This is a genomic window from Nonomuraea sp. NPDC049684 (genome assembly GCF_044465345.1).
In the GTDB taxonomy this organism is placed as follows: Bacteria; Actinomycetota; Actinomycetes; order Streptosporangiales; family Streptosporangiaceae; genus Nonomuraea.
This window is the reverse complement of record NZ_JBITLO010000001.1, coordinates 445,761-501,939: the sequence shown is the minus strand read 5'-3', so window position 1 is coordinate 501,939 and position 56,179 is coordinate 445,761. Positions and strand designations below refer to the sequence as shown.

Genomic DNA, 56,179 nt, shown 5'->3' with positions numbered 1-56,179 from the left:
GACCGACAACCCGTCCCACGCCGCGGGCAACCCGGCCGCGCTGAACGACGAGCTCGTGGCCGCCTTCGGGCCGCGGCTGCTGCGGGCCGAGGACTACCCGGCGACCCCGCCCACGGTGGACGCGCTGCGCGGCCGCGTGCTCCCGGTGATCTCCGGCGACGGCACGACCCGCACGCTGTACAAGCGCGACCTCGGCTCGAACCCGGCCGTCGCGGCCAACGCCCGCGGGCAGGTCGTGGAGGTGCACGACTCCGGCGCCGGAGCGCTGTGGTACTGGACCGGCGCGTACGGCGCCGACGGCCGGGTGACCTGGCTGCGCCACGGCAGGTACGACAGCGGCCTCACCCCCGCCGTCGCCCTGAACGACAATGGCGACCTGGTCGAGGTCCACCAGTCGCAGAACGCCACCACGCTCTGGTACCGCGTGGGACGCCTGGACGCCGCCGGCGAGATCACCTGGTCCGCCAGCCGCCAGTACGACAACGGCGTCCTGCCGACCGTCCGCTTCACCGACGCGGGCGGGACCCGGCTCCGGGAGATCCACCGCAGCCAGAGCAACAGCCAGAACTGGGAGTGGTCCGGCACGCTCGACGCCGGCGCGGCGAGCGTCGCGTGGAGCGGCAACGCCAGGACCTCCGACGCCCGCCACGACAAGACCACCTCCTACGGCGGCGCGCCCCGCGTGCACGTGTGGACCGGCGCCGACGGCCCGACCCCGGCGCGGACCCTGCGGGTGGACACCGACGCGGTCACCGGCGACCGCATCCGCTACCGGCAGGTCGCCTTCACCGAGTTCCAGCAGGGCGACAGCGCCGAGCTGCGGCAGGACGCGCTGTTCTACGCGGCGCCCGCCGGGCAGTCGTCGTTCATCACCGACGCGCGGCGGGCGGGCCGGCTCGTCCGCGGCTGGGACTTCGACTCGGCGGGCCAGGCGACCGATCCGCCGGCGAACTACCCGGCCACCAACCATCCGTACGACGCCTGGTACCAGGACCTGCTCACGCGGACGGGCGCGGTGGAGTGACCGGCGGACGGCGGCGGGTCAGCACGCGGGTGGTGCCGCCGTCGTCCTCGGCGATGTCGCGTACGTGCTCGAAGCCGATCCTGCGCAGCACGGCCAGCGAGGCGAGGTTGTCCGGCGCGACGGTGGCGTGCACCTCGGCCAGGCCGAGGGCGCCGAAGCCGTGGCCGACGATCGCCTCGGCCAGCTCCCGGCCCAGGCCCGCCCCCCACACCGCCGGGACCAGCGCGTAGATGAGCTCGTGGCCCGGCACGGTGTCGGTCGGCTTGATCTCGGCGTGCCCGACCAGCTCGCCGTCCCGGCGCACGGCCCAGACGGCGAACAGGTCCTGGGCGTAGACCTTGCTGAAGATGCGGCCGAACAGCGCGCGGTCCTCGGCCTCGGTGGCGGTGCCGTCCCCCATCCACCGCGTGACCCGCGGATCCTGGAACATGGCGACGAACGCCTCCTCGTCGGCGGGGACGTACGGCTCCAGCAGCAGCCGCTCGGTGCGCAGAGTAGGAGTCATGAACGGCGAACCTACTCGAACGCCGCACGCCCGACGACTCGTTTTCCGCCGGGACGCCGCTGGTCACGCCTCCAGTTCGGCCGCCCGGCGCAGATCCTTCGGCCGGCCCAGGGCGCGGCGCATCCGGATCAGGTCCTCGCGCGTGACGTAGTGGACCTCCAGGCCGCCGGGGCCGGTCGCGGTCAGCGCGCGGTCCAGGCACTCGCCGACCCGAAGCCCTCCCCAGGGCAGCGCCGGGGTGCAGCAGTCGCCGCCGGCCCCCGGCGAGGTGAACTGCGTCTTCGGGCGCAGCAGGGAGTCCGGGCGCAAGGGCAGCGGGCGGCCCGTCTCGTCGGCGAGCCGGGCGCCGACCGAGGCGAAGGCGGCGGCCAGGGCCGGGGCGTGGGCGGGGCGGCCGTCCCAGAGCAGGTCGAGGTCGCCGGTCAGCTCGGCGGAGCCGTGCATGATGCCGGCGACCTGCCCGATCACCGCGGCCCGGACGCCATGCCGGTGCAGGGCTTCGAGCAGGGGGAACGGGTCGAAGCCGAGGGCGCCGTCGGTGCCGATCGTGCCGGCGTCGTCGTCGGCGTCCTCGTGGCCCACGCCGGTGGCCCCCCGGTCCAGGGCCAGTTCGCGGGTACGTCGCGCGGCGGCGCGGAGGCGGTCCAGCGGTTCGTCGATCATCCGGACATGCAACACCGGCCGCCGCCGTGGCGCACGCCATTTTCGCCGTGCTAACTTGGCCGTATGACCAACTTGGCCGACCGGCCAAATTCGGCGCGCGGCGACCGCCGTCGCGAGCAGCTGGTGGAGACCGGAATCGCGCTGCTGGGCGAGCACGGGTGGCCCGGAGTCACCACGCGGGCCGTGGCCGAGCGGGCCGGCACCAACCCCGGCCTGATCCACTACCACTTCGGCGGGCTGCCCGGCCTGCGCGAGGCGATCTTCCGCCGCGCCACCGACCTCGTCGTCGGCCCGCTGGTCGCCGAGCTGCTGGCCGCCGCCGACGAGCGCGCCGCGCTGGCCCTGCTGCGCGGCCTGCCCGCCCAGGCGGCGGCCGACGGGCCGACGACCCGGCTGGCCGCCGAGCTGATCGTGGGCGCCACCCGCGATCCGGCCCTGGGCGTGGTGCTGCGCGACGAGCTGCGCCTGGCCCGCGGCCGCATCGCAGCCCGCCTCGGCCGCCTGCGCCCCGGCTGGCCGGCCGCCCGCCTCGACGGCGTCGCCACGCTCGTCACCGCCGCGATCGACGGGCTGATGCTGCACCACATCATCGATCCCGCCCTCCCCGTCGGCGAGGCGCTGTCGGCGGTGGAGGACCTGCTGGCGGCGGGCGAGCCGGCCGCGCCGCCGCCCGGCTGACGGCGGCGGCGCGGCCGGGCCGCCCGGGACGGGTCACCCACCACGGAAGGAGACCGACCATGGAGATCGTCAGGAGACCGGACCCGCCGGCCGGGCTGCGCCGCCGCCTGTGGCGGCTGCCCATCCTGCTGTACCGGCTCGGCCTCGGGCCGCTGCTGGGCGGCCGCGTCATGCTGCTCACCCACACCGGACGCGTCTCGGGCCTGCCCCGCCGGGCCGTCATCGAGGTCGTCCAGCGCGACGGGCACGGCTACGTGGCCGCCTCCGGCTTCGGCACCAAGGCCGACTGGTACCGCAACGTCCTGGCCACCCCGCAGGTGAGCCTGCAGGTCGGCGGCCACCGCTGCCGCGCCACGGCGGTGCCGCTGGAGCCCGGCGAAGGCGCGGACATCATGGCCCGGTACGCCCCCCGCCACCCGGCCGCCGCCCGCCGGCTCTGCCGCGTCATGGGCTTCGCCGTCGACGGCGGCGTGGACGACTACCGCGAGGTGGGCAGCCGCATCCCGTTCGTCCGGTTCGTTCCGGGGTGATCGGCGAAGCCGTCCAGGGCCTTCAGGATCTCGTCGCGGAAGCCGCCGCTGCCGGTGTGACCGGAGTCCTCCACGACCACCAGGCGGGCATCGGGCCACGCCTGAGCCAGGTCCCAGGCGTACTCCAGGGGCGCGCCGAGGTCGAAGCGGCCGTGGATGAGCACGCCGGGGATGCCCGCCAGCCGGTGCGCCTCCCGCAGCAGCACACCCTCCTCCAGCCAGGCGCCGTTGGAGAAGTAGTGGGCGCAGATGCGGACGAGCGCCGCCAGCCGGTCCGCCGGCCGGTCGCTGTAGGCGTTGGGCTTGCCGTTGGTCTCCAGTGAGATGACCGTGTCCTCCCAGGCCGTCCAGTCGTGGGCGGCCTTGGCGCGGACCGCCGGATCGGGGTCGGCCATCAGCCCTGCGTAGGCGCTCAGCACCTCCACGACGCTGCCCCGGCACTCCTGCGGCACCCCCTCGCGGAAGCGCTGCCGCTGCTCGGGGAAGAACCGGCCGACGCCGTCGTACAGCCAGTCGATCTCCGAGCGGCGGGTGGTGGTGACCCCGGTGAGGACGATCTCCGAGACCCGCTCGGGGTGGGCCTCGGCGTAGGCCAGGATCAGCGTCGAGCCCCACGAGCCGCCGTACAGCAGCCAGCGGTCCACGCCCAGGTGCTCGCGCAGCCGTTCCATGTCGGCCACCAGGTGGTGGGTGGTGTTCGCCGACAGGTCGGTGGCCGGGTCGGCGGCGTGCGGCCGGCTGCGCCCGCAGTTGCGCTGGTCGAACAGGATGATCCGGTACCGCTCGGGGTCGAAGACCCGCCGCTGGCCCGGGGTGCAGTTCGACCCCGGCCCGCCGTGGACGACCAGCGCGGGCTTGCCGCCGGGGTTGCCGCACGCCTCCCAGTGGACGAGATTTCCGTCGCCGACGTCGAGCAGGCCATGGTCATACGGTTCGATCGCGGGATACATCCGGCCACCGTACTAGGGGTTCACGGCCGGCCGTCCTGGTCCGCGGGGGCGCGGCGCATGAACAGCTCCAGCCGGGACCGGCCGTCCGGATGGTCGAGCGTCACCCGGTCGCACACGCGCTGCATCATCCACAGCCCCATGCCGCGCTGCGGCGGCCAGGCCGGGACGCGGTTGAGATGGGCGGGCGTCAGGGTGCCGCGCTCGTCGATGACGTGCACCGTCACGCCGTCCTCGTCGCTGCGGGCGCTCACCGTGCCGGGCGCCTGGGCGTGTTCCAGGACGTTGCCCGCCGCCTCGCTGACCGCCAGCACCAGCCGTTCCACCCGCTCCTTGTCGAGCCCCGCCTCCAGGGCGAAAGCGCTGACCAGGCCGCGCAGATGGGCCAGATTCGCGCCGATCGGCACGTGCAGCCCGAAGGACTCGCCCATGGTCACCGCCTGATTCGTCCCGTTGGTCGGTACCGGCCCCCCGCCGCGACGAGCGGAGTGCGCGTGCGGCCGCTCATCTGTCAGTGAGCAAATCCTAAGCACCCTGATACGACATTCGGCCGGAAATTCCGCGAAACCCCTCCGGGCGGCGTGCCGCGCCTGCCTAGGATGAGGACAACCTGGCCTGGGGAGGCAGCACGATGGTGATTCCGCCGCCGGTGCAGACGGGCGATCACATCGGGGCGCGCTTCGCCTCCGACGACGACTTCCTGGCCGCCGCCGCCGGGTTCGCGCACGCGGGCGCCGACCGGCGGGCCCAGGTGATGCTCGTCCCCTCGCCCCGGCTGCGCGGCCCGCTGGGCGACCGGCTCGGCGCGTCCGCGGCGCTGCGGGACGCGCTCGGCGAGGGCCGCCTGCACGTCATGGACCCCGGCGAGGTGCAGCTCGCCGGCGGCGGGTTCGACCCCGGCCGCCTGCACGCCGCCTACCGCGAGGCCGCCCGGGCCGCGACCGGCGCCGGTCACCCGGGTCTGTGGGTGGCCGTGGACATGACGTGGGCCCGTCCCGGCGTCGTGGACGCCGACGCGCTCGTCGCGTTCGAGGCCGCCGCCAACACCCTGTTCACCCCGGGCACCCTCACCGCCCTGTGCGCCTACGACACCCGCGTCTTCCCCCCGGCCCTGGCCTTCCGCGCCTGCCAGGCGCACCCGGCGATCGCCGAGGCGGCCCGCTTCGGCCACCGGGTCACCGCCGACGGGCTGGCCTTCTCCGGCGAGGCCGACGTCACCAACGCCCTGGCCTGGACCGCGCTGCTGGGCTCGCTCGCCCCCGACCACCACGTGGTGGACATCAGCGCGATGTCCTTCCTCGGCGCGCGGGCGCTGACCGACCTGGCCGCGACCGCCGGAGCCCATCCCCGGCCGCTCACCATCCGCGCCACCGCCCGCCAGGTCACCCGGCTGTCCCTGCTGAAGATCGACCGGCTCGCCGCCGTCGAGGTCCTGCCCGCCAGGACGGCGTGACGCCCCGGCGGGCTACCGGCCGGTTCCGTGCGCGGGCGGCTCGCCGGAGGGGAACAGGATCGCGCTGAGCAGGTAGGGGGCGCGGCCGGGGGCCGGGGCGTTGCCCAGCCGGTCGCCCAGCACCGCCAGCAGGTCGGTCAGCATCGCGGCGAGCTCGCCGGGGCTGAGCCACACGGTGCCCTGCCGGTAGGAGACCGAGTCGGCGACCGGGTCGGCGCCCTCGCGGCGCAGGTAGGCGTCGAACTCGGCGATCAGGACGGCCATGGCGGCGGCGAACCCCCTGCGGTGGTCGTCGAGCGACATCGACCCTGCGGCTTCGGCGTCGATCGCGGGACGGTCCTGGCGCAGCCGGTAGCGGCGCTCGGTGGCGCCGCGTACCCGCTGCTCGCCCTCGACCTCCAGGAACCCGCCCTCGGTCAGGTGGGCGACCTGGCGGTAGACGGTGATCTTGGGAACCTCGGGCATGCGGGCGCAGAGCTGGGCGATCGTCATCGTGCCCGCTGCGGCCACGGCGTGCACGATGCGCAGCCGTACGGGGTGCAGCAGCTGCTCGACAGGGTCCATGGCCTGACGATTTCATATGAGATACCGTTATCCAAAATGAAAACGTTCGGTTCGCGGAGCGGAGCGGAGGAGGCGGCATGCGCGACGTGCCAGGGCGGACGGTGCCGGTGAACGGGCGGCACGTCTATGTCGAGGAGACCGGCGAGGGCCCCTTACCGGTCGTGTTCGAGGCGGGCGGCGGCTGCGGGCGCACCTGCTGGGACGCGGTGACGCCGCTGCTGGCGAGCAGGGCGCGGCTGGTGACCTACGACCGCGCCGGACGCGGGCGCAGCGGCCCCGCGGCCGGGCCGCTCGGCATCGACGATCTGGCGGCCGACCTGGTCGCGATGACCGAGGCCGTCGTGCCGGGGGAGTTCGTGCTGGTCGCGCACAGCATGGGCGGGCTGGTCGCGCGGCGTGCCGCCGAGCTGCTGGGGCACCGGCTGCGCGGGCTGCTGCTGGCCGACGTCCTGCCGGAGACCTCGCCGGTGTACGACGCCTGGGACCGGACCGCCGCCCAGGTCGACCGCATGATGGCGGTGACGCAGGCGCTCAGCCGGTTCCGTCCCCTGGCCCGGCTGTTCAGCGGGAACGTCCGGCGGCTGTTCCCCGCCGACACCTACCGGACCATGCTCGCCGAGGACTTCACCCCAACCGGGGTCGCCCGGACGCGCCAGGAGATCCGGGCCGTGGCCGCCGCGATCCCGCAGTTCCGGGCGCGACCGCCGCGGCTGCCGCACTGCCCGACGATCGTGTTGTCGGTGACCCGCGCCGCCCGTGGGCGGGAGCGTCAGCACGCCGCCAACCGCGAGCACCAGCGCCGCTACGCCGGCAGCCTGCCCGACGGACGCCACGAGGACGTCTTCTCGGGCCATCTGGTCCAGGCCGAGCAGCCGCACCTCGTCGCCGACCGCACGGCCCGGCTCATCGGGTGAAGCAGTCGCCGGACGGCGTGAGCCGGGCGGACATGTTGCGTTCCATCATGTTCAGCGCCGCCTGGCCGAGATCGTCATGGATGGCCGCCACGCAGTCGGGCGGCACGGTCAGCTCGTAGTGCCGCACGTAGGCGTCCAGCGCGCTGTACAGCACGCACTGCTCCGTCACCTGCCCGGTCAGCACCACCCGCTCGACCCCGCTCTGCGACAGCAGGTACTCCAGCGCCGTGCCGAAGAACGCGCTGTGCCGCACCTTGGGCAGGAACGCGCACCCCGGCGGCGGCAGGACCGGCTGCACCAGGTCGGGCCGCCGGCCCTTCATCGCCCGCTCCTCGATCTCCCGCCGGTCGGCGGCGAAGTCGCCGTGGTTGTCGTTGACGTACACCAGATCGACGTCGTCCCGCTCGCGGGCCCGCGCCACCAGGTCCGCGAGCGGCTCGACGATCGGCTCCACCTGCCGGGCGAGCCGCTCGGCGTCCTGGTGCTCGTACGGGTTCAGCATGTCGATGACGACCAGCGCAGATCTTGCCATAACCCCTGTCCTGTCCAGCTACCTGGCGTTTTATCCAGGACAAATCAGGGCATGGGGCGGCTGGTCAGTTCTGGTCGATGAACCGCTGGGCGAGGGTGCGGCCCAGCGTCACGGCCTGGTCGTGGTTCTCGATGGCCGCCACCTTCGTCCCGGAGCCGGTGAAGGCGATGTACGTGACGCCGGAGTCGGTGCCGCCGTTGCTCGGATCGGGGTTGATGCCCAGGTCGGCGGCGGTGCGGTAGGAGGCCTCGCCGATGATCCCGGACGGGCCCGTGTCGCCCGTGACCGCGTACTCGACCTGGCCGTTGTAGATGACCGCCACCACCGTCCCGCAGCCGATGCCCTTGGTCCGGTAGTCCCAGATCGAGCTGGGGCTCGGCACCACCACGTACGGGAGCTGCGCCGCGTTGAGCGGCGTGTCCGAGGTGGTGTGGCAGAACGTGTCGGCCTGGAAGCAGCAGTCGGTGCTCTCGTTGCACTGCGCGGTGCGGACGCCGTCGCAGTCGATGTCCAGGTCGCCCTTCCAGAACACGCCGCCGGTCTTGCCGCACACCGGGACGGTCCCGGAGGAGACGTCGGAGTCGGTCTTGTACTTGCCGCTGGAGATCTGGGAGCACGTGGTGAGCTCGGCGAGTAGCTGGTCGGCGGTGGGCCCGCCGGTGCCGCCGGTCGTGGTGCCGGTGACCGCGGCGCTGTGCCCGGACTCGTTGCCCGCCGCGTCCACCGCCGTGATCGTGTACGTGTGGGCGGACCCGGCGGCCAGCCCCGCGACCGTGGCGCTCGCGGTGGGCGAGGTCGCCACCACGGTCGTGCCCTCGTAGACGCGGTAGCCGGTGACGCCCACGTTGTCGGTGGAGTCCGTCCAGGCCAGGGAGATGCCGGTGGCCGAGACGCCGGTGACCCGCGGGCTCGCCGGCACGGTGGGCGCCTGGCCGTCGGCGCCGCCGGCGCCGCTGACCGACAGCCGGTCCACGTTCGGGCCGCCCTCGGCGCCGGTCCCGGTCGCGCGGACGGTGTTGACGCCGGCGTTCAGCGTCACCGTGGCGCGGGCGTCGGCCCAGGTGTCCCAGTTCCCGGTGCCGGGGAAGGCCAGGCCGGTCACCGCGGTGACGCCGTTGACGGCGACGTCCATCGGGCGGCCGGCGGCGGTGCCGTTGGCGTAGCGGAAGGTCAGCGTGTGGCTGCCGGCCTCGGCGACGTTGACCGACCATTCGACCGAGCCGCCGGGGGCGTTGACGTAGTCGACGAACCCGGCGCCGGTGTAGCCGGTGTGGTTGGTGGCCACGCTCGCCTGCGTCAGCGTCGCGGCCTCGGCCTGGTACTCGGTGGCCGGGGCGTCGGCGGTCGTGGCCTCCAGGAAGTCGAGGTTGGGGTTGCCGCCCGCGGACGCGGCGGTGACCCGGATCTTGTTGTCGCCCCGGTTCAGGGCGGCGGTGAGGGTGGAGGTCGCCCAGGTGTCCCAGTTGGCGGTCGCGCCGAACGAACGCCCGGCGGACACGACCGTGCCGTTGACGGAGACGTCGGCGGTGCGGGCGGAGCCGGTGCCGTTGGCGTACCTGATGGCCAGGGTCGCGGTGCCGGCCGCCGGGGCGTCGACGGTCCACTCCGTGTACGGGCCGGCCGCGTTGACGCTGTTGACGAAGCCGGTGCCGGAGAACCCGGCGTGGTTCGCCTCGACGGCGCCCTGGACGTTGGTGGCGTTCTCGGCCTCGTAGCGCACGATCGCCGCGCGCGCGGGCAGCGCCACGAGCGCGGAGACGGCCAGGCACGCGACGGCGGCCGGGACGAGGGTGCGTAAGCGGGTTGCGAGCACGGGTCACTCCCTCGGGGGCTACTGGATGGCGGAACGGCGGATCGTGTCGGCGCTGCCGTCGCCGTTGTTGTCGGAGTTGGTCGAGCCGAACCAGATGGCGGCGGCGCCCGGCACCTTCTCGACCAGGCGCAGCCGGCCGTACGTGCCGTTGAAGTAGGAGTTGACCGTCGAGACGTTCTCGCCGTTCAGGACGATGCGCCACAGCCGCTGGCCGCGCAGCGCCGCCATGAAGACCGTGTTGCCGACGATCGCGATGCCGCTCGGCGAGGCCTCGGCGACGCTCCAGGTGTACTTGGGGTTGGTCATGCCGGAGGTCGTGCAGGTGCCCTCGCAGGTCGGCCAGCCGTAGTTCTTGCCGGGCTGGATCAGGTTGAGCTCGTCGCGCGCGGAGTTGCCCAGCTCCGACGACCACAGCCGGCCGGCGGAGTCCCAGGCCAGGCCCTGCGGGTTGCGGTGGCCGTAGCTGTAGACGCGGGTGCCGAACGGGTTGCCGGGCGCGGCGGCGCCGGTCCTGGTGAGACGCAGGATCTTGCCGTTGAGCGAGTTCAGGTTGGGCGCGTTGGCCGACTGCTGGGCGTCGCCGGTGGTGGCGTACAGGTAGCCGTCGGGGCCGAAGCGGATGCGGCCGCCGTTGTGGTAGCGGTTCTTGTCGATGCCCTGGAGGATCGTGGTGTAGCCGCTGAGCGTGCTGCCGTTGAAGTTCATCTTCGCGATGCGGTTGCCCTCGGCGGCGGTGTGCATGAAGAACACCTCCTGGTCGGTCGTGCCGTTCCAGGTGGGGGAGAGGTCCAGGCCCATCAGGCCGCCCTCCCCGTCGGTGGTCTGCACGTTCGGCACGGTCCCGACCTGCGTCTTGGTGCCCGACGGCGTCACCTTGAACACCTTGAACGTGTCCCGCTCGGTGACCAGCGCGAAGGAGCCGTCCGGCGTCCAGGAGGCGTCCCAGGGCACGTCCCAGCCGCCCGCGACGGAGGTCGGCGTCTGCGGCACGGTCCCGCACCCGCCCGTGGTGAACGCGGCCGAGGCCGGGCTCGGCGCGGAGAGCTGGCCGGCGGTGTCGCGGGCGACGACGTCGAGCTGGTAGGTGTGCGCGCACTCCAGCGGCACGACGGCGCTGGTGGCGGGCGGCGCGCCGGTGACGGTGGCCAGCACGGCGCCGGAGGCGTGGTCGCGGACCAGGTAGGCGCGCACGCCGCCGTCGTCGGTGGAGGCGGCCCAGGTGACGGTCGCCGACGTGGGCTGCACGCCGCTGACCGCGGGCAGGCCGGGCGGCGAGGGCGGGTCGTCCGGCGGCGCGGGCAGCGTGTGGCAGGCGGCCTCGGGGCTGCTCAGCGAGACGTTGCCGGAGGCGTCCCGGGCGAACACCGACAGCTGGTAGCCGAAGTCGGGGGTCAGCCCGGTCAGCGTGGCCGGCGGCGCGGGGGCGGTGGCGATGAGCTGGCCCTGCTGGTAGATGTCGTAGGCCACGACGCCGATGTCGTCCGTGGCGGGCGGCCAGTCCAGCTTCAGGCTGTTGTGGGTGATCTCGCTGCACACCGGCTGGCCGGGCGCGGTCGGCTTCTGGGTGTCGGCCGGTCCGCTGACGCGCAGCCGGTCGAGGTTGGGGCCGCCGTCCGCGGTGGTCGCGGTGGTCCGTACGGTGTTGGCGCCCGCGTTCAGGGTGGCGTTGAGCGTGACCTCGTTCCAGGTGGTCCACGCGCCGGTGCCGGGGAAGGACCGGGTGGCGGCGGCGCCGTTCACCGAGACGCTCATCGGCCGGTCGATCGTGGTGCCGTTGGCGTAGCGGAAGGTCAGGCTCTGCGGGCCGGTGGCCGCCGCGCTGACCTGGAACTCGACGTACGAGCCCGTCGCGTTGTCGTAGTTGACGAAGCCGGAGCCGGTGTAGCCGGCGTGGTTGGACTCCACGACGCCCCGCGCGATCGTGGCCGTCTCGGCCTGGTAGTCGGTGAAGGCGCTGACCTGGACGTCGGCGTCGAGGTAGTCCCAGTTGGGGTTGCCTCCGGCGGTGGCGGCGGTGGCCCTGATCGTGTTGGGGCCCGCCTTGACCTGGGCGGTCAGCGTGACCGTGGCCCAGGTGTCCCAGTTGGCGGTGGGGACGAAGGAACGGGCGGCGGCCACGACCGAGCCGTTGACGGCGAGGTCGGCGGGCCGGTCGCCGGTGGTGCCGTTGGCGTAGCGCAGGGCCAGCGTGGCGGTCCCGGCGGCGGGCGCGTCGACGGTCCACTCCGTGTAGGAGCCGGCGACGTTGTCGCCGTTCACGAAGCCGCTGCCGGAGTAGCCGGTGTGGTTGGACTCGACGGCTCCTTGCGAGAGCGTCGCGTTCTCGGCCTCGTACCGGGTGGGGGCGGCGTCGGCGGGGCCGGCGGGCACGGCCAGCGCGCCCGCGACCAGCGCGAGGACGCATAACCGGGTCTTCCACGAGTTCATCGGGTGGCTCCTGGGGGGTGAGCGGCTTTTCATCGTGTTCCCACAGGGAGTCACGGCCGTCAACAAGTTGTCGATCTTGGAACGCTCCAAGTTTAGGAAACTTTACTAACTCGGCCCTGAGGAGACATCGGAGGTGCGTGCACCCGTGGACAGACTTCCGCCGGAGATGTATGTCTGGGGCAGACGGGAGGTCGGATCTGTGATCGTCACCCCTGGGCGGGAGGCCGGCGCCATGCGGCCCGGAAACCGACGTCAACGCTCGCCCCCGGCGGCTGGACAGCCCCGCGGCGATGCCGGGACGATACGTGATCATGGACCAGAACGACCCCCGGGAGCCGCGCCTGAGGCCGGCCGAGCCCGATGACCACGGCCGCATCGTCGCCGTGCTGGACGACTGGTGGGGACGGCCGATCAGCGCCGGGCTGCCGCGCCTGTTCCTCGACCACTTCCACCGCACCAGCCTGGTGGCCGAGGACGGCGACGGCCTGGCCGGGTTCCTCGTCGGCATCCTGTCGCCCTCGACGCCCGGCCTGGCCTACGTGCACTTCGTCGGCGTCGCGCCGCGCCTGCGCGGCGGCGGCCTGGCCCGCCGCCTCTACCGGCGCTTCTTCGCGCTCGCCCTGGCCGACGGGCGCGACCGGGTCAGGGCGATCACCTCCCCGGCCAACAGCGCGTCCATCGCCTTCCACGCCGCGATGGGCTTCACGGTCACCGGGCCCGTCCCCGACTACGACGGCCCCGGCGTCGACCGCGTCGTCTTCGAGGTGCGGCTCCCGCCACGATGACGGCCGCGCCCGCTCAGCGAGGGTCGGTACGGGCGTTGAGACGGTTCAGGGTCGTCGCGAGGGCCGAGCCGTAGACCACGTGCCCGAGGGCCATCACCGCGGGGCGGCCGGGCCGGTCGCGGGAGACCGGCGGCAGGATGTCCAGGCCCGGGATCCAGCCCTGGTAGCTGGCGAGCCAGATCGTCAGCGCGTACCCCACGCCCAGCGCGGACGGGGTGCGGCGCCCGCGGGCGAGCAGGCCGAACAGGGCTCCGGCGGTGACGCCGAACCCCAGGTGGGCCAGCGCCCCCACGACGCCCTCGCCCGGTTTGGGCCGGTGCCGGTGGCCCGGCAGCAACGCCCGCGCGATGCGTTTCGGCGGCTGGTCCTCCATCAGGCCCGCCCGGCTGCCGGCGAGCATCACCACGCTCATCGCCGCGGTCGCCACGGCGCCGCCCGCGGCGCCCTTCATGAGGTTGCGCATGCCAAGCCCGGTGCCCGGGACGGAACGCCGGAAACGGGCCGTGACCCGGAACACGGCCGGCGGCTGACATGGGGGCCGGCCGGCGGGGCAGGAGGAACCCTCTTCCCGACCAGAGAGGACCGGATGGGCGACACGGCGGCGGAATGCGAGCGGGTGGCCAGGCAGGCGCTCGGCCTGACCGACCTGCGGCCCGGCCAGCTCCGGGCGATGACGGCACTGGCCGAGGGCAGGGACACGCTGGTGGTGATGCCCACCGGGAGCGGCAAGTCGGCGATCTACCAGGTGCCGGCGTTGCTGCTGCGCGGCCCGACCCTGGTGGTCTCGCCGCTCATCGCCCTGCAGCGCGACCAGGTCGAGGCCCTGCGCGACCGCGACGAGGAGGCGGTCAGCCTGGACGCGGGAACGCGGGCCGCCGAGCGGGCGGAGACCTTCCAGGCGCTGCGGGCGGGGGAGACGGAGTTCCTGTTCTGCGCGCCCGAGCAGCTCGCCCGTCCCGACGTCCTGCGGGAGCTGGCGGCCGCGGCCCCCTCGCTCATGGTGGTGGACGAGGCCCACTGCGTCTCGGCCTGGGGGCACGACTTCCGTCCCGACTACCTGCGGCTCGGCGCGGTGGCCGACGCGCTCGGCCGTCCGGTCGTCGCGGCGCTGACGGCGACCGCCGCCCCGCCGGTACGGGCGGAGATCGCCGAGCGGCTGGGCATGCGCGCGCCGGTGGAGATCGTCCAGGGGTTCGACCGGCCCAACATCTCGCTGGAGGTGCGCCGGGCGCTCGACGACCCCGCCGACGACATCGTCACGACCGTCGCGGCGGCGAAGAAGCCCGGCATCGTCTACACGAACTCGCGCAGGCAGACCACCCGCCTGAGCGAGCTGCTGACCGAGGCCGGCGTACGGGCCGCCGCCTACCACGCCGGGCTGCGCCGGGCCGAACGGGACACGGTGCACGACCGGTTCATGGCCGGTGACCTGGACGTCGTGGTCGCGACCAACGCCTTCGGCATGGGCATCGACAAACCGGACGTGCGATTCGTCCTGCACGCCGAGATCCCCGGCTCGCCGGACGCGTACTACCAGGAGATCGGCCGGGCGGGCCGGGACGGCGAGCCGGCCGACGCCGTGCTCTTCTACCGCCCCGAGGACCTGGGGGTGCAGCGCTTCTTCACCGGCGGGACGCCCGACGAGGAGCTGCTGGCGCGGGTCGCCGAGGCGGTCGCCGAGTCCGGCCCCGGCAGCGACCGCAAGGGCCTGGCCGAACGCGCCGGACTGTCGGCCCGGCGCCTGACGGCGCTGCTGGACCTGCTGGAGAGAGCCGGCGCGGTACGGCTCGGCACCCGCAAGGTCGACCCCGTGCCCGGCCTCGACCCCCGGGCGGCGGCGAGCCGCGCCAGGGAGCTGGCCGAGCGCCGCCGCGACGTCGACCGCAGCCGGCTGGAGATGATGCGCCGCTACGCCGAGACCACCGACTGCCGCCGGCGTTTCCTGCTCGGCTACTTCGGCGAGGAGCTCGCCGGCACCTGCGGCAACTGCGACACCTGCCGCGCCGGGACCGCCGAGCAGACGTCCCCGGAGGGCGGCCCCTTCCCGCTGCACGCCCGGGTGGAACACCGGGCGTGGGGGCCCGGCCAGGTCATCCAGCGCGGCGAGGACCGCCTGACCGTCCTGTTCGAGGACGCCGGATACCGAGAGCTCCAGCTCGACGTGGTCCTCGAAGAGGGCCTGCTCACCGAGATCCGGACCACCGGGACACGCGGACCGGCCTAGCGCCGCGCCGGGCCCGGGAAACGCAGGATCCAGCGGCGTTGCCACGGCGTCTCGACCGCCCGGGGGTGGTGGTGCTCGCGCGTCCAGGCGACGGCGTCGGCCGGGTCGAGACCGGCCAGGACGGCGAGGCAGGCGACGACCGTGCCGGTGCGGCCCACGCCGCCCCCGCAGGCCACCTCGACCGCCTCGCCCGCCCGCGCCCGCCGGTGCAGGTCGCGGATCCCCTCCACGGCCGCGTCCCGGTCGCGGGGCAGCAGGAAGTCGGGCCACTCGATCCACGCGTGCGGCCAGCGCAGCCCGTCCTCGTGGCGGCGGGTGAGCCGCGCCGACCCGAGGTAGAGGCCGAAGCCGGGCGCCGGGCCGTCCGGCAGCGGGTGGCGCAGGCCCCGGCCGCGGATCCAGGAGCCGTCCGGCAGCCGGAAGGCGCCCGCGAGCGGCGGCTCGCCCGTCGTGCGTTCCGTCGGAGTCGTCACGGATCCTCCTGGTGCTCTCAGGGGCCGGCTCAGCCCGCGGTCCCGCAGAATACCTTGACGGCCATGCCCATGATCTCCGCCGTGGACGGGTTCCTGGTCGAGGGGTTGAGCGACAGGGTCAGCGACTTGCCGGAGTCCGAGCGGAACGCGAACGTCAGGTAGCCGATCAGCTCCCCGCTGTGCCCCCACACCGTGCCGCACGGCAGCGCGTACGCCTGCAGCCCGAGCCCGTAGCGGAACCCGGCGCCCGTCTCGACGGTCGTGCGCATGGCCTTCAGGGACGCGGCGCTGGTGAGCCTGCCGCCCAGCAGGGCCGACATGAACCGCTCCAGGTCCGCTGCGGTCGAGATCATCTCGCCGGCGGCCCAGTCCAGCGAGGGGTTCATCCGGGTGGCGTCCACGAGGCCGGGCATCGGCTCGTACCCCTTGGCGTGGGGGGAGGGCAGGCCCGCCCGGTCGCCGGGGACCAGCGTGTGGCGCAGGCCCAGCGGGCGCAGGATCCGGCGGGCGACCTCCTCGCCGTACGTGCGGCCGGTCAGCTTCTCCACCAGCAGGCCGAGCACCACGTAGTTGGTGTTGGAGTAGTGCCATCTGCCGTCGTCGGGGAGCTTCTTGGCGAAGGCCACCTTGAGCAGCTCGCCCGGCCGGTAGGAGCGGAAGCGGGCCTCGCCGCGCCAGCGGTTGGTGGAGTAGCCGGGCTCGCTCATGTAGTCGTACAGGTGGCTGGTGTGGTCGAGGAGGCCGCGGACCGTGATCCGGTCGCCGCCGGGCACCAGGCCGGGCAGGTGGTCGCCGATCGGGTCGTCCAGCTTCAGTTTGCCCTCGTCCACGAGCTGGAGCACCACGGTGGCGACGAAGGTCTTGGTCACGCTGCCGATCCGGAAGTAGCCGCCAGGCGAGGGGCGTCCGCCGCGCTCGACGTCGCGGACGCCCGCCGAGCCGGACCAGGTGCCGCGCTCGTCGGTGACCCGGGCGAGGGCCGCCGTCGCGCCCTTCCCCGCCACGATCCCGGCCAGCTCCTTGCCCACTCCGGCGCCCGGCGCGCCCGCCGCCATCGTGGCCGCCACCAGCACGTTCATCATCGTCTGCATCATGCGGTCAACGTTAGGAAGATCGGCCGTACGGCGGAATGCGGTGCTCCGCCCAGTCCTGCTGCGGAAAACCACAGGCCGTCGTGAGGGGGGTTGTCCCTACCTCGGGTTGGCGTGCTGGCGTACTGATGCGGGCGAATTCTTCGCAGATAGCGTGTTTTCATCGTAATCACGCACTGAAATGGATAAATCAGTTGTTTAGTAGGAAATCGCTAGGTCGTGTCCTGGGTCGTTCCGCCGTCGTCGCCGTGGCGGGCGCGGCCTGCCTCGCCGTCACCGCCGGCGGCGCCGGAGCGATCGTCAACGGCGGGAAGGCCACGGAGGCGTACCCGTTCATGGCCTCGATCCCGATCTCGGCCCCGGCCATGGGGCTCACGGACGGCGTGTGCGGAGCGGCGCTGATCGCGCCGCAGTGGGTGGTGACCGCGGCCCACTGCCTGGACATGGGGATCGGGTCGATCCCGAAGGGGACCGTCCGCGTCGGCAGCGACCAGCGCAAGTCCGGCGGGGAGGTACGCGAGATCGCCCAGGCCGTGCTCCACCCCCGCTACTCCCAGAACACGCCCAACAGGAACGACATCGCCCTGGTCCGCCTGGACCGTCCCGTCACCCAGAAGCCCGTCCCGATCGCCGCGCGGCCGGGACGGCCCGGCACCCCGACCCGGATCATCGGCTTCGGCGTCACCGAGTCCAAGCCCGACCCGGCCGACTGGAAGATGTCCCCGCGGCTCAACCAGCTCGACACGCGCCGAGGCGCCCCGTCCGAGTGCGGGCCCGGATACGCGAGCGGCACCCGCCTGTGCACGGTCAGCCGGGTGCCCAAGGCGATGGCGTGCAACGGCGACTCCGGCTCCCCGCAGCTTCAGCGGGGCAGGAACGGCCGGTGGGAGCTCATCGGGGTCACCTCCGGGCCCGGGGCCAAGAGCCCGTCCTGCGCGGAAGGCCCTGGCCTGTACACCAGCGTGCCGGCGTACGCGGAGTGGCTCGACCGGACGATGCGCGCCTACAGCTGACCGGCGGGGCTGCACCGGCGGTTGAGGGCCGCCCGCCCGGTGGCCCGGCGCCGCCCGCCGCAACCGGCGCGAAGCTTCCGGGAGCGGTTCAACGACGGCCTTGAAGTCATGAGAACCGAAACGGGGCCCGCGCACGGGACACCGCCCCCGCCCCCACTACCGCCACCGCACGCCCGCATGGCGCAGGCGCGCGGATGAGCCGCGCGCAGGACGTCCCCGCCACCTGGCGGGAACTGCTGGGACGGGAACATCTCGGGGCCGCCGTCGTGACGGCCGGGGGAGTGCTCGCCGGCGCGATCAACATCTACCTGGCGGCCGGGCTGCTGCCGACGGCGGTGGCCGAGCTCGGCGGGGCGAGCTTCTACGCCTGGAACATGACGGTCTACCTGGTCGCCATGGTGATCGCCACCATGCTCACCGCCCGGTCGCTGTCGGCGTGGGGGACCGTCGGCTCCTACCTGGCCGGGTTCGCCACCTTCACCGCGGGCTCGCTGGCCTGCGCGGTGAGCCCGGCGATGGCGGTGCTGCTGGTGTCGCGCGGGGTGCAGGGGCTCGGTGCGGGGCTGCTGTCGGGGCTCGGGTTCGCCGTCGTCCGGTCGGCCCTGCCGGCCCGGCTCTGGACGCGCGGCGCCGGGCTCATGTCGGCGATGTACGGCGTCGGCAACTTCGCCGGACCGGCGCTCGGCGGGCTGTTCGCGCAGTTCGGGGCGTGGCGGCCGGCGTTCGCGGCGATGGCGGTGATCGGGGCGGGCTGCGGCCTGGTCGTCCCGCGGGCCCTGCGCGGCCGGGGCGACGCGCCGCGCGACGGCGGTGCCGGCCGGGTGCGGGCGCCGGTGGGCTCGTCGATGCTGGTGACGGCGGTCGCGGGGGCGGTGAGCGTGGCGGCGGTGGTCACCGGCACGCTCGCCAAGACCGCCGTCCTGGCGGTGGCGCTGGTGGCGGCCGTGGGGTTCGTCGCGCACGAGCGGCGCAGCGAGCACAGGGTCCTCCCGGCGGAGACCTACCGGCGGGGTTCGCCACTGAAGTGGGTCTACCTGACGATCGGGGTGCTGGCCTTCGGCGTCGCGGTCGAGTCGTTCCTGCCGCTGTTCGCGCAGCGGCTGGCCGGCCCGCTGCTGCTCGCGGCCGGTCTGCTCGTCCAGGGGCTGGTGCAGCGTACGGACCCGCCTGGATGGCTGGTGCCGGCCTGGGCGCCGGTGCTGTTCGCGGCCGGCGCGGGGATCGGCCCGGCCTACCCGCACCTGTCCGTGGCCGTGCTGACCGGCACGCCCGACCCGGCCGAAGGCGGCCGGGCGGCCGCGGCGATCGCCACCGTGACCAGCCTGTCCGTCGCGTTCGGCACGGCGGTCGCCGGCATCCTGGTCAACCTCGGCGGCGCCTCCATGCTCGACTCGGCCCGGTACGTGCTGTTCGGCTTCGCGGCCCTCTGCGCGACCGGCGCCCTCACCGCCCACCGGGCCGCGCGGCGGGAGCGGGACGATGGACTCTCCCCCCGTGGGAGGCGGCAGGCTGCCTGACGGGGCCGGTCCGGCCGGCGGCCCCGCGCCAGGCGATCGGACCGGCCAGAGGAGAGCGACGCATGACCATCGTGGAAGGCATCGAGGCTCGCGGCATGGAGCACTGCGAGACGACGGCGCTGGGGGTGCTGCTGCGCCACCAGGGGCTCGACCTGTCCGAGCCCATGCTGTTCGGGCTCGGCTCGGGCCTGTCCTTCGTCTACTGGGACGCCAAGGGCATGGACGTCCCGTTCCTGGGCGGCCGGGTCAAGCCGTTCGAGCTCACCAGGAACCTGGCCACAAGGCTCGGGCTGACCCTGGACGTGGCCGAGACCGGCTCGTCCCGCAAAGCCTGGGAGAACGTGGCCGCCCGCATCGACGGCGGCCTGCCGGTCGGCCTCCAGCTCGACAGCTACCATTTGGACTACTTCAGCTCGAAAGTCCACTTCGGCGGCCACGTCGTCGCGATGTACGGCTACGACGAGCGGCAGGCGTACCTGGTGGACACCGCGCAACAGGGCGGCGCGGTGCGGACGAGCCGGGACGCCCTGGCCGCGGCGCGGGCCGAGCGCGGCCCGATGACGGCCAGGAACCGGTCCTTCACCCTCACCCTGCCGAGTAGGCCACCCGCTTGGCGGGACCAGGTCGTCCCGGCGATCAGGGCGTGCGCCGAGGCGTTCCTCGCCGCGCCCATCGCCAACCTGGGACACCGCGGCATCGACAAGGCCGCCCGCCTGGTGCCCAGGTGGCTGGACCGGGTGGCCGAGCCCGCGCGTGACCTGCCGTCGGTCGCCCTCCTCATGGAGAAGGGCGGCACCGGCGGCGGCCTGTTCCGCGCCCTCTACCGGGACTTCCTCGGCGAGTGCGCCGCATTCGTCGACGACGACCGCCTGCGCGCCGGCCACCGCCTGTACGCCGAGGCCGCCGCCCTGTGGACGGACGTGGCCGCCCTGCTCGCCAAGGCCGGCGAGGGCCGCGAGGCGGCGTGCCTGGACCAGGCCGGGGCCGTCCTGCACGACCTCGCGCGCATCGAACGGGACGCCATGCAGACCCTGCGCGACCTGTGACAGCGGGCCCGGGCCGCCTAGGCGCTCTGCGCGACCTGTGACCGCGTACCGCTAGAGCGACGCCCGGTCGAGGGCGGTCAGGCTGTCGGCGCGCAGCGACGGGAGGTCGTCGAGCACGGCGTCGGCCGCGCGCCGCCCGGACACCAGCGCCCCCTGCAGGGAGCCGGTGTCGCGGTGGTCGCCGCACACGTACAGGCCGGCCCGCAGCCGCACCGGCCTGCGCAGCGGGTACGGCGGCCGCATCGCCGGCAGCGCCGCCGGCACCTGGTACGTCGCCACGTGCTCCCAGCCGGACGTGTCGCCGTAGATCTCGGTCAGGCGGCGGCGGACCGGGCGTTCGTCGTCGGCCAGGCCCAGGACCGACGTGGACACCAGCGCCCGCCCGTCGGCGGAGTACCCGGGCGCCGCGTCGGTGAGCACCAGCGTGTCGGTGACGGCCCCCGTGGCGTCCACGACCTGGATCGGCTCGCGCATGGGGGAGCGGGGCGCGGCGTGGTAGAAGGTGGTCACCGCGCGCATCTCCGGCGTCTCGATCTCGCTCAGCAGGCGGCCCGCGGCCCCCGGGTCGGCGGCCACCACCACGGCCCGGCCCCCGACCGTGGCGCCGTCGGCGAGCCGCACGCCGCCGGGGCTCACCTCGGTGACGCGGGCGCCGAGCGTGACGGTGCCCGGCGGCAGCCGGTCGGCGAGCCGGCGCGGGATCTCGCCCATGCCCAGGGCGGGCACCGCGATGGTGCCGCGCGCGAACGACCGCCAGAACAGGTGGAAGATCCGGCTGGAGGTCTCCAGGTCGCGTTCCAGGAGCACCCCGGCCAGGAAGGGACGCATCAGGCAGTCGATCATCCTCTCCGACATGCCCCAGGCGCGCAGCTCGTCGTCGGTGCGCCGGTCGGGCCCGCCGCGCAGCCGGGACGCGGGCAGCACCAGGTCGCGGGCCGTGAGGGCGGCCAGCACGGCGTCGTCGCGCGGCGTGCCGAGGCCGGTCAGCAGCCCGCTCAGCGCGTGCCTGGGATGCCGCCACGGCAGCATCACCCTGGCCCGGGCCCGCGTCCCCTGGACGATCACGCCCGAGGCGAACGGGCGCAGGTCGAGCGCGTCCAGGTCGAGCAGCCGGCGGGCCTCGGGGTAGGCGGTGTTGAACACCTGGTAGCCGCGGTCCAGCCGGAACCCGTCCACGACGTCGGTGCGCACCCGGCCGCCCACCCCGTCGGACGCCTCCAGCACCCGTACCGGCACGCCGGCCTCGTGCAGCCGCACCGCGCAGGCCAGCCCCGCCATCCCGGCCCCCACGACGATGACGGCCCCCGCCGTTCTCCGCTCGTTGTCCATGCCAGGGGCCCTACCCGCGACCTCGCAGCTCAGACCCGGCGACCGTACGGCGATCATGATCCGGTGGGGGCGTACGGCGGCGGACGGGGCCGCCGGCGCGTACGGTACTCGCGGGGGAACCGGGGATCCGGCGCCCTCGTTTGTCCCAGGGGATCTGCTCCGCCGAACGAGGGGTGAGAATGCTGAGGGTTCCTCTCAAGGGCTCCTTCCGCTACATCCACGAGCCGCTGCGCCACGACGAGCAGTCGATGCCGCTGCTGGGGAACGCCGAGCTCGTCGACGAGCTGAACCAGCGGCTCCACTGGTCGCGCGGAGGCACGTTCCTCATCACCGGATTCCGCGGCGTGGGCAAGAGCACGGTCGTCATGCGCGCGGTGGCGGAGATCGCCGCCGGCCGCCCCCGCGACGAGCTGGTCGTGCCGGTCTCGCTGAACGTCGCCCGTCCCATGACCCCCGACCAGCTGCTCTTCGCCGTGGTCCGGCGGACCTACGAGACGCTGCAGGACCGGCGGGTGCTGCAACGCCTCGACGCGGCCGCGCGGCGCGCGTTGCTGCTCGCGCACGTGCGCACCTCGTTCGGGCTCAAGCAGACGCAGACGGACTCCTCCGAGCGCACGGCGACGTTCAACGTCGGCATGGGCCCGGCGGCCAAGAAGCTGACCGGGCCGGCCGGCTGGCTGAGCCCCAGCGGCAGCCTGTCCGGCAAGCGCACCCACGCCCTGGGGCTGGAGGCCTCCTACCTGACCTACTCCGAGACCGACGTCGAGCACGACCTGGCGCGCATCATCAACCTGCTGGCCCGGCAGCCGGCGCGGCGGCGCGGATGGCGCCGCTGGTCCCGCGGGCCGCGGCGGGTCCATCTGATCATCGTGCTGGACGAGGTGGACAAGCTCACCGCGAGCCCGTCCGGCCTCGACGAGATCGAACGGCTGCTGGGCAGCCTGAAGAACACGCTCACCACGCAGGGCGCGCACTTCCTCGTGGTGGCCGGCCCCGACCTGCACGACCACGTGGTCAGGGACACCGGCCGGGGCAACAGCGTCTACGAAAGCGTCTTCGCCTGGCGCTGTTACGTCCCCTGCTCCTGGGAGGCGCCCGGCCGCCTGCTGGAGGCGGTGCTCGACGAGCGGCCGGCCGAGTTCGAGCAACTGGCCCGCTACCTCCGCTTCAAGGCGCGCGGCATCCCCCGCCGGCTGCTCCAGGAGTTCGGCGAGCTGGTCAGGTGGGAGGGCGAGCGGCCGTTCCTGGTCATCGGCGACCAGGACGAGCAGCGCGTCGCGTTCTACGCCCGGCTGGAGGAGCTGCTGGAGCTGTTCTTCCGGCAGAGCGGCCAGGACCGGCTGTTCCGGGTGCCGATCGACGAGGACCGGTGGCGGCTCACCGGCTACTACATCGTGGACTGGATCCTGCGCAGGCAGGGCGACACGTTCACCGCGCTCGACATCGTCGGCTCGGCCGAGCAGCCCGAGCTCGACCCGCTGCTGCACGTCGGACGGGCCGGCGTCGACCGGCTGCTGCTGCACCTGGAGGTGCACGGCGTGCTGACCGTGGCCCGCGACCCCGGCAGGCCGGACGCGACGAACTACGGCGGGGACGCCGACGCGCGGCTGGTGTCGTACAAGCTCGCCGACGGGCTGAAGAACACCCTGCTCGGCATCGCCCTGGGCAACGAGGGCGAACGGGCCGCGCTCGACATGTTCCTGCGCGTCCCGTCCCGCGACGTCACGGTGGTCCCCACGCGGCAGGCGAGCCCGGAGCCGGCCGGGGTCGAGTCGGTGCTGCGGACCGTCGGCACCCGGTACGAGCTGGTCGAGTTCATCGGCGAGGGCGGCCAGAGCACCGTCTACCGCGGACGGGACATCGTGCTGGCCCGGGACGTGGCGGTGAAGGTGCCACGCCGCTTCCCGTCCGGCACCCCCCACGGGGAGGCGCGGCTGCGCAGGGAGGCCGCCATCGCCATCCAGCTCGACCACCCCAGGATCGTGCGCACCTACGACGTCGCCCTCGACGACGAGGGCCGGCCGATCCTGGTGATGGAGCTGGTCGAAGGGCGCACGCTCAGCGAGGTCGTGCGCCAGCAGGGCCCGCTGAGCCCCGCCGACGCCGTCCGCCTGGGCGTCCAGATCGCCGAGGCGCTCACCTACCTGGACGGCCGCCGGGTCACCCGCATCGACCTCAAACCATCGAACATCATGATGAAACCGTCGAAGGACGCCGTCATCGTCGACTTCGGCATCGCCAAGAGCAGGGAGGCGGCCGAGATCACCAGCCCCGGCGACTCCATCGTCGGGACGCCCGCGTACATGTCGCCCGAGGCCGTGCGGAACGAGGTGGTGGACGTCAGGTCCGACCTCTACTCGCTCGGCGTGCTCCTGTACTTCTCGCTGACCGGGCAGTCGCCGTACCCGGGCGAGAGCAGCATCCCCGCCGTCATCGCGGCGATCCTGGGCGGGCGGGTCGACCTGTCGGCGCTGACCGGCCTGCCGCACCTGCGGGAGATCATCGCCAGGGCGACGGCGAGCCGGCCGGACGACCGCTTCCAGCACCCCGCCGACCTGCTGGCCGCCCTGGCCGGCACCCCCGAGGGCCGGGCGCTCCACCTGCCGGACACGCCCGGTCCCGTCCGGCGGCCCGAGGAGGCAACCGTCCCGCTGCCGGACGTCGCCCGGGACGACGTGCAGGTCTACGGCGTCGACTGCAAGAAGGGACACTTCAACGATCCCCGCGTGGCCGCCTGCGCAGTGTGCGGACGCGCGCTCAAGCGCACGCTGGTGCCGCACAAGGGCCCGCGCCCGCCGCTCGGGACGCTCGTCCTCGACGACGGGACGACGCTCCGGCTCGACGCCACCTATCTGCTCGGCCGCTCGCCGGAGACGGCCCCCGAGGTGGTCGCCGGCCGGGCCCGCCCGGTCAAGCTGGCCGACCCCGAGAGCACGGTCTCCCGCCACCACCTGCGGGTCAAGCTCGACGGCTGGGACGTCAACGTGATCGACCTGGGCTCGGCCCACGGCACCCGCCTGCGCATCCCCGGCGAGGCCACGGCCCACGACCTCCCGCCGGACGAGCCGGTGACGATCCGGCCCGGCGCCACCGTCACCCTCGGCCGGTCGCGCTGGATGCGCCTGGAGAACGAGCAGCCGGGCGCGCCGGCCGACGGCCCGCGCGGTGACCGCATCGGCCCCTACCGGCTGCTGCGCAGGCTGGGCGAGGGCGGCACCGGCGTGGTGCACCTCGCCGTCGATCCGGGCGGCAGGCAGGTGGCGATCAAGGCGCTGCGTCCCGAGGTGGCCGGCGACACCCTCGCCCGGCGGCGCCTGGCCCAGGAGGTCGAGGCGATGCGCCTGGTCCGCGACGACCACGTGGCCGAGGTCCTCGACGTGGACGTGACCGGCGACCCGCCCTACATCGTGACCCGGTACGTGCCCGGCGTCTCCCTGACCGAGCTGGTCGGCAGGGACGGGCCGCTGGAGGTCGCCGCCCTGATCCGCGTGGCGAAGGGCATGGCGCAGGCGCTGGCCGCCATGCACGCGGCGGGGGTCGTCCACCGCGACCTGAAGCCGAGCAACGTGCTGCTGGTGGACGGCGACCCCGTCGTGATCGACCTGGGCATCGCCCAGGCCGTCGACTCCACCAGGCTCACCATGACGGGCATGTTCGTCGGCACCCCCGGCTACCTCTCACCGGAGATCATCTCGGGGGAGCGGGCGGGGCCGCCGGCCGACGTGCACGCCTGGGGCGCCGTGCTGCTCTTCGCGGCCACCGGCCGGCCCCCCTTCGGCACGGGCTCGTTCGAGAAGGTCTTCTACAACATCGTGGAGAGCCGGGCCGACGTGGAGGCGGCTCCCGTCCTGCTGCGCCCGCTGCTGACCGGCGCCCTGGCCAAGGACCCCGCCCTGCGGCCGACCGCGGCCGAGCTGATCGGCCGCCTGGCCGAGTTGGAGAGGGACCCGGCCTGACCCCGCTGTGCGTTACGCCCAGCCGTAGACGGACCTGACGGCCTCGGCGACCTCGTTGACCAGCGCCGCGTCGTTGCCGTTGGCCAGCACGGCGTAGCCCGCGCCGAGCTCCGGGTAGCCCTTGAACACCGACCTGAAGCCGTAGTTGGAGCCGTCGTGGGTGTAGGAGAAGTTCCGGGTGCCGGAGCCGGCGACGAACAGGCCGCGTCCCATCCCGGGCTGCGGGCCCTCGGTGAGCAGCGAGCGCACCGACGCGCGGGTGAGCGGCCCGGCGATGTCGCCGGTGGCGGTCCAGGCTCGGTTGAGGTACGACACCAGGCGGCACAGGTCGAGCACGTTCGTGTAGAGGCCGGCGGCGGCGGACTCGGGATACCGGTTGTGGCCGCCCGGGACGACCGTCCCGGAGGAGGTGTGGCCGGAGGCGAGCTCGAAGGCGGGGGAGAGCGCGTACGAGCTGCCCGCCATGCCCAGCGGGGCGAACACCTCCTGGCTCATGTAGTCGGCCAGCGACCTGCCGGTCAGCTCCTCCACCATGCGCTGGAGCAGCACGTACCCGGCGCCGGAGTAGTGGTACTCGGCGCCCGGCTCCGTGGACAGCTCGATCCTGGGGGAGTTGCCCTCGCCGTTCATGATCTGCAGCAGTGACGGGACCGTGGCGGCGGCGCCGTACCCGGCGAAGCCGCCGCCGCCGGCGTCGAAGCCGGAGCAGGCCCCGGCGGGCGAGGTGGAGCCGCGTCCGACGACCCCGGCGCGGTGCGTCAGGAGCTGCTCGACGGTCGGCGCCGCCGTCGGTGACACGCACGACCGGGCTGGCAGCGTCCAGCCGAGATGCGGGCGGACGTCGGCGGTGAGCGCGATCTTGCGCGTCTGGAGCAGCCGCAGCACACCCACCGCGGCCACGGCCTTGCTGATGGAGGCGGCCTGGAACGCGCTCTCCGGATGCGCGGCGGGGGCGCCGCCGGCGGCGAGCCGGCCGTAGCCGGTGGACCAGGCGATCTTGTTGCCGACGACCACCGCGACCGCCACGCCCGGCGTCTTGTACGCGCTCATCCGCTGCCAGATGGTCGAGCCGCCGACCGCGTTCTCGAACTGGCGCACCCGGTCGGCGGGCAGCGCGGGCGCCTTGCCCCGGGAGCACAGCGCCCAGCCGCCGCCCGGCGCGAAGGCCAGGTTGTGCAGCTGCCAGCCGCCGCCGGCCAGGGTCTTCATCTTCGCGAAGCAGGCGTCGTCGATGCCGCGGGCGTGGAACTCGTCCTGCGCGACCAGGGCCCAGCCGCCCGCCTTGGGGAAGGCGACGCGGGTCAGCCGGCGGCCGCCCTGGGTCAGGTTGCGCATCATCTGGTAGCACTCGTCGTCCACGCCGCTGGCCTGGAAGGCCCCGGACGCGACGACCGTCCAGCGGTCGCCGCCGGCGGGCGGGAAGGCCACGTCCACGACCTGCTGCCCGGCGGTGTAGTACGCCTTGATCCGGCTGAGGCACGCCGCGGGCAGCCCGCGGGACGACACGCCCTTGTCGGTGGTGATCACCCAGCGGTCGCCGCCCTCCGGCGGGAAGGCGACGGCGTTGACCTTCCGGCCGGCCTTGACCAGCGCTCCCAGCTCCGTGAAGCAGGCGTCGGGGATGCCGCGGGCGAAGTACCGCCCGTCCTGCGTCACCATGACCCAGCCGCCGGACGGCGTGAAGGCGAGCGCCGTGACGCCGTAGGGAGCCAGCTCGGCCAGCTTGGCGTGCGCCTCGGAGGTCAGCCCTGCGTCCGCGAACGGGTAGGCCGCCGCGAACGCGGGCCCGGCGGGCACTGTGGCGGCCGCCAGTCCGGCGACACCGGTCAGGGTGAGAAAACGTCTCCTGTCCACAGGGCTCCTCGGTCAAGGCGGGGCGAAACACGGTGATCTTGGCAGAGATGCCCGCCCAGGGCCAACCGCGACCGGCTCCGGCGCGGGCCGGAGGTGTGCCTGGATCGCGCTGGAGGGCCTCCGCCGCCGTTCAGGGCCCGCCCTGCTTGCCTCCATGATCGGAATCGGAATCGGGTCAATTCCATGCGATGTGGGTCGATCTGATGGATCATGATCAGCGCATCGAAACAGGCGGGGGAGATCGGCGACGCCCTCCCCGCATTCGGCCGTACGAGCGGGAAGGACGAGGTGTTGACGACGAGAAAGCTGCTCGCGACGCTGGCCACCCTGCTCTTGGTGTGCTGTGGTGCGGGCTGTTCCACCTGCTCCGTTTCACAGGGGCCGCCGGTCACCATGCCGAAGCGGGACGCGGCTGCCGACGTGGTGGTGCGCGCCTACCTGGAGGCCGTCGCCGCCCGTGACGACGAAGCGGTACGCCTTCTGTCGGCGCCGGCTCATTACCGGCATGTCCACAGCTGGCCCGATGACCCGCTGGACACATGGGCCGACGTGAAGGTCTCCGCAGTCGGCGAGCCTGTACCTGACGAGTACGGTCCTGGCGGGTATCGGCAGGTACGAAGCGTCGCCGTCGACATCGAGGTGCGCCGGTGCGACGAAGACCCGCCTAACGACGACAGGCACTGGCCGTACATGTTTCTCACGGGCCGGCAGTCGGACGACGCTCCCTGGAAGGTCATCGGGTTCGGCGCGGGTTGAGGGTCACTGGTGCGCCGGTGCCTCGAACGCCGGCTTTGACTTCGAGCGCGCTCGAATTCCTAGCGTCGCGTCCATGACGACGACACTGATCACAGGGGCCAACAAAGGGCTCGGGTTCGAGACCGCGCGGCGGCTCGTCGGCGCCGGGCACACCGTCTACGTCGCCAGCCGGGACGCCGGGCGTGGACGGCTGGCCGCCGAGCGGCTGGGCGCGCGGGCGGTGGCGCTGGACGTCACCGACGACGCGTCCGTGACGGCGGCGGTGCGGGCCGTCGAGGCGGGCGGCGGGCTGGACGTGCTGGTCAACAACGCCGGCATCCAGGTGGAGATGGGGGACGACGGCCAGGTGGTGGCCGGGGCGGCGGAGGTGACCGCCGAGATGATGCGGCGCACGTTCGAGACGAACGTGTTCGGCATGGTGCGCGTGCTCCACACGTTCCTGCCGCTGCTGCGGCGCTCCGGCGCGCCGGTCGTGGTCAACGTGAGCAGCGGCCTGGCCTCGCTGTCCCGGATGACCGATCCCGGCCGCCCCGGTCATGCCTACGCGGGCGTCGCGTACCCGGCGTCGAAGGCGGCGGTCAACATGGTCACCGTCCAGTACGCCAAGGCGTTCCCGGAGATGCGGATCAACGCGGTCGAACCCGGCTTCACCCGTACCGACCTGAACGGCAACAGCGGCCGGCAGACCGTCGAGCAGGGCGCCGAGATCATCGTGCGCATGGCCCAGGTGGGGCCGGACGGCCCCACCGGCGGCTACTTCGACGCCGAGGGGCCGCTCGCCTGGTGACCGTCCCGCGCGCCTCCCCGGGAGGCGCGCGGGACCGCCGGTCAGTCCTTGATGACCGCGTCGCGGGGGCCGCCGTAGACCGGGTTCTTGTCCAGGCGCTCCTCCGTCACGAGCAGCTGGATCACCCCCTTGGCGTTCTCCTCCGCCTCCCAGACCACCCAGTTGTCGCCGACGGGCGTGCTCTGGGTGCGGTCGATGCCGTACCCTCCCGGGTTGCCGGGCGGGACTGAGATGACGGCGAAGATCACCTTCTTGCCGCGCTTCCGCAGCTCGGGCAGCACCTCGCCGACCGTCTTCTCGTCCACCCGCAGGCCCTCCAGCGAGCGGCCCTTGTAGGTGGCGGCGCGGAACTCCGGCTCCACGTGCTTCGGCGTGGGCGCGGGCACCGGCTCGCAGGGCGAGACCGGGCCCTCCATCAGGTACGTCGTGGTCATGCCGTGCTTGCCGCTGATGGTCCAGACGAACGTCTGGCCCGGGCCGAACAGCTTGCTGTTGATCCGCATCTGCCAGCCCTCGGTCTCGCCCGGGATGTTCTCCGGCACGCTGTAGAGACCGCGAGGGATGTTCTCCACGTGCTTCCCGCGCGGTTCGCGGCACATCATGCCCGTGGGGACGTGGTCCACCGTCGCGGGCACGCCCAGCTCCTTCAGCCGCCGCTCCAGCTCCGGCGCGTCGTCGAAGTCGCGGATCTGGATCGTCACCATCCCATCGTCCAGGTTGACGGCCCACGAGGTGGGCGCGCCGTCCTTCAGCGCGATCGGGACCGTCACCACACCGGCGGCCAGCGCGACGGCGGTGGCCAGCCCCAACGCCAGCCGCCTCGGCCTGACGCCCCGGCGCACCCGTCGGGCCGTGCCTGGCTCCGGCCCCGGATCCTCGGCGGTGATCGTGGCCAGCAGCGCCCGCGCCCCCGCGCCGGACGGCTCACCTCCCCGCTCACCCGGCGCGACCCGGGCCAACGCCCTGATCGCCTCGATCTCGTCGACGTTCTTCACGGCGTCCCACACGGTTTCCTTCACAGCGCTCCCCCCAGCGGCCTCTCCGCCGGGACCAGCCGGCTCTCTGCGGTGACGTGCACGCCCGCCGCCGTCAAGGCGCGCGACAGGCGCTTGCGGGCGCGGTGCAGCCTGATGCGCACGGCGTTGCGGGACAGCCCCAGCGCCTTCGCGATCTCCTCGCGCTCCAGCCCCTCCCAGGCGACCAGGGACAGCAGCTCCCGGTCGTCGTCGGGCAGGCTGCGGAAGGCCCGGCCGATCGCGTCCAGCTCGACCCGGGTGTCGGGCGAGTGGCCGTACAGGTCGGCGAGTTCGGCGTCGAGCTCGGCCGTGCGCTCCCGGCGGCGGTTGTCGCCCCGGAAATGGTTGGCCAGGACCTTGCGCGCCACCCCGTACAGCCAGAGGGTGGCCTCGGGGCCCTCCGGCAGCTCGTCCACCCGGCGCCAGGCGACGGTGAAGGTCTCGGCCACCACGTCGGCGGCGTCCTGGGGCGAGTCGCACCGGCGCGCGGCGTAGGCGGTGATCTGGCCGTAGGCCCGGTTGTAGGCGGCCTCGAACCTGGCCGATCGCTCGTCATCCACGGGCGGTTCCCATGGCGGATCTCCTCATCGAATCATTTGTTCGGACACCCCTGCCTATGTGCGCACACGTGCCATCATTTCGCCGGAAACCGCGGCGAGTGGGGAGAGATGCGACAGGAGAGGCGCGGTCACTCGCCGCTCACGGGGTTCTTCGGCACGCGCTTCTCCGACACCAGCAGCCGCACCGCGCCCTGCCGTTGCGGCTCGGCGGCCCACACCACCCAGTGGCCGCCCACCTTCGCCGACTGCTCCCGCGGGTCCACCGAGAAGCCGTCACCGCCGGGAGCGGGCTCGATGATCTGGAACGACACCTCCAGGCCCCGCCTGCGCGTCTCGGCCAGGACCTCGGCGACCGTGCGGCCGTCCGCGGCGTACCCCTCCAGGGCCTCGCCCTTGCGGCCGGCGTCGGCGTTGTTCTGGTACGGCTCGCCGGGCCTGGCCGGGCGGCCGAGGTAGAGCGTCCCCTTGCCGCCGAACCCCTTGGAGACGGTGACGGTGAGCGCGCAGCCCGGCTGCCCGGGGGTGCAGCCTTCGGGCCGGAGGGCGCCGCCGATGCGGTCGCGCTCGGTCGTGCCGGCGAAGCCGAGCCGGAAGACCCGGCCGACCCCGGTGGGGGAGGCGGGTCGCAGGTCCAGGGCGACGTCCAGGCCCATCGCCCGGAACGCCTCGTTGTAGAGGGCGTGGTCGGCGAACGGGTCCTTGATCGTGGCCACGTATTGGTCGCCGCGCAGCTCGATGTCGATGGCGGCGTTGGCGTACGCGGCGGGACGGGCGTCGCGCCCGGCCACCACCGGCCCCAGGACGGCCACGGCGGCGAGCACGGCGGCGAGCACGGCGGCGAGCACGGCGGCGAGCACGGCCGCGGCCGGCAGCCCCACGAGAAGACGGGTGCGCCGGGCGGCCGGGAGGCGGTCCCTCTCCGCGGCCAGCGCGGCCAGGAAGCGGCCCTCCTGCGCGGCCAGCGCGTCCGCGGCGGGCGCGGGCACCTCGCGGCGGAGGCGTTCGAGCTCGGTCATCTCATTCATGGGCGGGCTCCTCGCTGACGATGGCCATGGGGTTGACTCCGCCGAGCTCCCGGCGCAACTTCTCCCTGGCCCGGTTGATCCGCGACCGCACGGTTCCGACGCGCACGTCCAGCGCCTCGGCGACCTCGGGGTACGTCAGCCCGGCCCACGCGACCAGGAGCAGCGCGTCCCGGTGCCCCCGGGGCAGCGCCGCCAGCGCCCCGGCCAGACGGCGGCGGGCCGCGGCGGCGCTGACCCGGTCGTCGCTGCGGTCGGTGAAGGAGGCCGTGACCGGGTCGCTGCCGGTGCGTTCGAGCACGCGCAACTGGTGCACCTCGGCGCGCACGTGGCGGCCCATCAGGTTGGTGGCGATGCCGTACAGCCAGGGACGGGCGTGCGGGCGGGACAGGTCGTACCGGCCGCGCTGCCGGAACGCCGTCAGGAACGTCTCCGCCACCACGTCGTCCGCCGCGTCGGCCCCCAGCCTTCTGGTGACGTACCGGGTGATGCCGGAGGCGTGCCGGCGGAACAGCTCGGCGAAGGCTTCCGGTTCGTGCAGGGAGCGTTGGACATGGGAGGCGTCATCACCTTCCGTAGGGTTCGGGGCGCTCACTTCGTGGCCTTTCGGCGATGAATCAGGACAACTGTTGTTGCCTGACCGGCCGCGAGCGGTTCCCGGCGACCGCGTACGGAACGCCCCCCATCATCCCGGCAGGCGATCAGCCGCCGTCGAGGACGGTGTAGTCGACCTTGCCGTTGGGCAGCCGCGGCAGCGCGTCCAGCCGCTGGAACACCGTCGGGACGGCCACGATCGGCAGCCGGTCCAGCAGGTGGGCGCGCAGGGCCCGGCGGTCGATCCGGTCCTCGCCGGTGACGAGGTAGCCCTTCAGCCGGGCCGGTCCGGAACCGGCCCGCGCGACCCCGACGGCGGCGGCCAGCACACCGGGGAAGCCCGCCATGGCGTGCTCGATCTCCGCCCGTTCCAGCCGCGCGCCGCCCAGCTTGAGCTGGTGGTCGGCACGGCCGTGGAACAGCAGCTCGCCGTCCGGGCGCAGGGAGACCAGGTCGCCGGTGCGGTAGGCGTCCCCGATGCCCTCGGCCAGGCCGGGGCCGGAGATCACCAGCTCCCCGACGCCGTCCGGGCCGGGATCCGCGATCGACACCCGCGCCCCCGGGACCGGGCGGCCGATCGGCACCCGGGCCGCCGCCGCGTCCTCGGGGACGCAGCGGTGGACCGTGCTCCAGACGGTGCACTCGGTGGGGCCGTACTCGTTGTGCAGCACCGCGCCGGGCAGCGCCGCGTAGTGCTCCCCGACCAGCGCGGGCGGGCACGTCTCGCCCGCGACGATCACCGTGCCGAGCGACCCGAACGCCTCGGCCAGGCCGTTGCGGAGTGCCAGCCCGTAGAACGACGGCACCATGAGCAGGTGCGAGGGCCGGTGCTCGACGGCGAACCGCGCGGCGGCGGCCAGGTCGGACGGGCGCTGGCTCGGGATGACCAGCCGGCCGCCGCAGGCCAGCGTCCAGTAGATGCCGGCGACCGAGCTGTCGAAGGAGATGGACGAGCAGAGCAGGAACCCGGTGACCGGCGTCGCGTAGTGGGCCAGCCGCGCCCCGGTCGACCAGGCCAGGGCGGCCCGCGAGACGGTGACGGGCTTCGGCGTGCCCGTCGAGCCGCTGGTGAAGCAGGTGTAGGCGAGCCGCGCCGAGGTCGCGGGCAGCGGCCCGGCCGGCAGGACCGTACCGGACATCTCGACGCGCCGGACCGGGCCGGTCAGCGGGACGATCATGTCGGGCTCGATGAGCGCGATCCGGGCCCCGCACGCCTGGGCGACGTCCTGCTGCCGCTGGAAGGGGAAGGCGGCGTCGATGGCCACGTAACGGCCGCCGGCCCGCAGGACGGCGAGCATCCCGATGACCGCCCACCGGGACAGATGCGCATGGATCACCACGGGCTCGTCGGGGCGCAGGCCCGCGTCCAGCAGCTCCCGGGCCAGCCCGGCGCTGATCCGGTCCAGGTCCCGGTAGGACAGCTCGCCCTCGCGGTCGGCGATCGCCGTGGCCGCGCCGCCCAGGTGCGGCTCGATGAGCTCAAGCATCGGCCAGCCGCTCCAGGATGTGCAGGAACCCGGCGACCTTCGCCTCCACCCAGTCGCGGCCGAACATCGCGGCCTCGTAGGCGACGATACCGATCACCTCCTCCTCCACCCGCATCGACCACAGCAGGTGCACCGGCATCACGGGCGCGGGCTGCCGCTCCTCCGGCACGGGCGTCAGCAGCAGCGCCGGGTCCTCGGCGGTGGGGGCGAACGGCGTCCTGGGGATGAGCTGGAACACCGGGAAGGTGCGCTCGACGACCTCCGACGGGTCGAACATCACGGCCGCCAGCTCCGGCGCCTCGGGCAGCACCCGCAGCAGCGGCACGTCGTGCCGGTAGGCCGCCCGGCACGCCTCGTCGGCGCGGCGGCTCAGCTCGTCCAGGTCGGCGGGGTCGCCGGTGGTGATCCGCAGCCACAACATGTTGAGCATGAACCCGGCCGTGTACCACTCCGACGGCTTGCGCCCGGCGGTGATGACCGGCACGACCGCGTCGCGGCGCCCGGCCCAGACCGACGCGGTGAACGCCGTCAGCAGCAGGGTGAACGGCGTGGTCCTGCGGCGGCGGGCCACCCGGCCCAGGTCCCGCCACAGCGGGCCGGGCACGGTGAAACGGCACGTCCGCTGGTCGCCGCGCCTGCCGGGCGTCGGCACCGGCATGGCGAGCTCCGCCACGCCGTCCAGCCGCTCCTTCCAGTACGGCAGCGCGTCGGTGATCGTCCGCTCCCAGGAGGGCGAGAAGTCGTCGGCGGCGACCTCGGCGTACCCCATGACGGCCGTGCCCGGCGGCGGCCCGCCGCGCAGCCGGGCGGTGTAGGCGTCCGACAGGTCGCGCGCCAGCAGCGGCAGCGACCAGGCGTCGGAGGTGAGGTGGTGGGCGACGATCACCAGCAGGCTCGTGCCGTCCGCGCAGCGGCCCAGGTGCACCCACAGCAGCGGCGGCTCGTCCGGCGGGTAGGCCGAGCCGGTGGCCATCGCGAGGAAGGCGTCCTCGTCGTCCACGTCGTGCACCAGCAGGCGGCCCGGCGCGCTCTCGTGCACCCGGGCCCGGACCTCGCCGTCCGGGTCGCGCGACACGGCCGTGCGCAGCGCGTCGTGCCTGGCCACGACGTCATCCACGGCCAGGCGCAGCACGCCGGCGTCCACCTCGTGCGGCACGCGGTAGGCCGCCCGCACGATGAACGTCGAGTTGAGCACGCTCCCCGGCACGGCCTGCTCCAGCCCGAGCAGCAGTTGCTGGGCGTAGGTGAACGGGATCTCTGTCGTCATTGGCCTCTCCTGGGCGTCCCCGAGATGATCAGCTTCTTGAAACCGGTGAGGAAGGTCGATCGCACCCGGACCGGTTCGCCGGCCACCTCGACGTCGGCGAAGGTCGCGAAGAGCGTCGCGAAGAACAGCCGCAGCGTCAGCCGGGCCAGGTGGGATCCGATGCAGTAGTGGTGTCCGCTGCCGAAGGCGAGGTGGCGGTTGGGCGTGCGGGCCGGGTCGAACGTGTCGGGGTCGGCGAAGACGGCGGGGTCGCGGTTGGCCGAGCCGATCCAGGCGACCACGGGCTCGCCCGCCGCGAGCTGCACGCCCGACAGCCGCACCGGCCGGGTCGTGTGCCGCATGAAGTGGCTGCCGGGCGACGCCCAGCGCAGCGCCTCCTCGACCCCGCCGCGCAGCAGGTCCGGACGGGCGGCCCAGGCGCGGTAGCCGCCGCCCCGGGCCAGCTCGAACACCGTCGAACTGGCCACGTTCGGCAGGGTGACGCCCGCCCCGAGCAGCAGGCTGTAGCAGTTGGAGACGGCCGTGCCGGGGTCCATCCGGCCGCCGTCCCGCGACAGCATCAGGCTGATCAGGTCCTCGCCCGGCTTGCGGGCGCGCTCCCGTACCAGGTGCAGGAAGTAGGCGAACAGCTCGCGGTGCGCCCGGCGCAGCGTCCCGGACGCGTCGCCGGTGAGCTGGTAGTCGGGGTCGTCCTCGGCGCTGGCCGCCATGACCAGCGTCAGCAGGCGCGGACGGTCGTCGCGCGGCAGCTCCAGCAGCGGCCCGACCAGCGCCAGCGGCAGCCCCCGTACGGCGGCGGCCAGGTCGAACTCCGGCCCGTCCAGGCCGGGGGCGAGCAGGGCGGTGATCGCCGCGATGACGGACGGCTCGTAGGCGGCGGCCGAGCGCATGCCCATGACCTTCTGCAGCGGGGCGCGCATCCGGTCGTGCGCGGGCGGGTCGGTGGCGGCGAGCTGCCGCCCGGCGGCCGGGTCGGCGCGGCCCAGCAGGTTGAGCAGGGTGCCGCGCTCGCTGGTGAAGCACGTGTGGTCGCGCAGGACGCGGTCCACGTCGGCGTACCGGGTGACCGACCAGAAGCCCCGGTCGTGCCGGTGCACCGGGTCGTTCTCGCGCAACCACCGCCAGGTCTCGTGCTGCCCGCCCGCCTCGAACAGGGCGGGGTCGGCGAGGTCAGGCATGGTCGAGCGGGGCCGGCGAGCCGATCACCTCGGCCAGCTCGGCGATGGTCGGCGACAGGAACAGCGTCCAGGCGGGCACCTCGAAGCCGAACTCCCGGTCGATCGCGAACTGCACGTCGGCCGCCAGCAGGGAGTCGCCGCCCAGCTCGAAGAAGTCGTCCTCGACGCCGACGGGCGCGACGCCCAGCTTGGCCGACCACAGGACGGCCAGCCGCCGTTCGATGTCGGTGCGTGGAGCCTCGTACGCCGATTCCAGTTCCAGGTCGTCCCGTGACGTGACAGTGGTCATCCCAGCTCCGTGGTGAGGTGAACGCGAGAACCCGCCCACCCTGCCCCCACCGTTGTTGAGCCCCCGTTGAGAATGCGTTGATCCCCCCGCCCCCCGCCCGGCTAGACTCCCGCCGGGAGGTGACCGTGGACGGTCCGCGCACGAGGAACGCGCTGGCGGCCCTCTGCCTGTCGGCCGCCCTCACCGCCTGCGGGACCCAGTGGTTCCCCCACCGTCTCCAGGCCGACCCGGCGGCCCTCGCCCAGGTCCTGGAGATCGGCCGGACGGTGCGACAGGAGCAGGCGGAGCTGGCCTATGACGGCACGATCCAGGTCGAGGACGTCGTGCTGCTGGACCTCGGCGCCGCCACCTTCGAGGAGGCCCTGCGCCTGGCGCACGACCGCCTGCGGCGGCGCGGCTGGGAGGACGACGCGGAGGGGCCGGATCGCCTCGGGATGAGGTCGCCCGCCTGGAAGCAGGCGTCACTCATCGTCGGCTCCCTGTGGAGCGCCGGCACCCACCGGATGCAGGCGGACGCTCATGCGGGACGGCTGACCGGCGGTGCGGTCGTCGTGGTGCGGCTGTGTGAAACGGCGTGAGCGCGCTCCGCCGAAAACGAGCAGAACAGAGCTTGACGGGCTGCGAGATTTCGTTTCATAGTGGGCCGGTCAAGTCCCTTACGTATGTCCGGAGGTTCTTGCCGGTAATTATGTTAGCGATAACATCGCCGCCGTCCATTCGGTGACGGAGCAGGTCGGTGGGCATTTCTGGCGTGCGCGCGAGTGCGCCTTCTCATGCCTGGAATTTCCGAGGAAAGCGGAGGTCCATTGATGAGATACCGGTCCGGATCAAGCATTCTCGAAAAGGCGGGAGCCGCCGTCGTGCTCGTCGCCGGGCTGCTCGCCGGCGCCCCCTCGGCGGCGCAGGCCGCCGCCCAGCAGCCGTGCGACATCTACGCCGCCGGCGGCACCCCCTGCGTGGCGGCCCACAGCACGACCCGCGCCCTGTACGCCGCCTACAACGGCCCCCTCTACCAGGTCCGCCGCTCCTCCGACAACGCCACCCGCGACATCGGCCTGCTCGCCGCGGGCGGTTACGCCGACGCCGCCGCCCAGGACGCGTTCTGCGCCGGCACGACCTGCCTCATCACCGTCCTGTACGACCAGTCAGGACGGGGCAACCACCTCACCCAGGCGCCTCCCGGCGGCTTCCCCGGCCCGGCGCCCGGCGGGTACGACAACCTCGCGGTCGCGACCGCGGCCCCGACCATGGTCGACGGCCACAAGGCGTACGGCGTGCGGGTCACCCCCGGCACCGGCTACCGCGACAACACCACCAACGGCATCGCCAAGGGCGACCAGCCCGAAGGCATGTACGCCGTCTTCGACGGCACCCACCACAACGGTGGCTGCTGCTTCGACTACGGCAACGCCGAGACCAACAGCCGCGACAACGGCAACGGCACCATGGAGGCCATCTACTTCGGCGACATCAAGGTCTGGGGCTACGGCGCCGGCAACGGCCCCTGGGTCATGGCCGACCTGGAGAACGGCCTGTTCTCCGGCGTGAACCCGGGCTACAACCCGGGCGACCCCAGCGTCAGCCACCGCTACCTGACCGCCATCGTCAAGGGCGAGCCGAACCACTGGGCGATCCGCGCCGGCAACGCCCAGTCCGGCGGCCTGTCCACCTACTACGACGGCCCCCGTCCCAACGCCCCCGGCTACAACCCCATGAAGAAGGAGGGCGCGATCATCCTCGGGATCGGCGGCGACAACAGCAACGGCTCCGCGGGCACCTTCTACGAGGGCGTGATGACCGCCGGCTACCCCTCGAACGCCACCGAGAACGCCGTGCAGGCGAACATCGTCGCCGCCGGCTACACCACCACGGGCGGCGGCGCGGACGGGACGCTCACCCCGGGCGCGTCCGTCTCGCTGCGCGCGACCACGGCCTGCTGCACCACCCGCTACCTGCGCCACCAGAACGACCAGGTGGTCACGTCGGTGATCGGTTCCGGCAGCTCGTCGCTGGACCGGAGCGACGCCACGTGGATCGTCCGCAGCGGCCTGGCCGGGGGCTCGTGCGTGTCGTTCGAGTCGCGGAACTACCCCGGCGACTACCTGCGGCACCGCAACTACCAGCTCTACCGGCAGCACGACGACGGCAGCGCGCTGTTCGCCGCCGACGCCACCTTCTGCCCGCAGGCCGGCAAGAGCGGCCAGGGCACATCGTTCGCCGCCGCGAACTTCCCCGACCGGTTCCTGCGCCACTACGACAACACCGTCTACATCGCGAGCAACGGCGGCTCGCACGCCTTCGACAACGCCGCCTCCTGGGCGGCGGACGTGAGCTGGGTCGTCAGCCCGCCCTGGGCATAGACGGGGGCCCGAGCCGTCCCCGGCCGCGCGGCCGGGGACGGCTCCGTGCATGTCGGTTCAGTGCACGTCGGCTCAGTGCATGTCGGCCGGGCGCGCCCGCCCGTCGAAGGGGAAGCGGGCGCGGAAGTCGATCTCGGCCTCGGCCATCGACATGAACGTGACCCCCTTGTGCCCGCGCATGTACGCGATGAGCCGCTCCAGCATGAGCAGCACCTGGGGACGCCCGCTGACGTCGGGATGCAGCGTGACGGGGAAGACCGCGTAGTCCAGCTCGCGGTAGACCCAGTCGAACTGGTCGCGCCACTGCTGTTCGAGGTCGCGCGGGTTGACGAAGCCGTGGCTGTTCGGCGAGCTCTTGATGAACATCATCGGCGGCAGGTCGTCGAGGTACCAGTTGGCCGAGAACTCCACCAGGTCCACCTCCTGGCCGGGCACGAGCGGCTTCATCCAGGTCGAGGCGGCCTGCTCGTAGTCGATGTGCGTCCATCGCTCGCCCTTGCGGGCGTAGAAGGGCTGGAAGTCGCGGTAGGACTGCGAGTGGTCGTAGCCGAAGCCGTAGCGCAGCAGCAGCTCGACGGTCCGCGCGGACATCTCCCACCACGGCGCCACATAGCCCCGGGGCCGGACGCCGAGCACCTCCTCCAGCACCTCCAGGCTGCGCGCGAGGACGTCCTCCTCCTGCTGGGCGGACATCGCGACCGGGTTCTCGTGCATGTAGCCGTGCGCGCCGACGTCGTGCCCGGCCTCGACGATCCGCCGCATCTGGTCGGGGAACGACTCCGCCGAATGCCCGGGGACGAACCAGCTCGTCCTGATCCCCTCGCGGGCGAACAGGCGCAGCAGCCTCGGGGTCCCGACCTCGGCGGCGAACACGCCCCGCTGGATGTCGTTGGGCGAGTCCTGGCCGCCGTACGAGCCGATCCAGCCCGCCACGGCGTCCACGTCCACGCCGAAGCAGACGTTGATGGCTTTCTTCATGGACCAGGACGTACCCCCGCCGCGACGGACGGGCACCGGGCTCGACGGATCTTGGGCAGATCCTTCCCAGGTGCCCTGACCTGGACAGGTTCGCCTACAGTTACGGCGTGAACATCTGCGTCTTCTGCTCCGCCGCCGACCTCGACGAGCGCTACACCCGCCCCGCCCGCGAGTTCGCCGAGCTCATCGGCAAGGGCGGGCACACCCTGGTGTGGGGCGGCTCCGACAGCGGTCTGATGAAGGTCATGGCCGACGGCGTGCAGGAGGCGGGCGGCCGCCTGGTCGGCGTCTCGGTCGAGTTCCTGGCGCACAAGGCCCGTCCGGGCGCGGACGAGATGATGATCACCCGCGACCTGGCCGAGCGCAAGGCGCAGCTCCTGGCCCGCGCCGACGGCATCGTGATCATGGTGGGCGGCAGCGGCACGCTCGACGAGGCCACCGAGATCCTGGAGCTGCGCAAGCACGGCCTGCACAGCAAGCCGGTCGTGCTGCTGAACACCGCGGGCTTCTACGACGGGCTGAAGCAGCAGTTCCAGCGCATGGAGGCGGAGGGCTTCCTGCCGTTGCCCCTCACCGAGCTGGTGTTCTTCGCCGAGGAGGGCGTCGGGGCGATCGCCTACCTGGAGGAGCAGTCGGGCCTGGTCCCGCCGGTCGCCGGCGGCTGAGCGGCCCCCGCGGCGCGCGTTCGGGGCGGATCGTGCGCGGGTAGGGGTGGGGGAGGCTGTGGCCGTCGGGGGAGGTCACGATGGGGGCTGATGGCGAGCCCGCGGGCAGCGGGCTGGCGTTCGAGGTGCTGGAACCGGCGCCGGTCGGCGTGGCGGTCGCGCGCGGCCCCGACCACCGCCTGGTCTACACCAACGCCGCCTACCGCTCCCTGTTCGCCGACACCCGCACCGGCCTGCCGGTCGAGGAGGCGTTCGCGGAGTTCGTCGAGGTGCACTTCCGCGAGCAGTTCGACCGGGTATACGCCACCGGCGAGCCGTTCGTCACCACGGCGGAGCCGGAGTACGTCGTCGGGCCGCAGTGCGAGGAGCGGCGGTTCTTCACCTCCAGCCTGTCGCGCGTGGTCTTCGGGCCGGGCGACTACGGCGTGCTCGAAGTGGTGATGGACGTGACCGACCAGGTCACCGCGGCCCGCCGGATCGAGGCCCTGGCCGAGGAGCGCCGCCGCATCCTGCGCCGCTACGAGAGCCTGATGAAGGTCAGCGCCCAGATCGTCTGGGTGACCACCCGCGACGGCTACGTGAAGGAGCCCAGCCCGAGCTGGGAGCGGGTCACCGGGCAGCCGTGGGAGCGGCATCGCGGGCAGGGCTGGCTGAAGATGGTCCATCCCGACGACCGCCAGGACACGATCAGGTCGTGGGCCGGGGCGGTCAGCAGGGCCACCGAGACCTGGGAGCACGTCTACCGGCTGCACACCGCCGACGGCTCCTACCGGCACTTCGAGATGCGGGCCGTGCCCATCTGCGAGAACGGCCAGGTCGTGGAGTGGGTGGGGTCGTGCACCGACATCGAGGAGCAGTGGCAGGAGCAGCGGCGGCAGCGCCTGCTCGACAGCGCCGCGGCGGCCACGGCCCAGCTCACCAGCCTGGAGGAGATGCTCGGCGCGCTGTCGGAGGTCATCGTGCCCGAGCTGGCCGACGGCTGCGGCGTCTACCTCATCACCGACCTCACCGGCGAGCGGCACGGCGGGACGCCGTTCGTCGTCGAGCGGCTGGTCACCGCGGTACGTCGCGGCCTGGTGCCGCTGTCGCCGTACAGCGAGGAGCAGCTCGACGACGGCAACGCCTTCGTGACGGTCGTCCGCCGGCGGCGGCCCGTGCTGCAGACGTTCCCCGCCGGGTGCCCGCCGCCCGACCTGGCGCCGGCCGGCACCCGCGCGTGGCTGGCGGCCAGCGGCGCCAACAGCATGCTGGTCCTGCCGGTCGTGGTCGACGGCGCCGTGCCCGCCGTGGTCGGGGTGGTGACGTGCGGAGACCGTCCGGCGATCAACCGGGCCGACATCACGCTGCTGGGCAACATGTTCGGCCACGCCCACGACGCCCTGAGCCGGGCCATCCGCTTCCAGCGCACCCAGCAGGTCGCGCTGGCCCTGCAGTACAGCCTGCTCGCCGAGCCGCCGCGCCTGCCCGGCCTGCGGATCGTGGCCCGCTACCGGGCCAGCCCCAGCGCCGCCGAGGTGGGCGGCGACTGGTACGACTCCTTCGTCCTGCCCGACGGCGTCCCGGCGCTGGTCATCGGCGACGTGGCGGGGCACGACCTGTCGGCGGCCGTCCTGATGAGCCAGTTGCGCAACATGCTGCGGGCGCTGGCGATGGACCGCTGCGAGCCGCCCGGCGAGATCCTGACCCGGCTCAACGTCGCGATGGGGTCGTTGTCCTCCGAGGTCACGGCCACGTGCGTGTTCGCACGGGTGGAGGAGGGCAACGGCGGACACCGGCTGCGGTACGCGGTGGCCGGCCATCCGCCGCCCCTGCTGGTCACCGCCCAGGGCCACGGACGTTTCCTGGAAGAAGCCGTCAGCCCGCTGCTCGGTTTCCCCGACGACGGGACCCGCGCCTCCAGGACCGAGCCGCTGCCGCCGGGCAGCACGGTGCTGCTCTACACCGACGGGCTCATCGAACGCTCGGGCGAGCACCTGGACCTCGGCCTCGCCCGGCTGCGCCGGGTGGCGGAGTCGCTCGCCGCCGAGCCGCTGGAGAGCTTCTGCGACCAGGTGCTCAGCGGCCTGCCCAGCACCGGCCTCGACGACATCGCCGTCATCGCCCTGCGGCTGCCGCCCGTGGAGGAGGAATGATCAGGAGGGCAGCGCGCCCGTGATCCTGCACAGGTCGTGCAGGGCGCTGTGGTCGAGGATCGCCCGTCCGGAGTCCCCGGCCAGCAGGGCGGCCGCGATCTCGCGTCCCATGGCCTGGACGGCCGGGTCGCGTGCGGCCATGGCGTACCCGGCGCTCCCGGCCATGCCCGCGATGACGCGGGAGAAGTCGAAGGTGTCGGTGAACAGCAGTCCGGAGCTGACCGCGTGGACGGCCGAGCAGGCGCGGGCCGGCGGCAGCGGACCCCGGGGGGCCGCGCGGAGCTCGCGGACCACGGCCGCGCGATCGACGGGCACCGGCCTGCCGCCCGCGGCGGCCACCATGTTGACGGCCAGGTAGCCGAAGAGCAGCGTGGCGAGCGCGGTGGGGACGAGCGACAGCACCGCGCCGACCGGCCGCCCGGTGACGCCGTTCCACGGACGCGCTCCCCACGGCCGGGGGCCCGCGGCGGACAGCGCCTGCGCGGCGCCGCGCAGGGCGCTGCCCAGCCACGCGGCTGCGGTGCCCGTGACGACCAGCCCGGTGAACCCGACCGAGAAGACCGGCCCGCTCTGCGACAGGACGACGAGGCGCGGCAGAGGAGCCATGCAGGACGACAGATTCTCGGCGCCGCACGCCGCGTTGACCAGGTGGATCATGATGAGCGGCACCAGCCCGAACACGGTCAGCAGCATGAGGATCCCGGCGCCCGCCACGACCGGCGCGGTGCCGCCCCGCCCCCCGGCCGCCACGCCGAAGCAGAACGCCCCGGCCAGGGCCACGGCGGTCGCCACGACGAGCAGAGGGGCGAAGAGGGCGGCGGCGCTCTCCACGGGCACGGCCCCCGTGAGCGGCACGCCGCCGAAGGTCGAGCGCAGCCACCCGTAGAAGGGGATCATCACCCCGGCGTAGGCGAGGCAGATCGCCAGCGCGGTGACGTTGACCGCCGGCAGCGGCATGCGAGGGGCGGCCAGACGGCTCGGCGGCGCGTCCCGCCAGACGGCCGCGAGGGGCCGGGGCGGCAGGCCGCGCCGCGCCGCCCAGCCGGCCGACGCGGCGGCGCAGGCCAGCACGAAGCAGAGCTGCAACGTCGGGTTGGCAGCGGCGCTGAACAGGCCGAACCAGAAGATGTCCCAGCTCGCCGCGCTGTTGACCATCCACGCGGTCATGTCGAACCAGAAGCTCAGCCACGCCCCGAAGATCACCGCCGACAGCGCCGAGCCGGCCAGCGCGGCCGTACGGACCCGCCGGGCCAGCGGCAGCCACACCGACGCGCACAGGACCGCCCACCTGAGCATGAGCTGGAACAGGACGGCGAGCAGCACCGCCAGCACGACCGCGATCACGGGGGAGGCAGCCAGGATGTCGGTCCACGAGCCGGTCGCGGTGACCAGCGGCGGCGCGACGAGCTGACCGGCCACCAGCCCCGCCGTCAGCGCCAGCGCGGCCGGCAGCGTGGACGGCGGACGCGTGTGCGTGGCCTGCGCCAGCAGCCCGGCCCGCCACACCGTGCCCGCGACCGCGCCGGTGGCCAGCGCCCCGAACAGCACCCCGACGGCCAGGCGCTCCGGGCTGAACAGGGCCACGGGAACATTGAAGATCATCTCCACGAGGTGGACGCACGGCGAGTACCCCAGTCCGAGCAGTCCCCCGGCGGCCGCGGACTCCACCACGCCGATCCGGAACAGCCGGGGCGCGCCGCGGATGACGTCCGCCCGCTCCTCGTCGCCGGGGTGGAAGGACCACGGCCCCCGGTCCCGGCGGCGCCGCCCGCCGTCCGCCCGCGCGGGGGTCAGCGTGTCCAGGAGCAGCCGCTCGCCGTCCGGCGTGGCGCAGCCGCGCAGGTCGGCGTAGTACTCCCTGGTCCGCAGCACCGAGGTGCGGGCGAACCACAGCAGGGCCAGCACGGCCGCCAGCCGCCACGGCAGGACGGTGAGCAGGCCCGGCTCGACCGCCGCGAGCAGCAGCAGGGGCAGCGCGACGACCAGCAGGTACGCCCACCAGATCGCGAAGGCGAACGTGGTCAGGCCGACGTCCCTGTTGCGCAGATGGGCCAGCTCGTGGGCGAGGACGGCGTCGAGCTGCCCGGGGTCGGCGTCGGCCGCGCGCAGCAGCCCGAGGTCGAGGATGATCCGGTACCGGGGACGCCGGCCGAAGGCCCGGCCGCTCGCGCTCGCGCGCAGGGTCGCGACGTACACCTCGGTCCCGGGGGCCAGGGCCCGTACGGTGTCCTCGACGCGCCGCACCACGGCGGCCATGCCCTCGTCCACCGCGAACTGGGCCAGCGGCCGCGGCCGGGAGAGCATGACCAGGCGCGGGTGGAGGAGGTGGATCACGACGGCCACGGCGAGCATCCCGGCCACCATGCCGGCCACCACCCACCCGGTACGCGCCGACTCGCGCTCGGCGCACTCGACGTAGGCCGAGACCAGGACGCCGTCCGGGACCCGTCCCGCGCCGGATTCCACGGCCAGGGCGCAGGCGCGAAGGCCGAGACTCGTGCTGCCGGCGGTGTACCGGTCGAGCAGCACCAGGTAGAGGTGCACGGCGCTGGCGACCGCGACGACGATCATGAGCAGGAAGCGGGCCGTGGTGGCCGCAGGCAGCGCGAACGGGTCCAGCCGCGGCGGCGGCGCCGCGAGCGGGCCGGCCGTCGCCTGCCGGGAGGGGCCGACGGGCGGGCGCACGGTCAGGGCCGCGGGTCGATGAGGGCCGCGGCGAGCAGCGTGTTCACCCGCTGGGCCAGCTCCGCGGGCATCCCCGCCGCCAGCACGATCTCGGCCGCCTGCGCGCCGATCGCCGCCGCCTCGACCGCGCTGACCCTGGGCAGCGGCGTGCGCTCGCCCTGCGGGGCGACGGCCGAGGTCAGCGCCCTGCGACGGCGGCGCTCGCGCCACCGGGCCCGCAGCCGGTCGACCCGCTCGGTCGTCATGCCCGTCAGCACCTCGCAGGCCACGCCGTTGAGCAGGGTCAGGACCACGCCGAGCACGAGCTGCATGCCCTCGCCCGCGTCGAAGCCGGTGGGCTGGTCGCGTTCGCGTCCGCGCAGCGTCGCGCGGACCGCGCGTCTGCGGGCGGCCGGGTTGCCGAAGAAGTCCGCGCAGGCCAGCGGCAGGAAGCGCACGTCCTCGGGGGCCACGTCGAGCAGGATCGCGCGGGCGGCCTCTTCGATGGTCGGCGCCGTACGACGGGAGCCGTCGCCGGTGGTGCCGGGTGGTGGGGAGCCTGGTTCGGGCATGTCTCCTCGCCTGACTTGAACTGAGTCCCCGAATCACCCCTATGAGAGCATGTCTGCCGCTGCGCGGATACATGACCGCGGAATGTGATCGACCCCTTTCGCGAACGTCCCGCCGCCCGGGGGAGCGTTGCGCTGGAAGTGAAGAGCGGGGGTCCGGCCGGGCCGGGTGGGCCAGGATGGCAGGCATGCGGACACTTGTTCTCGGCGGCACGAGGTTTCTGTCCAGGGAGATCGCGCGGCAGGCCCGCGACCGGGGGCACGAGGTGGTGTGCGCGGCGCGCGGGCTGGCCGGCGAACCGCCCCCGGGCGTGGAGTTCGTCCGGGTCGACCGGGCCGAAGACGGCGGGCTCGCGCCGCTGAAGGGGGCGTTCGACCTGGTCGTCGACGTCGCCAGGCTGCCCAGCCAGGTGCGGCGCGCGGTCACGGAGCTGGCGGGCCGGGCCGGTCATTACACGTTCGTCTCGTCGTGCAGCGTCTACTCCGACGCGACCAGGGTCAGCCAGGTCCTGCACGACCCGCTGCCCGACGGCGCCGACGAGAACGACCCGGAGAACTACGGGCCGGCCAAGGTGGCGTGCGAGCAGTTCCTCGGCGACGGCGCGCTGCACGTACGGGCCGGGCTGATCGTCGGCCCCGAGGACCAGTCCGACCGGTTCACCTACTGGGTCGAGCGGCTGGCGCGCGGCGGGCCCGTGCTGGCTCCCGGCTCGCCCGGCGATCTGGTGCAGCTCGTCGACGTACGCGATCTCGCGGCCTGGACGCTCGACGCCGCGCGGGCCGGGCTCACCGGCCCGTACGACGGCATCTCCATGCCCTTCACCAGGGGCGAGCTGCTGGCGGGCATCGCCGAAGGGCTGGCGGTGGCGCCGGAGCTCGTCTGGGCGGGCCAGGAGTTCCTCACCGAGCACGAGGTCGCGCCGTGGGCCGGGCCGCGGTCGCTGCCGTTGTGGTTGCCGTTGCCGGAATACGCCGGGTTCATGGCCCGGGACACCTCTGCCACGTTGGCCGCCGGTCTGCGGATCCGTCCGGTCGCCGACACGGCCCGCGACACGCTCGCCTGGCTGCGCGACTCCGGCCACGAGGTCACCCGTGCCGGCCTCACCCCCACCGAAGAGTCAACCCTCCTCCACCTCCTTCCCTAACCCCGCCCCCGCCTCCCGCCTCCCGGGCCCCCGCCCCCGCCTCCCGCCTCCCGACCCCCCGCCTCCCGACCCCCGCCTCCCGACCCCCGCCTCCCGACCCCCGCCTCCCGACCCCCGCCTCCCGGGCTCCGGGCTCCCGCCTCGCAGGCTCCCGCCTCCCGGGCTTCGGGGCCCTTGGCCCCCGGCCTCAGGCCCCCAGGCCCCCAGGACCTCCGGCTCCCCAGGATTTCCGGCCCCCCGGCCCCCCGGCCCCCCCGGCCCCCCGGCCCCCGGCCCCCTGGCCCGCCCGGCCCCCCCGGCCCCCCGGCCCCCCGGCCCCCCGGGCCCCCGGGCCCCCGGGCCCCCCGGGGCCTTGGGGGCCTCGGCCCTCGACTGCTTGGTTGGTCGTGCGGGTAGGCCGTGAGCGGGATCATGGATGGTGTGTTGCGCGTGACGATGAACGACTCCGCGGCCGGTCTGCTCGGCATGCCGGGTGGCCCGGCCCTGCCGGCACCGCCGGGCGGCCTCGCCCCCGGCCTGCGGGAACGGGTGGCCCAGGGGCTCGTCCAGCGCGGTGAGGTGCTCGGCTGGGCCGCCTCGACGGACGGCGCCGAACGCGCCCCCGCGCCCTTCCACGACCTCACCGGCTGGGAGTGCGACCGGAGTTCCGTGCACCTGGAGGACTTCGTCCCGGTCGAGGTCGGCACCGCCGATCACGCGCCCGTGATCGGCGACGAGGGCCAGCGGGTGCTGCTGCTGCACGGCGTGGCGCTGGCCCTGGAGGTCGGCCGGCTCGCCCGCGCCCTGCACCCGCCCGGCGCGGTGCGCTGCGTCGTGACCGCGAACGAGACCAGCGCGACGTTCCGGTTCCACCGGATCAGGCCGGGCGAGAGCTGGAACGCCCCCGACCTGGACGGGTACGCCGGCGACAAGGTGATCGTGGTGGAACAGGGGCCGTTCGCCGCACTCCAGGAGCATCCGGGCGTGCCGGACGCCGCGTACGATTCCTGATCGTGTCGATGAGGTTGAGCCTCGTGAAGATCGAGGCCGCGCTGCTGGAGTCCGTACGGGCCGACCCCGCCCTCATCGCGGCGGTCTTCGAGGGCCGGTCGCCCGGTCTCCCCCTGGAGACGGACGTGTTCGCGGACGACCACCGCTCGCTCACCGCCATCGCCGAGGGACGCGCCGAGGCCGAGCACGGCACCGCGGGGTGGAGGCAGTGCTTCCCCTGGCTGGCGGCGGCCACCGGCGAGGACGGCGCGAACGACGTGGCCGGGTGCGAGGTCGGCTACGGGCCGCCGTTCGTGCTGGAGCCCGCCCAGGTGGCGGCGGCCGCGCGGGGGCTGGCCGAGGAGGGGTGGCGGTTCGGCGCCGGTCACGCGGGCGGGGCGTACGAAGGGCTGGAGGCGCTGGCGCCGTTCTACGCGGCGGCGGCCCGCGAGGGAAGGGCGGTCGTGGGCGCGGTTCGCTGACGGCCCTCGCCCGCTCGCGCGCTCCGCGGCCCCGCCGACTGATGCCCCGGGCCTCTGCGTGAACGTGCCGCCGGTGGTGTGGTGGGGGTGTGAAGGTTGGGGGCGGGTACCGTGCAGACTGCCCCAGGGGTGGGGGGTCGCGCCTAACGTCCCGGAATATGCAGACAGTGGACGTTCTGGTGGTGGGGGCGGGGCTGGCCGGGTTGAGCACGGCCCGGCTGCTGGCCCAGCGGGGGCTGAACGTCATGGTCGTCGATCGGCGCAGGTCGTTGTCGGCCGGCGTCCGGACCACCGGGATCTTCGTACGCCGCACCCTTGACGACTTCGACCTGCCCGGCCACCTGCTCGGGCCCGGTGTCCGGGACGTCCTGCTGTACCCGCCGTCCCGGCGCTCGCCGATCCGGCTCACCAGCGACCGCGACGAGTTCCGGGTGGCCGACATGGCCGCCGTCTACGAGCACGCCCGCCGCGCGGCGGAGTCGGCCGGCGCCCGCGTCCTGCTGGGCGTCCGGTACACGGGCATCTCATCGGGCCTCGCCCGACTGGAGCACACGAGCGGCGCAGAGGACACCGAAGACACCGAGGGCGCGGACGGTGGGAAGGACGTGCTGACCTCCGAAGCCGGGAAGGGCGTGGACGGCGGGAAGAGGCCAGGGCACGGAAGGGGCGGGGAGGGCGCCGAAGGGGGAGATGGCGCGCCGACCCCCGACGTCAGGAAGGGGCCGGAGGGCTGGAGGGGCGGGGAATCCGCCGGAGTTCTGAAGGCCGCCGAATCCGCGAAGGATGGCGAGGGGGTCGGGGGGGCGAAGGGCGGCGAATCCGCGAAGGGGGGCGAGGGGGTCGGGGGTGTGAAGGGCGGCGAATCCGCGGAGGGTGTGGAGAGGGTTGGGGGGTGTGGAGGTGGTGGGGGTCAGGTTTGTCGTGGGGGCGGATGGGGCTCGGTCGCGGGTGGCGCGGGATCTCGGCCTCGACGTCAACCGGCGGTTTCTCGTCGGCGCCGAGATCGTCCATGCGGTCGCGCCGGGGTCGGGGTTTCCGGCGTTTCACTGCGTGTTGGATCCACGGGTGGCGCCGGGGTACCTCGGATGGGTGGTGGACGACGGGCGGCACGCCCATGTGGGTGTCGCGGGCGAGCCGGGGGCGATGCGGGCCGGCGTCCGCCGTCTGCTGGACGCCTTCGCCGCCGACGCGCCCGGTCGTGCGGCGCCCGCCGGGCCGGTCGAGCGCCGGGGAGGCCCGATCCCGGTCGGGGGCGTGCTGCGCCGGCTGGCCTGCCCGGACGGGCTGCTGGTCGGGGACGCGGCGGGCGCGGTGTCGCCCCTGACGGCCGGTGGGCTGGACCCTTGCCTGCGGATGTCCGAGCTGGCCGCGGCGGTGATCGCCGACTATCTGCGTACCGGCGACCGGGAGGTGCTGAAGCGGTACGACGGGGCCGCGCTCAGGGCCCGGTTCCGGGGCCGGTTGCTGCTGCGGCGGCTGTTGGCGGGGATCCGGTCGCCGGTCTTGGCCGAGGCCGCGGTGGCCGTCCTGCGCACCCGCGCCGGCCGGGCGCTGGCGGCACGCATCCTGTTCGGCGACGGCTCCTTCCCCGAGATCGAACCCCGGCTCGCGGCGGGAGTGGGCAGGGGCCGGTGACCCTGACGGGGGCCCGGCGGGTCAGGGGCGTGAGCGGGCGTGGTGGGTTCCGGGCGGGGCGTGCTCGCGATCGGGGCGAAGCGCGGATCCAAGAGGGCGGGCCGGAGGAAGTGGGGGGAAGAACGCGAGAAGCCGGGAAAACGAGAAGCTGGGAAAAGGGAAAAGGTCGTAAAACGGGAGCGACCCCGTGAGAGCACGGGGTCGCGGAGTTGCGTGGTTAGGGCTTGGTGTAGCCGCCCGTGTAGGCGCCGGACCCGCTGTAGGCGTACACGCGGATGCGGTAGGTGCCCGCCGTGCCGTTGTAGGTCAGCGACTCGTCAGGCCCGCTGCCCGCGCTGCTGGCCACCGTGGTCCAGCCGAGGATGCCCTGCTTCTGCAGGTACAGGTCGAAGTCCACGCCGGAGGGTCCGTCGAGGCACGCCTTGTGCGTCCCGGCGGCGGCCGTGTAGCCGGAGCTGTTCGGGTAGTACACGTTCTGCCCGCTGGTCAGGTTGCCGGAGAACGGCGTCTGGTAGCCGGTGCAGTTGCCGGGGGTGGTCCCGACCGTGATGCTCTTGCTGGTGGAGTTCGTGGCCCCGCCGTTGTCGGTCACGGTGAGGATCACGGTGTACGTGCCCGCGGCGGCGTAGGTGTGCGACACGGTCGCGCCGCTGCCTGTGGAGCCGTCGCCGAAGGTCCACGCGTAGGAGGCGATGGTCCCGTCGGGGTCGGTGGAGCCGGAGCCGTTGAACGAGCACGCCCGCGTGGTGTTGTCGCACGACTGGGTGAAGCCGGCCACCGGCGGCTGGTTGCCACCGGTCGTCGGCGGGTACTGCGTGGCGTCGTGCACGTCGAGCAGCGGCTCCTTGACCCCGTCACTGGCGTCGTCGGTCCAGTTGAGGTTGCCCGTGGCCTTGAGCTTGTCCCGTACGGCCAGCGCCCCCGCCCGGGTGGTGGGCTTGTTCGAGCCGCTGGTCAGCACGGCCGCGGCGCCCGCGACGTGCGGGCTGGCCATGGAGGTGCCGCTGATGGTGTTGTAGCCGCCGTTCATCCACGTGGAGTAGATGCAGGTGCCGGGGGCGGCGACCTCGACCGTGGTGCCGTAGTTGGAGAACCAGGCGAGCGTGTCGTCGGTGTCGGTCGCGCCGTCGGTGCGGCACGGCACGGTGATCGTGCCGGCCAGGCCGCCGGGCTGGCCGTCGAAGTCGGTCACGGCCGAGACGGTGACGACGTCGGGGTGGTTGGCGGGGAAGAAGCCGGAGGCGTCGGCCGAGCTGTTGCCGGCGGCCACGACGACGACGATGCCCGCGTTGGTGGCGTTCGTGATCGCGTTGCTGATCGCGGAGCTGCTGCAGCCCTGGCAGCCGAGGCTCAGGTTGATGACCTCGATCGTGCTCGCCCTGGCCACGACCCAGTCGAGACCGGCGGCGATGCCGGCCAGCGTGCCCGAACCCGCCGAGTTGAGCACCTTGACGGCGTGGATGCGGGCGCCGGGGGCGACGCCGACCGCGCCGACGGAGTTGTCGATGGCGCCGATCGTGCCGGCCACGTGGCTGCCGTGACCGTTGTCGTCGTCGCCGGTGCCCGAGCAGACGCCGCTGGTGCAGTTGGTGCTGGCCACCACGTTCAGGTCGGGGTGGTCGAGGTCGACGCCGGTGTCCACGACCGCCGCGTCCACGTCGACGCGGACGTCGTCGGTGCCGTCGATGTCGAGGTTGATGTTCTGGTCGGCGTAGATGCGCTTGATGCCGCTCGGTACGGTCTGGGCGAAGGCGTGCACCTCGTGGTCGGGCTCGACGGTGAGGACACCGGGCTCGCCCTTCAGCTTGGCGGCCTCCTCGGGGGTGAGGAGGGCCGAGTAGCCGTGGAAGGCGTACCGGTAGGTTCCCACCAGCACGCCCTTGTGCGCCGTGACCTGCTGCTGCGCCTCGTTCGCCACCTGCGCCCGCGACACGCCGGAGAGCTGGACGATGTAGCGCTGCTGGTCGGCGGCGGCCGGGGTGTCGGCCTCGGCGGCGGTGGCCCAGCCGGACAGTGCCAGGCAGACGCCGGAGGCCAGGGCTAACAGGGTTGAGATTCGACGCATGGAAACGCCTTTCTCCGGGGGTGACATGAGCTGCGCTCATGCGGCTTGTGAGCGGAACATCGCATATGACAGCGAGTCAGGCAATACTGAAATATCTGTCATAGAACACATCGGTCTGGGTCGTTCCGACGAAGAACCGCGGCCGTCATAGTGGCGGTGAACGAACCGGGCGGTCCCCGCCGGCTCTAGGGTCGGGCGCAGTCGACCAGGGGGGACACCGGTGCCGGAGCTGGAGGAGATCGATGCGTGGCTGCGTCACCGGCTGGCGGGGCTGCTCGCCGAGAACGAGGTGCCCGGGGCCGCCGTGGCGGTCCACGCGGGCGGCCGGACGGTCGAGGTCGCGGCCGGGACGCTGAGCACGGCGACGGGCGTCGAGGCGACCCCCGGCTCCCTGTTCCAGATCGGCTCGATCACCAAGGTGCTGACCGCGACGCTGGCCATGCAACTGGCCGACGAGGGCCGGCTCGACCTGGACGCGCCCGTGCGCGACTGCCTCCCGGCGTTCCGGATCGGCGACGAGCGGGCCGCCCGGCGGATCACCGCGCGGCAGCTCATGTGCCACGTCGCGGGCTTCGAGGGGGACGTCTTCACCGACACCGGCAAGGGCGACGACTGCGTCGAACGGTTCCTGGACGTCCTGCACGACGTGCCGCAGCTGTTCGAGCCCGGCGAGATGTTCTCCTACAACAACGCCGGCTACTGCGTGCTGGGCCGGATCATCGAGGTCGTGCGGGGCAAGCCGTTCGACGCGTGCCTGCGCGACCACCTGCTCACGCCGCTCGGCATGACCCACGCCGCCTGCGACCCGTACGAGGCCATCGTGCACCGCACCGCGGTCGGCCACGTCCAGCGCACGCCGGACGGCCCGTACCGGCCGACCCCGGTGTGGGCGCTGGCCCGCTCGAACGCGCCCGCCGGGTCGATGCTGGCGATGCCGCCGCGTGACCTGCTGGCCTTCGCGCGCATGCACCTCGCCGGCGGCGTCGGCCCGGACGGCGCCCGCGTGCTGAGCGCGGCGAGCGTCGCGGAGATGCGGCGGCCGCAGGTCGCCCTGCCCGACTTCGCCCAGGGCACGGCCTGGGGCCTGGGCTGGGAGCTCTTCGAGTGGCCCGGCGGGGCGGTCTTCGGCCACGACGGCAGCACCGTCGGCCAGTCGGCGTGCCTGCGCGTGGCGCCGGGGCGCGACGTGGCGGTGGTCGTCGTCGCCAACGGCGGCCGGACGCGGCCCGTGTTCGCCGAGATCACCGGCCGCGTGCTGGGCGAGCTGGCCGGGGTCGAGCCGCCCGCGCCCCCGGCGCCCGGCCCGGCCCCCGTCCCGCCCGCGAACGCCGCCCGGTACGCCGGCACGTACACGTCGAGCACCTGCGAGACGGAGGTGACCGTGGACGGCGCCGGACGGCTGTGGCTGCGCCGGACGCCCGTGGGCATCACCGCCGACCTGGACGAGGTGCCGTACCGCACCGAGCTGGCCGCCTGGCGCGACGACGTGCTGATCCCCCTCGAACCCGAGCGCGGCGCGCACGCGCCGATCGCCTTCCTCGGCGACGACGGGACCGGCCGCGCCCTCTACCTGCACGACGGCCGCGCCGACCGCCGCACGTCCGGCTGAACCACCGCACCCACAACGGCCCGCCGGCGCTCCCGCGCCGGCGGGCCGTCGTCATGCCCGCCCCCGGCTCCGCGCCGCGCTGATCAGTTGGTCCGCCCGGACGAACCCCGGCCCCAACGTTCGATGTCCGCGACGAACACCGCCGGGGACGCGGGTCCCACTATCGTCGGATGGATTTGGAGAGCGATCGCGTGCTGGCGATCCGGGATCTGTCGGTCGAGATCCGGCGCGGCGACAGGGTCGTCCGCCCGGTCTCGGACGTCAGTCTGGTGCTGAACCGCGGCGAGACCCTGGGGATCGTCGGCGAGACCGGGTCCGGCAAGTCCATGACCGGTCTCGCGATCATGGGCATGCTGCCCGCCGGCGGCCGGGTGACCGGCGGCTCGATCGACTTCGGCGGCGAGGAACTGGTCGGCCTGCCCGCCGCGCGCTACCGGGCCCTGCGCGGCAACGAGATCGCCATGGTGTTCCAGGACTCGCTGACGGCGCTGAACCCGACCCGGCGCATCGGCGACCAGGTCGCCGAGCCGGTCCGGCTGCACCACGGCGCCTCCAGGCGGGCCGCCCGCGAACGCGCCGCCGAGGTGCTCGCCCTGGTCGGCCTGCCCCGCCCGGCCGAGCGCATGGACGACTACCCGCACCAGCTCTCCGGCGGCATGCGGCAGCGCGTGATGATCGCGATGGCGCTGGCCTGCGAGCCGCGGGTGGTCATCGCCGACGAGCCCACCACGGCGCTCGACGTCACCATCCAGGCCGAGATCCTCGACCTCCTGGACGGCCTGCGGTCCCGGCTCGGCATGTCGATGATCCTCATCACCCACGACATGGGCGTCATCGCCCGGCACGCCGACCGCGTCGGCGTCATGTACGCCGGCCGCCTGGCCGAGACCGCCCCCACCTCCGTGCTCTTCGACCGGACCCGCCACCGCTACACGCACGCGCTGCTGGCCTCGATCCCCTCGCTCACCCACGACCGGGACGAGCGGCTGTTCAGCATCCCCGGCGCGCCGCCCGACCTGACCGCGGCCGGGCCCGGCTGCCCGTTCGCGCCGCGCTGCGACGCCGCCACCGACCGGTGCCGCGAGGAGCGTCCGGCTCCCGTGACCGAGGACGGCGGGCACGTGCATGTCTGCCACCACCCGGCCACCGGACCGGCCGACCGGGTCGTGAGCCGCTTCCGCGCCCGCCCGGTGGAGCCGCCGGCGTCCTCGGAGCGCGCGCCGCGGCTGCGCGTCGCCGACCTCAGGCGCGAGTACCCGGTCGGCGGCAGGGGCCTGTTCGGCGCGCGCCGCACCCTCAAGGCGGTCTCCGGCGTGAGCTTCGAGGTTGCTGCGGGGGAGACGTTCGGGCTGGTCGGCGAGTCGGGGTGCGGGAAGTCCACGCTGGGCAGGATGCTCGTCGCCCTCGACCGGCCCACCTCCGGCGAGGTGATCTTCGACGGCGAGCCGGTCAGCCGGATGGGCGCGCGGGCGCTCGGCCCGCGCCGGAGCCGGCTGCAGATGATGTTCCAGGACTCCGGCGCCGCCCTCGACCCCCGCATGCGCATCGGCACGATCCTGCGCGAGCCCCTGGCGATCCAGGGCGCGGGCGACCGCGCCCACCGCACGGCCCGCGCCCGCGAGCTGCTGCGGGACGTCGGCCTTCCCGCAGGCGTCATGGAGCGCTACCCGCACGAGCTGTCCGGCGGGCAGCGGCAGCGGGTGAACCTGGCCCGCGCCCTGGCCCTGGACCCGGCGGTGCTGGTCGCCGACGAGCCGGTCAGCGCCCTGGACGTCTCCATCCGCTCCCAGGTGCTCAACCTCATGCGCGCGATCCAGCTCGAACGCGGCCTCAGCAGCGTGGTGATCTCGCACGACCTCGCCGTCGTGCGGTACCTGGCCGACCGGGTCGGCGTCATGTACCTGGGCAAGCTGGTCGAGACCGGCACCACCGAAGAGGTGTACGGCGCCCCCGCCCACCCCTACACCGCCGGCCTGCTGGCCGCCGTCCCCGACGCGGACCCGCAGGCCCGGCAGCCGCGCGGCGAACGCGTGCGCGGCGAGCTGCCGAGCCCGATCGACCCGCCCAGCGGCTGCCGCTTCCGCACCCGCTGCGCCCTGGCCGACGACCTGTGTGCCCAGGCCGAGCCCCTCCCGCGGCCGGTCACCGGCAGCCACCAGGTCGCCTGCCACCACCCGCTCCAGCCGCTCGAACCCGCGGCCACCCCGCTGAAGGGAGCCTCCCGGTCATGACCTGGTACGTCGTCCGGCGCCTGGCGATCTCGGTCGTCGTCCTGCTCGGCATCTCCGCGGTGGTGTTCCTGCTGCTGCACCTCGTCTCGGACAGCCCGGGGCGGGTGGTCCTGGGCCAGCGCGCCTCGCCCGAGGCGGTCGCCGACTTCAACCGGCAGCACGGGTACGACCGCCCGGTCCTCGCCCAGTACGTCGGCTACCTGGGCCGGCTCGCCCGGGGAGACCTGGGCAGGTCGTACAAGCTGAACGAGAACGTGGCCACCCTGCTCGGGCAGAACGCCGGCCGCAGCGCGATGCTCTCCGCGGCCGGACTGGCGCTCGCGCTGGTGATCGCCGTGCCGCTCGGCGTGCTCCAGGCGGTCCGGCGCAACAGCGTCGCCG

General features: G+C 73.8%; 49 protein-coding genes and 1 pseudogene (2 of these 50 only partly in view). 25 read left to right on the top strand and 25 right to left on the bottom strand.

The genetic code is table 11. The features are described from left to right. A protein-coding gene (locus ACIBST_RS02345) for a hypothetical protein (protein ID WP_397168367.1) crosses the window boundary here: on the top strand, positions 1-1,024 show its 3' portion. It extends 398 nt beyond the left edge of the window; the window shows 1,024 of its 1,422 coding nt (coding positions 399-1,422); its start codon lies off the left edge, out of view; the stop codon is at positions 1,022-1,024. On the opposite strand, the gene ACIBST_RS02340 is transcribed toward ACIBST_RS02345, so the two are convergent. After that, entirely contained in the window at positions 999-1,529 is a 531-nt protein-coding gene (locus ACIBST_RS02340) for a GNAT family N-acetyltransferase (protein WP_397168365.1), read from the bottom strand. The two genes, ACIBST_RS02345 and ACIBST_RS02340, sit on opposite strands and share 26 nt — an antisense overlap. Before the next feature lie 63 nt (positions 1,530-1,592). Further along, on the bottom strand, positions 1,593-2,192 hold the full coding sequence (locus ACIBST_RS02335) for a hypothetical protein (RefSeq protein WP_397168363.1): 600 nt from the start codon (positions 2,190-2,192) through the stop codon (positions 1,593-1,595). A 63-nt stretch (positions 2,193-2,255) separates the two neighbouring features. On the opposite strand from ACIBST_RS02335, the gene ACIBST_RS02330 reads away from it, so the two are divergent. Together ACIBST_RS02330 and ACIBST_RS02325 are read left to right on the top strand one after the other, a co-directional pair. Beyond that, positions 2,256-2,870, top strand: coding sequence for a TetR/AcrR family transcriptional regulator (locus ACIBST_RS02330; protein WP_397168361.1), 615 nt, complete (start codon positions 2,256-2,258; stop codon positions 2,868-2,870). Positions 2,871-2,929: 59 nt separating this feature from the next. Then, entirely contained in the window at positions 2,930-3,400 is a 471-nt protein-coding gene (locus tag ACIBST_RS02325) for a nitroreductase family deazaflavin-dependent oxidoreductase (RefSeq protein WP_397168360.1), read from the top strand. Here ACIBST_RS02325 and pip read toward each other — a convergent pair. After that, the gene (gene pip / locus ACIBST_RS02320) at positions 3,349-4,350 is read right to left on the bottom strand and encodes a prolyl aminopeptidase (RefSeq protein ID WP_397168358.1); all 1,002 of its coding nucleotides are present in this window, start codon (positions 4,348-4,350) and stop codon (positions 3,349-3,351) included. The genes ACIBST_RS02325 and pip overlap by 52 nt on opposite strands. 20 nt (positions 4,351-4,370) lie before the next feature. Beyond that, positions 4,371-4,778, bottom strand: a complete 408-nt coding sequence (locus ACIBST_RS02315; RefSeq protein WP_397168356.1) for an ATP-binding protein — start codon at positions 4,776-4,778, stop codon at positions 4,371-4,373. 200 nt (positions 4,779-4,978) lie between these two features. On the opposite strand from ACIBST_RS02315, the gene ACIBST_RS02310 reads away from it, so the two are divergent. Continuing rightward, positions 4,979-5,800 carry an MEDS domain-containing protein gene (locus ACIBST_RS02310; RefSeq protein ID WP_397168354.1) on the top strand — a complete coding sequence of 274 codons (822 nt, stop codon included), beginning with the start codon at positions 4,979-4,981 and terminating at the stop codon, positions 5,798-5,800. Between the two features lie 12 nt (positions 5,801-5,812). Here ACIBST_RS02310 and ACIBST_RS02305 read toward each other — a convergent pair whose 3' ends face one another. Then, positions 5,813-6,364 carry a helix-turn-helix domain-containing protein gene (locus tag ACIBST_RS02305; RefSeq protein WP_397168353.1) on the bottom strand — a complete coding sequence of 184 codons (552 nt, stop codon included), beginning with the start codon at positions 6,362-6,364 and terminating at the stop codon, positions 5,813-5,815. A 77-nt stretch (positions 6,365-6,441) separates the two neighbouring features. On the opposite strand from ACIBST_RS02305, the gene ACIBST_RS02300 reads away from it, so the two are divergent. Beyond that, on the top strand, positions 6,442-7,278 hold the full coding sequence (locus ACIBST_RS02300) for an alpha/beta fold hydrolase (protein WP_397168351.1): 837 nt from the start codon (positions 6,442-6,444) through the stop codon (positions 7,276-7,278). Here the strand turns inward: ACIBST_RS02300 and ACIBST_RS02295 are convergent. From ACIBST_RS02295 to ACIBST_RS02285, 3 genes are all read right to left on the bottom strand, one after another. Further along, positions 7,268-7,810 (bottom strand): cysteine hydrolase family protein, encoded by a 543-nt coding sequence (locus tag ACIBST_RS02295; RefSeq protein WP_397168349.1) that lies wholly within the window; start codon positions 7,808-7,810, stop codon positions 7,268-7,270. The two genes, ACIBST_RS02300 and ACIBST_RS02295, sit on opposite strands and share 11 nt — an antisense overlap. 64 nt (positions 7,811-7,874) lie before the next feature. After that, the gene (locus tag ACIBST_RS02290) at positions 7,875-9,623 is read right to left on the bottom strand and encodes a glycoside hydrolase family 75 protein (protein ID WP_397168347.1); all 1,749 of its coding nucleotides are present in this window, start codon (positions 9,621-9,623) and stop codon (positions 7,875-7,877) included. An 18-nt stretch (positions 9,624-9,641) separates the two neighbouring features. Further along, positions 9,642-12,050 (bottom strand): PQQ-dependent sugar dehydrogenase, encoded by a 2,409-nt coding sequence (locus ACIBST_RS02285; protein WP_397168345.1) that lies wholly within the window; start codon positions 12,048-12,050, stop codon positions 9,642-9,644. Positions 12,051-12,361: 311 nt separating this feature from the next. Here ACIBST_RS02285 and ACIBST_RS02280 point away from each other — a divergent pair, with 311 nt between their 5' ends. Continuing rightward, positions 12,362-12,835, top strand: coding sequence for a GNAT family N-acetyltransferase (locus ACIBST_RS02280; protein ID WP_397168344.1), 474 nt, complete (start codon positions 12,362-12,364; stop codon positions 12,833-12,835). A 13-nt stretch (positions 12,836-12,848) separates the two neighbouring features. Here the strand turns inward: ACIBST_RS02280 and ACIBST_RS02275 are convergent, their stop codons facing one another. After that, positions 12,849-13,298 (bottom strand): DUF6789 family protein, encoded by a 450-nt coding sequence (locus ACIBST_RS02275; RefSeq protein ID WP_397168343.1) that lies wholly within the window; start codon positions 13,296-13,298, stop codon positions 12,849-12,851. Positions 13,299-13,421: 123 nt separating this feature from the next. Between ACIBST_RS02275 and ACIBST_RS02270 the strand changes: the two genes are divergently transcribed. Then, entirely contained in the window at positions 13,422-15,059 is a 1,638-nt protein-coding gene (locus tag ACIBST_RS02270; protein WP_397168341.1) for a RecQ family ATP-dependent DNA helicase, read from the top strand. Here ACIBST_RS02270 and ACIBST_RS02265 read toward each other — a convergent pair. Together ACIBST_RS02265 and ACIBST_RS02260 are read right to left on the bottom strand one after the other, a co-directional pair. Beyond that, entirely contained in the window at positions 15,056-15,532 is a 477-nt protein-coding gene (locus ACIBST_RS02265) for a protein-tyrosine phosphatase family protein (RefSeq protein ID WP_397168339.1), read from the bottom strand. The genes ACIBST_RS02270 and ACIBST_RS02265 overlap by 4 nt on opposite strands. Positions 15,533-15,561: 29 nt before the next feature. Beyond that, positions 15,562-16,626: a serine hydrolase domain-containing protein gene (locus ACIBST_RS02260; RefSeq protein ID WP_397168338.1), complete on the bottom strand. Its 1,065-nt coding sequence runs from the start codon at positions 16,624-16,626 to the stop codon at positions 15,562-15,564. 245 nt (positions 16,627-16,871) lie between these two features. On the opposite strand from ACIBST_RS02260, the gene ACIBST_RS02255 reads away from it, so the two are divergent. From ACIBST_RS02255 to ACIBST_RS02245, 3 genes are all read left to right on the top strand, one after another. After that, positions 16,872-17,636, top strand: a complete 765-nt coding sequence (locus ACIBST_RS02255) for a S1 family peptidase (RefSeq protein ID WP_397168336.1) — start codon at positions 16,872-16,874, stop codon at positions 17,634-17,636. Between the two features lie 194 nt (positions 17,637-17,830). Continuing rightward, positions 17,831-19,153 (top strand): MFS transporter, encoded by a 1,323-nt coding sequence (locus tag ACIBST_RS02250; RefSeq protein ID WP_397168335.1) that lies wholly within the window; start codon positions 17,831-17,833, stop codon positions 19,151-19,153. A gap of 62 nt (positions 19,154-19,215) precedes the next feature. Then, positions 19,216-20,199: a BtrH N-terminal domain-containing protein gene (locus ACIBST_RS02245; RefSeq protein ID WP_397168333.1), complete on the top strand. Its 984-nt coding sequence runs from the start codon at positions 19,216-19,218 to the stop codon at positions 20,197-20,199. A gap of 51 nt (positions 20,200-20,250) precedes the next feature. On the opposite strand, the gene ACIBST_RS02240 is transcribed toward ACIBST_RS02245, so the two are convergent. Further along, the gene (locus ACIBST_RS02240; protein ID WP_397168332.1) at positions 20,251-21,528 is read right to left on the bottom strand and encodes an NAD(P)/FAD-dependent oxidoreductase; all 1,278 of its coding nucleotides are present in this window, start codon (positions 21,526-21,528) and stop codon (positions 20,251-20,253) included. Between the two features lie 179 nt (positions 21,529-21,707). On the opposite strand from ACIBST_RS02240, the gene ACIBST_RS02235 reads away from it, so the two are divergent. After that, complete coding sequence (locus ACIBST_RS02235) at positions 21,708-25,484, top strand: protein kinase (RefSeq protein WP_397168330.1); 3,777 nt, start codon at positions 21,708-21,710, stop codon at positions 25,482-25,484. A 12-nt stretch (positions 25,485-25,496) separates the two neighbouring features. Here the strand turns inward: ACIBST_RS02235 and ACIBST_RS02230 are convergent, their stop codons facing one another. Next, positions 25,497-27,338, bottom strand: a complete 1,842-nt coding sequence (locus ACIBST_RS02230; RefSeq protein ID WP_397168329.1) for a serine hydrolase domain-containing protein — start codon at positions 27,336-27,338, stop codon at positions 25,497-25,499. A gap of 210 nt (positions 27,339-27,548) precedes the next feature. On the opposite strand from ACIBST_RS02230, the gene ACIBST_RS02225 reads away from it, so the two are divergent. Further along, a complete protein-coding gene (locus tag ACIBST_RS02225; protein ID WP_397168327.1) occupies positions 27,549-28,094 on the top strand; it encodes a hypothetical protein in 546 nt (181 codons plus the stop codon). A gap of 73 nt (positions 28,095-28,167) precedes the next feature. Then, complete coding sequence (locus tag ACIBST_RS02220) at positions 28,168-28,881, top strand: SDR family NAD(P)-dependent oxidoreductase (RefSeq protein WP_397168325.1); 714 nt, start codon at positions 28,168-28,170, stop codon at positions 28,879-28,881. Positions 28,882-28,922: 41 nt separating this feature from the next. On the opposite strand, the gene ACIBST_RS02215 is transcribed toward ACIBST_RS02220, so the two are convergent. The 8 genes from ACIBST_RS02215 to ACIBST_RS02180 all read right to left on the bottom strand — a co-directional run bounded on the left by ACIBST_RS02215 (position 28,923) and on the right by ACIBST_RS02180 (position 36,294). After that, positions 28,923-29,900, bottom strand: a complete 978-nt coding sequence (locus tag ACIBST_RS02215) for a hypothetical protein (RefSeq protein WP_397168323.1) — start codon at positions 29,898-29,900, stop codon at positions 28,923-28,925. Next, a complete protein-coding gene (locus ACIBST_RS02210) occupies positions 29,897-30,457 on the bottom strand; it encodes an RNA polymerase sigma factor (protein WP_397168322.1) in 561 nt (186 codons plus the stop codon). The genes ACIBST_RS02215 and ACIBST_RS02210 overlap by 4 nt, the downstream gene beginning before the upstream one ends. A gap of 128 nt (positions 30,458-30,585) precedes the next feature. Next, on the bottom strand, positions 30,586-31,482 hold the full coding sequence (locus ACIBST_RS02205) for a hypothetical protein (protein WP_397168320.1): 897 nt from the start codon (positions 31,480-31,482) through the stop codon (positions 30,586-30,588). Continuing rightward, on the bottom strand, positions 31,475-32,074 hold the full coding sequence (locus tag ACIBST_RS02200) for an RNA polymerase sigma factor (protein WP_397168318.1): 600 nt from the start codon (positions 32,072-32,074) through the stop codon (positions 31,475-31,477). Before ACIBST_RS02200 ends, ACIBST_RS02205 begins: the two co-directional genes overlap by 8 nt. 106 nt (positions 32,075-32,180) lie before the next feature. Next, positions 32,181-33,560: an amino acid adenylation domain-containing protein gene (locus ACIBST_RS02195; RefSeq protein ID WP_397168317.1), complete on the bottom strand. Its 1,380-nt coding sequence runs from the start codon at positions 33,558-33,560 to the stop codon at positions 32,181-32,183. Further along, positions 33,553-34,827, bottom strand: coding sequence for a condensation domain-containing protein (locus ACIBST_RS02190; RefSeq protein ID WP_397168315.1), 1,275 nt, complete (start codon positions 34,825-34,827; stop codon positions 33,553-33,555). The genes ACIBST_RS02195 and ACIBST_RS02190 overlap by 8 nt, the downstream gene beginning before the upstream one ends. Beyond that, positions 34,824-36,005 (bottom strand): cytochrome P450, encoded by a 1,182-nt coding sequence (locus ACIBST_RS02185; RefSeq protein ID WP_397168313.1) that lies wholly within the window; start codon positions 36,003-36,005, stop codon positions 34,824-34,826. The genes ACIBST_RS02190 and ACIBST_RS02185 overlap by 4 nt, the downstream gene beginning before the upstream one ends. Beyond that, positions 35,998-36,294: a phosphopantetheine-binding protein gene (locus tag ACIBST_RS02180; protein ID WP_397168311.1), complete on the bottom strand. Its 297-nt coding sequence runs from the start codon at positions 36,292-36,294 to the stop codon at positions 35,998-36,000. The genes ACIBST_RS02185 and ACIBST_RS02180 overlap by 8 nt, the downstream gene beginning before the upstream one ends. 125 nt (positions 36,295-36,419) lie before the next feature. On the opposite strand from ACIBST_RS02180, the gene ACIBST_RS02175 reads away from it, so the two are divergent. Next, positions 36,420-36,872, top strand: a complete 453-nt coding sequence (locus tag ACIBST_RS02175) for a hypothetical protein (RefSeq protein ID WP_397168309.1) — start codon at positions 36,420-36,422, stop codon at positions 36,870-36,872. A gap of 282 nt (positions 36,873-37,154) precedes the next feature. Further along, positions 37,155-38,654, top strand: a complete 1,500-nt coding sequence (locus ACIBST_RS02170; protein WP_397168307.1) for an alpha-L-arabinofuranosidase B — start codon at positions 37,155-37,157, stop codon at positions 38,652-38,654. A gap of 72 nt (positions 38,655-38,726) precedes the next feature. Here ACIBST_RS02170 and ACIBST_RS02165 read toward each other — a convergent pair whose 3' ends face one another. Further along, complete coding sequence (locus ACIBST_RS02165) at positions 38,727-39,632, bottom strand: polysaccharide deacetylase (protein WP_397168305.1); 906 nt, start codon at positions 39,630-39,632, stop codon at positions 38,727-38,729. A gap of 107 nt (positions 39,633-39,739) precedes the next feature. On the opposite strand from ACIBST_RS02165, the gene ACIBST_RS02160 reads away from it, so the two are divergent. After that, complete coding sequence (locus tag ACIBST_RS02160; protein WP_397168303.1) at positions 39,740-40,297, top strand: TIGR00730 family Rossman fold protein; 558 nt, start codon at positions 39,740-39,742, stop codon at positions 40,295-40,297. Between the two features lie 80 nt (positions 40,298-40,377). Beyond that, positions 40,378-42,429, top strand: a complete 2,052-nt coding sequence (locus ACIBST_RS02155) for a SpoIIE family protein phosphatase (protein ID WP_397168302.1) — start codon at positions 40,378-40,380, stop codon at positions 42,427-42,429. On the opposite strand, the gene ACIBST_RS02150 is transcribed toward ACIBST_RS02155, so the two are convergent. Beyond that, complete coding sequence (locus tag ACIBST_RS02150) at positions 42,430-45,114, bottom strand: M48 family metalloprotease (protein WP_397168301.1); 2,685 nt, start codon at positions 45,112-45,114, stop codon at positions 42,430-42,432. Positions 45,115-45,116: 2 nt separating this feature from the next. Then, positions 45,117-45,665, bottom strand: coding sequence for a hypothetical protein (locus ACIBST_RS02145; protein ID WP_397168299.1), 549 nt, complete (start codon positions 45,663-45,665; stop codon positions 45,117-45,119). 185 nt (positions 45,666-45,850) lie between these two features. Between ACIBST_RS02145 and ACIBST_RS02140 the strand changes: the two genes are divergently transcribed. The 5 genes and pseudogenes from ACIBST_RS02140 to ACIBST_RS02120 all read left to right on the top strand — a co-directional run bounded on the left by ACIBST_RS02140 (position 45,851) and on the right by ACIBST_RS02120 (position 49,893). After that, positions 45,851-46,807 carry an epimerase gene (locus ACIBST_RS02140; protein ID WP_397168298.1) on the top strand — a complete coding sequence of 319 codons (957 nt, stop codon included), beginning with the start codon at positions 45,851-45,853 and terminating at the stop codon, positions 46,805-46,807. Positions 46,808-47,236: 429 nt separating this feature from the next. Next, entirely contained in the window at positions 47,237-47,797 is a 561-nt protein-coding gene (locus tag ACIBST_RS02135) for a hypothetical protein (RefSeq protein ID WP_397168296.1), read from the top strand. A 2-nt stretch (positions 47,798-47,799) separates the two neighbouring features. Next, positions 47,800-48,258 carry a hypothetical protein gene (locus ACIBST_RS02130; RefSeq protein ID WP_397168294.1) on the top strand — a complete coding sequence of 153 codons (459 nt, stop codon included), beginning with the start codon at positions 47,800-47,802 and terminating at the stop codon, positions 48,256-48,258. Between the two features lie 158 nt (positions 48,259-48,416). Beyond that, a pseudogene (locus ACIBST_RS02125) lies at positions 48,417-48,566 on the top strand (FAD-dependent oxidoreductase); the annotation flags it as partial. 742 nt (positions 48,567-49,308) lie between these two features. After that, complete coding sequence (locus ACIBST_RS02120) at positions 49,309-49,893, top strand: hypothetical protein (protein WP_397168293.1); 585 nt, start codon at positions 49,309-49,311, stop codon at positions 49,891-49,893. 217 nt (positions 49,894-50,110) lie between these two features. Here the strand turns inward: ACIBST_RS02120 and ACIBST_RS02115 are convergent, their stop codons facing one another. Continuing rightward, the gene (locus tag ACIBST_RS02115; protein WP_397168291.1) at positions 50,111-51,958 is read right to left on the bottom strand and encodes a S8 family serine peptidase; all 1,848 of its coding nucleotides are present in this window, start codon (positions 51,956-51,958) and stop codon (positions 50,111-50,113) included. 220 nt (positions 51,959-52,178) lie between these two features. Here ACIBST_RS02115 and ACIBST_RS02110 point away from each other — a divergent pair, with 220 nt between their 5' ends. The 3 genes from ACIBST_RS02110 to ACIBST_RS02100 all read left to right on the top strand — a co-directional run. Then, positions 52,179-53,567, top strand: a complete 1,389-nt coding sequence (locus tag ACIBST_RS02110) for a serine hydrolase domain-containing protein (RefSeq protein WP_397168289.1) — start codon at positions 52,179-52,181, stop codon at positions 53,565-53,567. Between the two features lie 170 nt (positions 53,568-53,737). Further along, the gene (locus ACIBST_RS02105) at positions 53,738-55,798 is read left to right on the top strand and encodes a dipeptide ABC transporter ATP-binding protein (RefSeq protein WP_397168288.1); all 2,061 of its coding nucleotides are present in this window, start codon (positions 53,738-53,740) and stop codon (positions 55,796-55,798) included. Continuing rightward, on the top strand, positions 55,795-56,179 hold the start of the coding sequence (locus ACIBST_RS02100) for an ABC transporter permease (protein WP_397168287.1). It continues 566 nt past the right edge of the window; the window shows 385 of its 951 coding nt (coding positions 1-385); its start codon is at positions 55,795-55,797; the stop codon falls past the right edge of the window. The genes ACIBST_RS02105 and ACIBST_RS02100 overlap by 4 nt, the downstream gene beginning before the upstream one ends.

Excerpts from the sequence above, each read along its gene's own strand:
- ACIBST_RS02330 (WP_397168361.1), top strand. The coding sequence starts at position 2,256 with ATGACCAACTTGGCCGACCGGCCAAATTCGGCGCGCGGCGACCGCCGT.
- ACIBST_RS02285 (WP_397168345.1), bottom strand. The coding sequence starts at position 12,050 with ATGAACTCGTGGAAGACCCGGTTATGCGTCCTCGCGCTGGTCGCGGGC.
- ACIBST_RS02250 (WP_397168335.1), top strand. The coding sequence starts at position 17,831 with ATGAGCCGCGCGCAGGACGTCCCCGCCACCTGGCGGGAACTGCTGGGA.
- ACIBST_RS02180 (WP_397168311.1), bottom strand. The coding sequence starts at position 36,294 with ATGACCACTGTCACGTCACGGGACGACCTGGAACTGGAATCGGCGTAC.
- ACIBST_RS02225 (WP_397168327.1), top strand. The coding sequence starts at position 27,549 with ATGATCAGCGCATCGAAACAGGCGGGGGAGATCGGCGACGCCCTCCCC.
- ACIBST_RS02310 (WP_397168354.1), top strand. The coding sequence starts at position 4,979 with ATGGTGATTCCGCCGCCGGTGCAGACGGGCGATCACATCGGGGCGCGC.
- ACIBST_RS02245 (WP_397168333.1), top strand. The coding sequence starts at position 19,216 with ATGACCATCGTGGAAGGCATCGAGGCTCGCGGCATGGAGCACTGCGAG.
- ACIBST_RS02140 (WP_397168298.1), top strand. The coding sequence starts at position 45,851 with ATGCGGACACTTGTTCTCGGCGGCACGAGGTTTCTGTCCAGGGAGATC.
- ACIBST_RS02155 (WP_397168302.1), top strand. The coding sequence starts at position 40,378 with ATGGGGGCTGATGGCGAGCCCGCGGGCAGCGGGCTGGCGTTCGAGGTG.
- ACIBST_RS02220 (WP_397168325.1), top strand. The coding sequence starts at position 28,168 with ATGACGACGACACTGATCACAGGGGCCAACAAAGGGCTCGGGTTCGAG.
- ACIBST_RS02205 (WP_397168320.1), bottom strand. The coding sequence starts at position 31,482 with ATGAATGAGATGACCGAGCTCGAACGCCTCCGCCGCGAGGTGCCCGCG.
- ACIBST_RS02165 (WP_397168305.1), bottom strand. The coding sequence starts at position 39,632 with ATGAAGAAAGCCATCAACGTCTGCTTCGGCGTGGACGTGGACGCCGTG.
- ACIBST_RS02275 (WP_397168343.1), bottom strand. The coding sequence starts at position 13,298 with ATGCGCAACCTCATGAAGGGCGCCGCGGGCGGCGCCGTGGCGACCGCG.
- ACIBST_RS02335 (WP_397168363.1), bottom strand. The coding sequence starts at position 2,192 with ATGATCGACGAACCGCTGGACCGCCTCCGCGCCGCCGCGCGACGTACC.
- ACIBST_RS02280 (WP_397168344.1), top strand. The coding sequence starts at position 12,362 with ATGGACCAGAACGACCCCCGGGAGCCGCGCCTGAGGCCGGCCGAGCCC.
- ACIBST_RS02340 (WP_397168365.1), bottom strand. The coding sequence starts at position 1,529 with ATGACTCCTACTCTGCGCACCGAGCGGCTGCTGCTGGAGCCGTACGTC.
- ACIBST_RS02145 (WP_397168299.1), bottom strand. The coding sequence starts at position 45,665 with ATGCCCGAACCAGGCTCCCCACCACCCGGCACCACCGGCGACGGCTCC.
- ACIBST_RS02240 (WP_397168332.1), bottom strand. The coding sequence starts at position 21,528 with ATGGACAACGAGCGGAGAACGGCGGGGGCCGTCATCGTCGTGGGGGCC.
- ACIBST_RS02315 (WP_397168356.1), bottom strand. The coding sequence starts at position 4,778 with ATGGGCGAGTCCTTCGGGCTGCACGTGCCGATCGGCGCGAATCTGGCC.
- ACIBST_RS02300 (WP_397168351.1), top strand. The coding sequence starts at position 6,442 with ATGCGCGACGTGCCAGGGCGGACGGTGCCGGTGAACGGGCGGCACGTC.
- ACIBST_RS02195 (WP_397168317.1), bottom strand. The coding sequence starts at position 33,560 with ATGCTTGAGCTCATCGAGCCGCACCTGGGCGGCGCGGCCACGGCGATC.
- ACIBST_RS02270 (WP_397168341.1), top strand. The coding sequence starts at position 13,422 with ATGGGCGACACGGCGGCGGAATGCGAGCGGGTGGCCAGGCAGGCGCTC.
- pip (WP_397168358.1), bottom strand. The coding sequence starts at position 4,350 with ATGTATCCCGCGATCGAACCGTATGACCATGGCCTGCTCGACGTCGGC.
- ACIBST_RS02190 (WP_397168315.1), bottom strand. The coding sequence starts at position 34,827 with ATGACGACAGAGATCCCGTTCACCTACGCCCAGCAACTGCTGCTCGGG.
- ACIBST_RS02105 (WP_397168288.1), top strand. The coding sequence starts at position 53,738 with ATGGATTTGGAGAGCGATCGCGTGCTGGCGATCCGGGATCTGTCGGTC.
- ACIBST_RS02115 (WP_397168291.1), bottom strand. The coding sequence starts at position 51,958 with ATGCGTCGAATCTCAACCCTGTTAGCCCTGGCCTCCGGCGTCTGCCTG.
- ACIBST_RS02295 (WP_397168349.1), bottom strand. The coding sequence starts at position 7,810 with ATGGCAAGATCTGCGCTGGTCGTCATCGACATGCTGAACCCGTACGAG.
- ACIBST_RS02325 (WP_397168360.1), top strand. The coding sequence starts at position 2,930 with ATGGAGATCGTCAGGAGACCGGACCCGCCGGCCGGGCTGCGCCGCCGC.
- ACIBST_RS02260 (WP_397168338.1), bottom strand. The coding sequence starts at position 16,626 with ATGATGCAGACGATGATGAACGTGCTGGTGGCGGCCACGATGGCGGCG.
- ACIBST_RS02185 (WP_397168313.1), bottom strand. The coding sequence starts at position 36,005 with ATGCCTGACCTCGCCGACCCCGCCCTGTTCGAGGCGGGCGGGCAGCAC.
- ACIBST_RS02305 (WP_397168353.1), bottom strand. The coding sequence starts at position 6,364 with ATGGACCCTGTCGAGCAGCTGCTGCACCCCGTACGGCTGCGCATCGTG.
- ACIBST_RS02235 (WP_397168330.1), top strand. The coding sequence starts at position 21,708 with ATGCTGAGGGTTCCTCTCAAGGGCTCCTTCCGCTACATCCACGAGCCG.